The following is a 47,040-nucleotide window of genomic DNA, read 5'->3' as shown; positions in this document are numbered from 1 at the left end:
GCCTTCCGTCATCCACCGTTCCCGGCAGGTCAGTTGGGCACGAGGGTGACCGGCATGGTGGCGTAGCCGCTGAGGAAGTTGGAGTAGACCCGGGTCGGTTCCCCGGCCGGGCGGATCTCCGCCACGTGCTCCTTCAGTCCGTCCAGCATCCCGGCCAGCTCGGCCTTCGCCAGGTACGCGCCCATGCAGTAGTGCGGGCCGTGGGCGAAGGTCAGGTGCTTGTTGGCGTTGCCGCGGTCCAGCCGGAACTCGTCCGGCGCGTCGAAGACCCGCTCGTCCCGGTTGGCGGAGCCGTTCCACATCGTGACGATGTCGCCGGCCTCGATGAACTCGCCGTGCAGCAGCATGTCGGCGGTGGCCCGCCGACCGCTGTGCAGGGTGGGCGTGGTCCAGCGGAGGATCTCCTCGACCGCGGCGTCGGTGGAGACCGCGCCGCTGCGCAGCGCCTCCCACTGCTCGGGGTGGTGCGCCAGCGCGTGCACGCCGCCGACCATGGCGAGCCGGGTGGTCTCCAGGCCGCCGATTATGATGCTGTAGCAGTTGAAGATCACCTCCTCGCGGGTGAGCCGGCGGTCGCCGACGCTCTGCTCGACCAGCACGCTGACCACGTCCTCGCCCGGCTCGCGGGTGCGCAGCCGGGCCAGTTCGGAGATGTACAGCAGCAGGTCGTTGCGGGCCGCCCAGGTACCCTCCTCGGACGGCGAGCCGTCGGTGGCGGCGAGTGCGCCGGAGGTCATCGGGATCAGCTTCGGGCGGTCCTCCGCGGGCACGCCGAGCAGGTCGCAGATGGCCGCCAGCGGGATGTCGGCGGCCACGTCGCGGCCGAAGTCGCACTGCTCGGACTTGGTGGCTTCGAGGACCAGCTGCCGGACGCCGTTGCGCGCGGCCTCCACGGTGGCGGTCAGCGCGCGCGGGGTGAACGGCCGGGTGAGGATGCCGCGCAGCGCGGTGTGGTCCGGGCCGTCGGTGACGGTCAGCATCTGGCCGACCGCCGAGTCGTTGTCCGCCTGCAGCGTCTCCAGCATGTTGCCGTGCGCCGAGGTGAACGAGGTGTTGTCCTTGTAGAGGGTCTCCATGTCCTCCCTGCGCGTGACGACCCAGAAGCCCTCGCCGCGTCCGGTCTCGCGGTGCCGGTACAGCGGGGCGTCGTCGCGCAGGCGGCGCCAGACCTCGGTGAGGTCGCGGGTGGCGTGCAGCACCGGATCGGCGAGGTCGATCCGGTCCAGCTCGTCGGGGTCCTGGACGGGACGGGTGTCCATGGTCACTTGCCGCCTTCGGGAGCGTCCTGGTCGGGCCGCGGCTGCGGCGCGAGGGGGCCGGGGAAGAACGCGGTGGTGGCGCCGGCCGTCTCGCCGCCGTCCACCACGAACTCCTGGCCGGTGACGAACGTCGCCTGGTCGGAGGCGAGGAAGTGGAAGACCCCGGCGATCTCCTCCGGGGAGGCGTGCCGGCGCGCCGGGATGCGCTCGTTGACCTCGTCGAGCATCGCGTCGGTGTACTCGGCGCGCTGCATCGGGGTCAGCACGGCGCCGGGGGTGACGCACGCGGTGCGCACCAGCGGGCTGAGCTCCATGGCGAAGGTCTGGCAGAGCGAGGCGACGCCCGCCTTGGTGGCGTTGTACGGCGCGTAGAGCGGGTAGCCGCGGCTGCCGTTGACCGAGGCGGTGGCGAGCAGCACGCCGTGGCCCTGCTCCAGCATGTACGGGGCCGAGTGCCGCCACAGCGCGAGCACGCCGACCAGGTTGACGTCGACGGCGCGCCGCACGTCGGCCTCGGTCAGCTCCAGCACGCTGCCGCGGATGCTGATGCCGGCGTTGGCGATCACCACGTCGAGGCCGCCCCGGGCGGCGTGCACGGCGTCGACGGCCTCCTTGACCGCCTGCCAGTCGGCGACGTCGACCTGGAGGAAGCTCACCGTGCCGGGACCGCCGTCCAGGTCCGCCGCCGGGGCCCCGGGCTTGCTGATGTCGAGGTTCACCACGTGGTCGCCGGAGGCGGCGAACCGCTCGGCGGTGGCCTTCCCGATGCCGCTGGAGGCGCCGGAGACGATGACTGTGCGCATGGGGAGAGGGCCTTTCGAGGGGCGCCGGGCCCGGCCGCCGGAGCGACCGGGTCCCGGCTGGGTGTGCGGTGTACGGGGTGCGGGGTGCGGAGCCGGGGCCCGGCCCTCGGGATCAGACGATGACCCGGTGCCGGTCGGGGGCGTAACCGGCCAGGTTGCGGCGGAGGTTGCGGCTGACGGTGATCTTCTTCAGCCAGCGGTCGGTGCCGTCGTAGCGGGCCTTGAAGGAGCGCCGGCCGTGCGCGGCCTGGTAGTTGTCCACGACCAGCAGGGTGCCGGGGCCGACCACGACCTCCTGCTGGACCCGGGTCAGCTCGGCCATCAGCCGGTCCAGGGCCTCGACGGCCTCCCGGTCGTCCCCGGCGCAGCGCATGAACGGCAGGTCGATGCGCAGGTACGGGGAGAGGCCGTCGCCGAACAGCGCGCTGGTGGGTGCGGGGTCGTCGGCCATCCGGCGGAGCTTGGCGAGCGCCGGGTGGCCGGGGTCCGAGGTCTCCAGCTGCCGGATGTGCTCGGTGTCCGGGAGGATGTGGTACCGGTCCTGGGAGAGCACCTCCCGGGTGCGGTCGTCGAGTTCGACGTCCCGGACGGAGGCGACGATGGTCGGCACCGCGTCGGCGTTGCGCAGGCCGAGCAGGATCAGGTAGTCGCAGCGGTTGGGGTGGAAGCCGTCCTCGGTGTGGAACTCCAGGAGGGCCTCGCTGCCGTAGCCGCTCTGCCGGTCCTCGTCGCCGCGGATCGGCAGCACGTTCTGGATGATGCTGCCCTCCTGGAGGGTGGCCCAGCCGAAGGGCTCGCCCAGGGCCAGGCCGACCAGCGCGAGCATGGCCTCCTGGGTGCGGGCCGATTCCAGCGCGATGGCGTCGCGCCAGTGCCCGGGGGTCGGGCCGAGTTCGACGTCGTCCACCGGGAGCCCGTGCACCAGGCAGGCGGCGGCGGGCTCGCGGCGGCGGAAGTCGGCCAGGAAGGCCTGCAGGCCGACCGGCAGCATCCGGTCGAACTGCCAGGCGCGGTCGTAGAACTGCTCGTCCAGCGGGTTGCCGCAGTCGTCGGCGATCTTGTGTGCGGCGAGGGCCAGTTCGGCGGCCTCGTCCGCGCTCAGGGTGTACTCGGCCAGCCGGCCCCGGAACGGGGTCGGAGCGCTGGCAGTGGACGGTTCGTGACGGGTCATCGGGCGTTCCCTTGCTGTTCTCCGACCGGTTCGGCCGGGTGGGCGGACGGATGGTCCTGTGCCGCCTGCCCGGGGCAGGCGGCGGGGCGGTGTCACGGGCGGAGGGCCGAGCAGGGTCCCGGCTGGCTCCGCCGCCCGGGTCGGTCAGTCCTCTTGGGCGAACTTGGCGATGAACTCGTCGAGTTCGTCCTGGTCGAGGTCGACGAGCGGCTCCTCGGCCTCCTCGTCGGCGCTCTGCGGCGCCGACTCGGTGACCACGGCGGCCAGTTCGGCGACGGACTTGTGGGTGAAGACGTCCCGCGGGGAGATCTCCAGCCCGGCCTCGCGCGCCGCGGTGACCAGCTTGATCGACATGATCGAGTCGCCGCCGAGCGCGAAGAAGCTGTCGTCGATGCCGATCCGCTCGACCTGGAGCACGTCGACGAACAGCTGCCGCAGCAGTTCCTCGCGCGGGGTGCGCGGCGCCCGGCTGCCCTCGGCCGCGGCGAAGCGGGGGGCGGGCAGCGCGGCCCGGTCCAGCTTGCCGTGCGGCGTGGTGGGCAGCTCGGGGATCTCGACCACGGCGGCCGGCACCATGTACTCCGGCAGGTGGGCGGCGACCCGCTCGCGCAGCGCGGCGGGGTCGGTGCCGTCCGGCCCGGCCGGGACCACGTAGGCGACCAGCTGTCGCGAACCGGGGGTGTCCTCGCGCAGCTGCACGGTGGCGTGCCGCACGCCCGGGTCGGCGGCCAGCACGGCCTCGATCTCGCCCGGTTCGATCCGGAAGCCGCGCAGCTTCACCTGGTCGTCGGCGCGGCGCACGTAGTCCAGCCGGCCGTCCGGCAGCCAGCGGGCGATGTCGCCGGTGCGGTACATCCGGTCGCCCGGCGCGCCGAACGGGTCGGCGACGTAGCGGCTCGCGGTGAGGTCGGGCCGGTGCAGGTAGCCGCGGGCCAGGCCGGCGCCGGAGATGTACACCTCGCCGGGCACACCGGCCGGCAGCGGGCGCAGGCAGTGGTCCAGGACCCGGATCCGGGCGCCGACCACCGGGACGCCGATCGACACGGCGACGCCGGGCTCCAGCGGTCCGCCGACGGTCGCGATGATCGTCGTCTCGGTCGGGCCGTAGATGTTCAGCATCCGCCGGCCCGGGGCCCAGCGGGCCACCAGTTCGGGCGGCAGGACCTCGCCGCCGGTGACGAGGGTGATCCCCTCCGGGAGGCTGCCGTCGGCCATCGCTGCCAGCGAGGACGGCGGGATGGTCAGGGTCTGCACGCCGGTGCGGGCCACCCAGTCGGCCAGCGGCTGCCCGGGCAGCATCTCGTCGTAACTGCCGACGACCACGCAGGAGCCGCTCAGCAGCGCGGTGTTGAGCTCGCCCATGGCGCCGTCGAAGCTGGGCGAGGCGAACCACAGCACCTTGCGGCCGGGGCCGAGGTCCAGGTGGCGCCGCTGGGTGGCGAGGAAGCTCGCCAGGCCGGCGTGGGTGACCAGGACGCCCTTGGGGCGGCCGGTGGAGCCCGAGGTGAAGATGATGTACGCGCCGCAGGTGGGCAGCAGCGGGCGGCCGCGCTCGGCGTCGGTGACCTCACCGGACGGGGTGTCCGCCGGGGCGGTCAGCCGGTCCGTGGTCACCACCCGGTCGCGCAGCTCCGCCGGGATCCCGTCCACGGCGTCGGGCGCGGCCAGGATCAGGTCCGGCCGGGCGTCGGTGAGCATGAACCCGATCCGGTCCGCCGGGTAGTCGGTGTCCACCGGCATGTGGACGGAGCCGCTCTTCCAGATCGCCAGGATGGTGGTGACCAGTTCGGCGGTGCGGGGCAGGAGGACCGCGACGATGCGCTCCGGGCCGGCCCCGTGCGAGAGCAGGACGCGCGCCAGCCGGTCGGACCGGGCGTCGAGTTCGGCGTAGCTCAGCTCCTCGGTGCCGGTCAGCACGGCGGGTGCCCCGGGGTGCTCGGCGACCCGCTCGGCGAACAGCGCCGGGATGGTGGCCGCGGGCGCGGCGGGGGCGGTCGCCGCCCACCGTTCCAGGACGGCCTCCCGGGTCGGCGCAGCCAGCAGTTCCAGCGCGGCGAGCCGGGTCCCCGGCGCCTCGGCGAAGGTCTCCAGCACCCGCAGCACCGAGGCCAGCAGGTCGCCCGCCTCGGCCTCGCCGTACAGGTCGGTGCGGTAGTGGAGCTTGACGTCCAGTTGCTCGCCCGGGCGCACCAGCAGTCGCAGCGGGTAGTGGGCGGAGCCGGGGACGGACGGCTCGCGCAGTCCGATGCCCAGGCCGGGGACGGGCTCGCGCACCTCGGCGTGGTCGATGCCGGCGTTCTCGAAGCCGACGATGGTGTCGAAGAGTTCGCCGAGCCCGACCGCCCGCTGGATCTCGGGCAGCCCGAGGTGGTGGTGGGCGATCAGCTCGGACTGCTCGGTCTGCATCCGGACCAGGGCGGCGGACAGCGGCTCCGCCGGGTCGAGCACGGCCCGGAACGGCACGGTGTTCATGACCAGGCCGATCGCGTCCTCGATGCCGGGCAGCTCGGGGGAGCGCCCGGACACCGAGGCGCCGAAGACGACGTCGCCCCGGCCGGTCAGCCGCTCCAGGGCGATCGCCCAGGCGCCGTTCAGCAGGGTGTTCACGGTGATCCCGGCGGCCCGGGCCGCGGCGGTGATCCGGGCCGAGGATCCGGCGTCCAGGACCGCGTGGGCGGTGCCCTGCGCGGCGAGCACCGACAGGTCGGCGTGCGGGGCGACCAGCGTGGGCTCGTCCAGGCCCGCGAGGGCCCCGGCCCAGGCCCGCTCGGCCGCCGCGCCGTCCCGGCCGGCCAGCCAGGCGAGCACCCGGCGGAACGGCACCGGCTCGGGCAGCCCCTCGGCGGAGCCGCCGGCGGCGTACGCGGTGAACAGCTCGCGGTAGAACAGCGGCACCGACCAGCCGTCCAGCAGGATGTGGTGGTCCGTCACGACCAGGACGTGGCGGTCCCCGGCGAGCCGGACCAGCAGCGCCCGCAGCAGCGGGGCGGAGCCGATCGGGAACGGCCGGTCGTGCTCCTCGGCCACCAGTTCCCCGACCCGGCGGTCCTGTTCCGCGAGGGCCAGGGCGGCGAGGTCGACCTCCCGCCAGGGCACCTCGACCCGCTCGGGGATCACCTGCACGGCCCGGCCGGAGCGCAGCCGCGCGAAGCGGGCGCGAAGGTTGGCGTGCCGGCCGAGGACCGTGTCGAAGGCGGCGCGCAGGACGGCGGGCGCCACCTCCCCGTCCAGGTCGAAGACCTGCTGGGTGACGTACGGGTCGACCCGGTCGGGCGCGAGCAGGGCGTGGAAGCTCATGCCCTGCTGGAGCGAGGTCAGCGGCCACACCTCGACGGCGTCGGGATGGGCGGCGTCGACCTCGGCGCGTTCCTCGGCGGTCAGCTCCGGCAGCGGGCCGTCGGCCGGCGGTTCGGCACCGGTGTCCCCGGCGTCGGCGGCCCGGGCGGCGGCGGCCAGGGCGGCCACCGTGCGGTGCAGGAAGACGTCCCGGGGGCTCAGCGCGAGCCCGGCCCGGCGGGCCAGCGCGGAGAGCCGCATGGACAGCAGCGAGTCGCCGCCCAGGTTGAAGAAGTTGTCGTGGATGCCGATCCGCTCGACCCGCAGCACCTCGGCGAACAGGCCGTGGAGCAGTTCCTCCTGCTCGTCGCGCGGCTCGCCGCCGGCGCCGTCGCCCTCGAAGCCGACGGCGGGCAGCGCCGCCTTGTCCACCTTGCCGTTGACGGTCGTCGGCAGCTCGTCCAGGACGACCACGGCGCTCGGCACCATGTAGCCGGGCAGCACCTCGGCGGCCCGGGCCCGCAGCGCCCGCCCGTCGGCGGTGGCGCCGGGCGCGGCGACCACGTAGGCGACCAGCACCGGGGATCCGGGGCGGTCCTCGCGGGCCACCGCGACGGCGTGCCGCACCTCGGGCGCGGCGGCCAGCACGGCCTCGATCTCGCCCGGTTCGACCCGGAAGCCGCGGATCTTGATCTGGTCGTCGGTGCGGCCGAGGAAGACCAGGGTGCCGTCGTCGTCGCGCTGGGCGCGGTCGCCGGTGCGGTACATCCGGGTGCCCGGCGCGCCGAACGGGTCGGCGACGAAGCGCTCGGCGGTGAGCACCCGCTGCCCGAGGTAGCCGCGGGCGAGGCCGGCGCCGGCCAGGTACAGCTCGCCGGTCACGCCCGGCGGGACGGGCCGCAGCGCGTCGTCCAGCAGGTGCGCCCGCAGGTTGTCGGCGGGGCCGCCGATCACCGGGTGCTCGTGCGCCGCGAAGCGGGCGTACATCGGGTCGACGGTGCACTCGGCGGGCCCGTAGAGGTTGTACGCGGACAGGCCCCGGGTGTCGCGCAGCCGCCGCCACAGCGGCTCGTCGACGGCCTCGCCGCCGAGCGCGAGGACGCGGACCGTACGGCCCTCGTCGAGCAGTCCCTCGGCGATCAGCTGGCGGGCGAAGCTCGGCGTGGTGTCCAGCACCTCGATGCCGTGCCGGGTGACGTGGTCGAGCAGGGCGTGCGGGTCGGCCCGCAGCTCCTCCTCGATCATGTGCAGCTCGTGGCCGCCGACCATCCACAGCAGCTGGCTCCACGAGGCGTCGAACACCAGGGAGTTGGTCAGCGCGGCGCGCAGCGGACGGCCGGCCGCCGCCTGCTCCGGCTCGAACAGGTGGTTGCGGTGGCTGTGGAACATGTTGGCCAGCGACCGGTGTTCGATCGCGACGCCCTTGGGGCGGCCGGTGGAGCCGGAGGTGTAGACGGCGTAGGCCAGGTGGTCCGGGCGCAGCGGGGCGAGTCGGTCGGCGTCGGTGAGGACGGCGCCGTTCTCCTCCCGGGGGAGTTCGTCCGGCAGCACCCGCTCGGTGCCGCCGGGCAGCCGGGCGGCGGCCGCGGCGGTGGTGACGACGAGGTGCGGGCGCAGTTCGCCGAAGACGGCGGCGATCCGCTCGACGGGCTGTTCCAGGTCGACCGGGACGTACACCGCACCGGACTTGAGGATCGCCAGCAGGGCGACGACGGCCCCGGCGGTGCGCGGCAGGGCCATCACCACGGGCCGTTCGGGGGCGGCGCCGCGGGCGACCAGCTGCCGGGCGAGCCGGTTGGCGGCGGTGTCGAGTTCGGCGAAGGTCAGCTTCTCGGCGCCGCAGCTGACGGCGGGCGCGTCCGGGGTGCGGGCGGCCTGGGCCTCGAACAGGTCGACCAGGGTGCCGGGCGGTGTGGCGACGGGGGCCGGGGCGGCGGCCCGGTCGATGCGGCGGCGTTCCTCGGCGGTGAGCAGCGGCAGCCGGCCGACCGGGGTGTCCGGCCGGTCGACGGCGTGCCCGACGAGCAGGGCGAGGCGTTCCAGCAGGGCCTCGGCCCGCTCCTTCGGGTACAGGTCGGGGCGGTGGTTGAGCTCGAAGACGGTGGTGGGGCCGGGGAAGACGGCGAGGCTGAGCGGGTAGTGGGTGCCTTCCGGGACCTCGTCGACGGCCTCACCGGCAAGGGCGAGGCGCAGACCGGCAACTTCGACGCCGCGGGCGGAGGCCGGCAGCGGGAAGTTCTCGAAGGCGAGGGTGGTGTCGAACAGGCTGTCGTGGCCGCTGATCCGGTGGATGTCGGCGAGGCCGAGCCAGGAGTGCTCGCCGAGTTCGGACTGCTCGTCCTGGATGCGGTCGAGCAGGGCGCCGAACGGCTCGGTGGGGTCGATCCGGACCCGGGCCGGGACGGTGTTGATCAGCAGGCCGACGACCCGGTCCACGCCGGGGACGGCGGCCGGGCGGTCGGCGACGGTGCAGCCGAAGACCACGTCGTCGCTGCCGGTCATCAGGGCGAGCAGCAGCGACCAGGCGCCCTGGATCACGGTGTTGACGGTGAGGTTGCGGCTGCGGGCGGCCTCGGCCAGCGCGCGGGAGCGTTCCTCGTCGAGCTCCAGGCGGATCCGGCGCTGGGAGACGCCGCCGGCGGCCGGTTCGGCGCCGCGGCCGAGCAGGGTCGGGCCCTCCAGGCCGGCCAGTGCCTTGCCCCAGGCGGCCTCGGTGGCGCCGCGGTTGCGGGCGCCCAGCCAGCCGAGGTAGTCGCCGACGGAGACCGCCGGGTCCAGGGCGGTGGCGTCGCCGCCGTGGTGGAGGATCCGGAACAGGTCCTCGACGACCACCGGCATCGACCAGCCGTCCATCAGGATGTGGTGGTTGGTCAGCACGAGGACGTGCCGGTCGGCGGCCAGGGCGACCAGGGTGAAGCGCAGCAGTGGCGGCTGGGTCATCTCGAAGCGGCGGTGGCGCTCCTCGGTGAGCACCTCCCGGAGCCGGGCCTGCTGCCCGGCCGGGTCGAGGCCGGTGAGGTCGGTCTCGGTCCACGGCAGTTCCACCTGGGACGCCACGGCCTGGAACGGCTCGCCCGAGCGGCGCTGCAGGAACCCGACGCGCAGGGCGGGGTGGCGGGCCACGACCAGTTCGCAGGCACGGCGCAGCGCGGCCCGGTCGAGCGGTCCGGTCAGCTCGATCGGGAGCTGCATGTTGTAGTGGTCGACGCCCTCCTGTCCGCCGTCGTACAGGGCGTGGAAGAGCATGCCCTCCTGCAGCGGCGTCAACGGCCAGATCGCGTCGAACGAGGTCGGCTTCATTTCCCACTTCTCCAGTGCGCTTCGAGTTCGGCGAGCTCGTCGGCGTCGAGTTCGATCCGGGGCGCCGCCGGCGGGGCGACGGCGGCCTCGGGCTCGGTCTCGGTGGCGACTTCCGCCAGAGCCGCCACGGTGCGGTGACGGAACACGTCCCGTGGGGTGAGGGACAGGCCTGCGATCCGGGCCCGGCCGGCCAGCCGGGTGGAGGCGATGGAGTCGCCGCCCAGGTCGAAGAAGTTGTCGTCGATGCCCACCTGCTGTCCGTCGAGCACCTCGGTGAAGAGGCGGCAGAGCAGGCGCTCGCGGTCGGTGCGCGGCTCGCGCCGCTCCCGTCGGCCCGCCTGCGGGGCGGGCAGGGCGGCCCGGTCGAGCTTGCCGTTGGGGGTGAGCGGCAGGGCGGCGAGCGACACGATCGCGGACGGGACCATGTACTCGGGCAGTTGCTCCGCGACCTGCTTGCGGGCGGTGTCCAGGTCGGGCACCGCGCCGGGCCGGGGCACGGCGTACGAGACGATGCGCGGGCTGCCGGGGACGTCCTCGCGGACGACCGTGGCGACCTGCCGGATGCCGTCCACCGCGGACAGTGCCGAGTCGATCTCGCCGAGTTCGATCCGGTGGCCGCGGATCTTCACCTGGTGGTCGGCGCGGTCGAGGTAGCGCACCGCGCCGTCGGGGCGGCGCACGCCGAGGTCGCCGGTGCGGTACATCCGGGTGCCGGGCCGGCCGAAGGGGTCGGGGACGAACCGTTCGGCGGTCAGCAGGGGACGGCGGGTGTAGCCGTCGGTCACGCCGGTGCCGGCGATGTAGATCTCGCCGGGCAGGCCGGCCGGGACCGGGCGCAGGGCTCCGTCCAGCAGGTACACCCGCAGGTTGTCGGCGGGGCTGCCGACCGGGACGTCGGCGGTTCCGGTCTCCGACCCGGCCTGCCAGGTGGTGGTGTAGACGGAGACCTCGGTCGGGCCGTACAGGTTGTGCAGGCCGGCGTCGGTGGCCGTGCGGAAACGTTCCACCAGACCGGCGGTCATCTTCTCGCCGCCGCAGAACACCTGGCGCAGGCTGTCGCACCCGGCGGCGCCGGGCTCCAGCAGGAACAGCTCCAGGGTGGACGGCACGAACTGCGCGGTGTGGATCCGCTCGGTGCGGATCAGCTCCGGCAGGTAGCCGGGGTGCTGGTCGGCCTCCGGCAGCGCGACCACCATCGTCGCGCCGACGTGCAGGGTCCAGAAGATCTCCCACACCGACGGGTCGAAGCTGATCGAGGTGCGCTGCAGCACCCGGTCGCCGGGCGCCAGCGGGAAGCGCCGCTGCATCCAGCGCAGGTAGTTCACGATGCCGCGGTGGGCGACCACGATGCCCTTGGGGCGGCCGGTGGACCCGGACGTGAAGATCACGTACGAGGTGTGCACCGGGTCGACCGCGCGGTCCGGCGCCGGGCCCGCGCCCTCCCGCGCCGACAGCTCGGCGAAGCTCCGCCCGTCCAGGGTGAGCGCCGGACGGGCGTCCTCGGTCATCGCCCGCACCCGCTCCGGCGGGTACTCCGGGTCCAGCGGGAGGTAGGCGGCGCCGGTGCGCAGCACCGCGAGCAGCGCCACGACCAGGTCCACCCCGCGCGGCAGGGCCACCGCGACCACGTCGCCCGGGCCGATCCCGTCGGCGGCCATGGCCGCGGCCAACCGGCCGGAGAGCGCGTGGAGTTCGGCGTAGCTGACCCGGCGCTCGCCGTACACCACGGCCTCGGCGTCCGGGGTGCGGCGGGCCTGCGCGGTGAACAGCCCGTGCAGGGTGCCCTCCTCGTGCGCCACGGCGGTCTCGTTGCACGCCCCGACCAGCTCCCGGCGCTCCTCGGCGTCGACCAACTCGACGCGCCCGAGCGGAAGTCCGGGCTGCGCGACGAAGGCCCGCAGGTACCGCTCCAGCCGCTCCAGCAGTGCCTGCGCCTGCTCGGCGGTGTACAGGTCGTCGCGGTAGGTCAGCTCCAGCCGCAGCTGCGGGCCGGGGTGGACGATCAGGCTGAGCGGGTAGTGGGTGACGCCCGTGCGGTCGGACTCCGCGACCGCGATCTCCAGCCCCGGCAGGGTGCGGCGGATCGCCTCGCGGTCGGCCGGCGCGTTCTCGAACACCATGGTGGTGTCGAAGAGTTCACCGAGGCCGAGGCCGCGCTGGATGTCGGCCAGGCCCAGGTGGTGGTGCGCGCCGAGCCCGGCCTGCTCGGCCTGGACCTCGGTGAGCAGCTCGGACAGCGTCCGCTCGGCGGAGAGCCTGACCCGCACCGGGACGGTGTTCATCACCAGGCCGACCAGGTCCTGCATCCCGGCCAGCTGCGGCGGCCGGGCGGAGACCGAGGCGCCGAAGACCACGTCGTCCCGGCCGGTCAGCTGCCCGAGCAGCGCCGCCCAGGCGCCCTGGAAGACGGTGTTCACCGTCAGGCCGGCCGTACGGGCGCTGCGGCCCAGGTCCGCGGAGAGCTTCCCGGACAGCGACCGGCGGATCAGCGCGGGCATCTCGGTGGTCAGCGGCGCCCCCGGGGCGACCAGGCAGGGCTGCTCGATCCCGGCCAGCGCGCGCTTCCAGGCGTCCGCGGCAGGCCCCTTCGGCTGGCGGTCCTGCCAGCGCAGGTAGGCCGCGAAGGAGACCTTCCCGGACGGCTCGGAGACCTCGGAGTAGCCCGCGAACAGGTCCTTCAGCATGATCCCGACGGACCAGCCGTCGAACAGCACGTGGTGGCTGGTGAAGACCAGCAGGTGCCGGTCGTCGGCGGTGCTGATCACGGCGAACCGCAGCAGCGGCGGCTTCGCCAGGTCGAAGCGGGTCGCCTTGTCGGCGGCCAGCAGTTCGGCGGTGCGCGCCTCCTGCGCGTCGGCGCCGAGTGCGCGCAGGTCGTGCTCGGCCCAGGGCACCGCCACCGCGGCCGGGATGGTCTGCCGGGCCTCGCCCAGGCCGTCCAGCTCGAAGTGGGCGCGCAGCGCGTCGTGCCGGGCGACCAGCGCGTCGCAGGCGGCGTGCAGCCGGTCGAGCGCGACCTCGCCGGTCAGCTCGAACACCATCTGGCCGATGTACGGGTCGGCGCCGGTGTCGTCCGCGTACAGCGAGTGGAACAGCATGCCCTGCTGCAGCGGGGTCAGCGGCAGCCCCTCGGCCGGGCCGCCGGCGTCGGTCAGCAGCGACCGGTCGAGGTCCGCGGCGCGGCCGCCGTCGGCGACCGCGGCCATGGTGGCGGCGGTGCGGTAGGTCAGGACGTCCTGCGGGGTGAGCGCGAGCCCGGAGTTGACCGCCCGTGCGGCGAGCTGGACGGCGGTGATGGAGTCGCCGCCCAGGTCGAAGAAGCTGTCGTCGATGCCGATCTCGTCCGCGCCGAGCACCTCGTGCAGCAGCTCGCACATGACGGTCTCGGTCCGGGTGCGCGGCGGCCGGCGGGTGGCGCCGCCGCGGATGTCGGGCTCGGGCAGCGCGTCCCGGTCGATCTTGTTGTTGGAGGTGAGCGGGAAGGCGTCCAGGGCGACGACGGCGGCGGGCACCATGTGCTCCGGCAGCGTCCGGCCGACCCAGGCGCGCAGTTCGGCGGGCTCCACCCCGGCGTCGGGCGCGGGCACCACGTAGGCGACCAGTCGGCGCGCACTGCCCTGCGCGGCGCGGGCCACCACGGCGGCCCGGGCGACCGAGGGGTGCGCGGTGAGTCTGGACTCGACCTCCCCGAGCTCGACCCGGAAGCCGCGGATCTTCACCTGGTGGTCGCTGCGGCCGACGAAGTGCAGCTTGCCGTCCGGCCCCCAGGAGCCGTTGTCGCCGGTGCGGTACATCCGGCTGCCGGGCGGGCCCCACGGGTCCGCGACGAAGCGCTGCGAGGTCAGGTCGGGCCGGCGGTGGTAGCCGACCGAGACGCCGGGGCCGGCCAGATGGATCTCGCCGGTCACGCCGGGCGGCACCGGGCGCAGCAGCGCGTCCAGGACGTACACCCGGGCGTTGTGCAGCGGGGAGCCGATCGACGGGGTGCCGGGGCCGGTCAGCGGGCCGGTCATGGTGGTGAACACGGTGCTCTCGGTGGCGCCGTACACGTTGTGCAGCCGGTGCGCGCCGCCCCAGCGGCGGACCAGCTCGGCCGGCAGCGCCTCCGCGCCGACCGCGATGATCAGGTCGTCCGGCAGCGAGCCGGGCGGGAAGGCCGCCAGCACCGACGGCACGGTGCCCACGCAGCTGACCCGGTGCTCGGCGATGAAGTCGGCCAGCTGCGGGCCGGGCATCAGCCTCGGCGGGGCGATCACCGCGCAGCCGCCGCTCATCAGCCAGACCGACAACTCCCACATCGACGGGTCGAAGCTGGGCGAGCTGATCATCAGCACCCGCTCGCCCTCGCGCAGCGCCAGCACGCCGGGCTGGGACTCGGCGAAGTCGGCCAGGCCGGTGTGCGGCACCAGCACGCCCTTGGGGCGGCCGGTGGAGCCCGAGGTGTAGATCATGTACGCGATGTCGGCCGGGGTCGGCGCGGTCGGCGGCGCCGGCTCGGCGGGGTCGGCGGCGTCCAGCGCGGCGGCCACCGCGGCGTCGTCGAGGTGCACCGCGGCCAGGCCGTCGCGGGCCGGGAGCCCGTCGGCGTGCCGGGTGATCATCAGGTCGGGCCGGGCGTCGGACAGCATCCCGTCCACCCGGTCCGCCGGGTAGCCGGGGTCCACCGGGAAGTAGACGGCGCCGGCCTTCATCACCGCGAGCAGCGCCACCAGGTTGTCCAGGCCGCGCGGCAGGGCGACGGCGACGAAGCCGCCGCGGTGCACCCCGCGCTCCACCAGCATCCGGGCCAGCCGGTTCACCCGGGCGTCGAGTTCGCGGTAGGTGAGGGTCCGGCCCTCGAACTCCACCGCGTCGGCGTCCGGGGTGCGCGCCGCCGAGCGCTCGAACAGCTGCGGCAGGGTGACCCGCTCGGTCGGCCACTCGGTGTCGTTGAAGTCGTTCACCACCCGGTCCTGCTCGACCGCCGTCGCCAGCTGGAGGCGGGCCAGCGGGGTGTCCGGGTCGGCCTCGGCCAGGCGGTGCAGGAAGGCCAGCAGCCGGACGGTGTGGGCGTCCAGGTCGGCCTGGTCGTAGCGGGCCTCGTTGCCCTCCAGGCGGACGTGCTGCCCGCCGGCCGGATCGGGGAACAGGGTGAGGACCAGGTCGGGGACCTGCCCGGCGTTGAGGCCGGTCACCGTCGCGGGGAAGCCGGCCAGCTCGGTGCGGTCGCCGGTGGGCACCAGGTTGAGCGCCGCGTGGAACAGCCGGTCGCCCGCGTCGCGCATGCCCAGCTCGCGCCGGATGTGCTCGTGCGGGAAGCGCTGGTGGGTGAGCAGTTCGCCGAGCCGCGCGGAGGTGTGGTCGATCAGCTCACCCACCGTCATCCCCGGGTCCAGCCGGACGCGCAGCGGCAGTTCGTTGGCGAGCATGCCCGGGGTGGTGCGGGCCGCGTCGGTGCGCCGGACGGTGGCGGTCAGCCCCAGCACCAGGTCCTGGTGGCCGCTCAGGCCGCTGAGGTAGGCGGCGACGCCGGCCGCGACCACGGCCGTCCAGTCGGTGCGCCGGCGCCGGCCGAGCTTGCGCAGGGCGGTCGCGTACGTCGAGGTCAGCAGGGTCTGGGCGCGCAGCACGTCGCCCACCCAGTCGGCGGCGCGGGCGGCCACGGTGACCGGCTCGGGCCGGTCGGCCATCCGCTCCAGCCAGTACGCACGGTCCGCCCCGTACTGCTCCGAGGCCAGGTACGCGGCCTCCTCCACGGGCAGCAGCAGGGACGATGGCAGCGGGCGGCCGCCCGGCTCCTCGCCGGCGACCATCGCCTTGTAGAGCGCGTTGATCCGCTCGGTGAGGATGGCCAGGCCCTGGATGTCGGTCAGCACGTGGTGGTAGCTGCTGTACCAGAACCAGTGCCCGGGACCGAGCCTGAGCAGCACGTCCTCGCCCACCGGCCCGTGCCGCAGGTCGTACGTGGTGCTCATCCGGTCGGCGATCCACCGGTGGGCGGCCAGCTCCGGGTCGGCCCGGTCCGCGAGGTCGACGACGTCCCAGCCGGCGTTCGAGCGGCCCAGGTACTCCTGGTACGGGCCGTCCGCGTCCTCGCCCAGCCGCACCTCGAAGACCTGGCTCTCGGCGTGCGCCTGCCGGATCGCGCGGTGCCACAGCTCCGGGTCGAGCGGGCCGCGGATCTCGAAGCGGCGCACCAGGTTGAACCGCGGCGAGTCCGGCGCGAACTGCTGGGCGAGCCACAGCGCCCGGCCGGCGGCGGTCAGCGGCGTCCGGTCCCCGGCCCGGCGGACCGACGGGTGCGGACCGGATCCTTCTTGATCGCTTGCCCGGTACACACCTGGCTCCTCTCCGCGGCGGTCGGCCGGCGGCCCGGGCGGCCTCCCGGCCGGTGGCCCGGGACCGCGCTCACAGTTCTCGCCGCCGATGCTTGCGCGCGAGCAGTGAACCGACCAGGAAACTGACCGGCAATCGACCTTGCTGGTCCGGGCCGCGCGGCGGACCGGAGTTGCCCGCTCGATTCCTGGCTTCCTGCCCGTACGAACCGGAGGATGCGGCCTGGGCGGCAGCCACGTTGCTCGGAAGAATGCAAGGATCTGGGAGGAATCGGTCAATGAGCATCCCCGACAGGGCCCTGCTGGACTGGGTCGAGGAGGCCTCGGAGGAGCGCGGCCTGCACTTCGCCGGTCCGGGTGACTCCTGGGAGTTCCACAGCTACGCCGAGCTGGCCGACAAGGTGCTGCGCACGGCCGAGGCCCTGCGCGCCGCCGGTGCCCGGGACGGCGACGTGGTGGCCGTGGTCCAGCGCTGCAGCCCCGGCTTCGTCGCGACGTTCTTCGGCGCCATCGCGGCGGGCTGCACGCCGTGCTCGATCGCGCCGCCGTTCGCGTTCCAGCGCGGCGGCGAGTACGCGGAGCACGCGCGGGCCCTCTTCGACACCGCCCAGCCCCGGGTGATCGTCTGCGACGAGGAGTCGCGGAGCTCCGTGCGCACCGTCACCGAGGGGCTCGACCTGCCCGAGCCGGTGGTCTTCGACGCCTTCATCGCCGACGTCGAGCCGGCCCCGAAGCCGTACCCCCCGGCCGAGTTCGCGCTGCTGCAGTTCACCTCCGGCTCCAGCGGCCGCTCCCGCGGCGTCCTGGTCGGCCACGAGGCGCTGACCAACGACGTGAACGCGATGCACCGTTGGCTGGAGTGGCTCCCGGAGTACTCGGGCGCCTCCTGGCTGCCGGTGCACCACGACATGGGCCTGATCGGCTGCATGGTCAACTTCGTCACGATGAGCTGCGACGGCTGGATGATGCAGCCGGAGGACTTCATCCGCTCCCCGCTGCGCTACCTGCGCTGCATCAGCGACAACAAGGTCGGGCTGACCGCGATGCCCAACTTCGGCCTGGCGTACATCCTGCACCGGGTGAAGCCGGCCCAGCTGGAGGGCCTGGACTTCTCCTCCTTCCGCTCGCTGATCCTCGGCGCGGAACGGATCGACCCGCAGGTCCTGGAGGGCTTCGAGGCGCTGCTCGGCCCGCACGGCTTCGACCGGCGCGCGCTGCTGCCCGCGTACGGCGGCGCGGAGGCCACCCTGGCGGTCACCGGCCTGCCGATCGGCGAGGGCTGGAGCGAGGTCACCCTGGAGGGCGACCAGGCCGGGCGCTTCGTCGGCTGCGGCCGTCCGCTGCGCGGTGTGACGGTCACCGTGGTGGACGACGAGGGCGCCGAGGTGGCGGACCGCGTGGTCGGCGAGGTGCTGGTGAGCGGGAACACCCTCGGCACCCGCTACCAGGGCGCCGCGGGCACGGCCTCCGGCACGGTGCTCGACGGCGGCGTGCTGCACACCGGCGACGCCGGCTTCCTGCACGAGGGCCAGCTCTACGTGGTCGGCCGGCTCGGCGACGGCGTCAAGGTCCGCGGCAAGATGGTCTTCGCCGAGAGCCTGGAGGCCAAGCTCCACGAACTCGGCATCCCCCAGCGGCGGGTGGCCGTCCTGCTGGGCCACCGCGAGGACCGCGCGACCGGCGTGGTCGTCCTGGAGAAGCCCGACCCGCAGTGGCAGGCCGCCGCGCACGCGGTGCTCTCCGAGGCCCTCGGCAACGAGGCCGACCTGCTCGCCGTCGAGGTGCCGCGCGGCGGCCTCGCCGTCACCTCCAGCGGCAAGCCGCGCCGCCGGGTCATGTGGGCGGCGCTGACCGCCGGCGACCTGGGCGGCGACATCCGGAGCCTGACGCCGGCCTGACCGACCCGGCCCGCCCCGGAAGCGCCGCCCCGCCGCCTCAGGCCGCCGAGCCGGCGGGCACGCGCTTCCGGGACCGGACGGTGACGACCAGCGTGCGCGCCAACAGCATCGCGCCGAACGAGATGGCCAGGAAGCCGAACCCGGTCCGGATGTCCTGGTTCTGCCCGACCTTGAAGAAGGCCGTCCGGGAGACCAGCAGGCCCGCCCAGACCGCCACCGCGTACAGGCCGCCCTTGAACACGGCGTACCCGGCGGCGTCCCGGGTCAGCGGGAGCAGCGCGCCGTACGCCACGCCCAGCACCAGACCGACCCCGGTGATCGCCGCACCGAGCCCGATCGAGGCGCCGCTCCGGTGCTGGTCGATCAGGTCGTCCTGGAGGGCTCCGACCGCGATCGGAATCAGCGGGAGCACCCACAGGAGAGCGGTTAAGCGCTGGTCCCTGAACTCGCGGACAAGTCCGAACAGCAGAACGGCTGCGGTCAGAATCTCGACCATGTTGTCTTTCACGGGGAAATCCCATCGTGTGTGAGGCGCCCGCGTCGGCACCGGTGCCGTGAGCACGGGCGCGGCCTCGTCAGATCGGCGCAGAGGCACCCTACTGCAGCCCCCGCCGGTGGAATAGGGACGTCTTCCGGACGCCTCCGCAGAACCGAATTCCCCTGGTGGAGACCGTTACACGCGATCGGCAGCTGGAATGCAATTCCGATTGCCGGGCACTTGCCTGGCCGGGCCGCGCGGCAGCCGGAAGCATGGCCGACGCGGGCCTGCCGGACGGCCCCGGACACCTCTGATGTGCCCCAGCCCCACTGCCCCGGCGATCCCGGCCGGTCCGCGCCGGACGTCGCCCGCGGACCGCGCGACCGCAACCCGCCCCGGTTGGAGACCACCCAGTGCCTGCCCACGACTCACCGCTGGAAGCGGTCCTTCCGCTCGCGCCCCTGCAGGAGGGGCTGTTCTTCCACTCGCTGCTCGGCCAGGACGGCGTCGACGCGTACGTCAGCCAGGCCGCGCTGCGGCTGGACGGCCCGCTCGACCGGGACCGCCTGCGCGCCGCCTGCCGGGCCGTGGTCCACCGGCACGCCGCGCTGCGCACCTCCTTCCAGCAGCGGAAGAACGGGCAGGCCGTGCAACTGGTGCACCGCAAGGTCACCGCGCCGGTCACCGAACTCGACCTGGACGGCGCCGCGGACGCCGACCTGGCCCGCCACCTCACCGAGGAGCGGCTGCGCGGCTTCGACCTGGGCGCCCCGCCGCTGATCCGCTTCTCGATCGTCCGGACCGCCCCCGAGTCGCACGTCCTCGCCCTGACGCATCATCACATCCTGCTGGACGGCTGGTCGTTGTCGACCGTGCTGCGCGACCTGGTGACGATCTACGCGGCCGGCGGCGACGACACCGCCCTGCCGAAGGCCGTCCCCGCCACCGGCTACCTCGCCTGGCTGGCCAAGCGCGACGCCCGGGTGTCCGAACAGGCGTGGCAGCTGGCCCTCGCCGGGCTCGAAGCGCCCACCGTGACCGGCCCCGAGCACACCGGCGCGGCCGAGGAACTCCCCGACCTGGTCACCGCCGAACTCCCCGCCGACCTCACCACCGCCGTCCGGGACGCCGCCCGGGCCCGCGGCCTGACCCTCAACACCGTCGCCCAGACGGCCTGGGCGCTCACCCTCGCCTCGCTGACCGGGAAGACCGACGTCGTCTTCGGACAGACCGTCTCGGTGCGCTCCGCCGCGGCCCCCCGGGTCGAGGAGATGGTCGGACTGCTCATCAACTCCGTTCCGGTGCGCGTGCGCCTGGACCCGGCCGAACCGCTGCACGCCCTGCTGGACCGGGTGCAGCGTGAACAGTCGGCGCTCACCGAACACCACCACCTCCCGCTGCCCGAGATCCAGCGGACCGCCGGCCACGGCACCCTCTTCGACACCTTCCTGGCGCTCGCCGACCCGGGCGGCAACGACCGCGCCGCCCGGCCGGTGGCCGGACTGCGGATCTCCCCGGTCGCCGACGACCTGGTGGCCGCCGACCCGAACGGCGCCCGCGGCTCCACCCACTACCCGCTCAGCCTGGTGGTCGTCCCCGGCGACCGGCTGATCCTCGAACTCACCCACCGCCGCGAGGTGTTCGACGCCGACCTGGCCCGCGGCGTGCTGCGCCGGCTGGAAGCCGCGCTCACCGCCCTCGCCACCGCCCCGGACACCCCGGTGGCCGCCCTCGACCTCCTCGACGACGCCGCCCGGGCCGCCCTGCCCGTCCCCGGCGTCCCGGCCCGCGGCCCCGCGCCCGTGACCACCGTGCCCGCACTGTTCGAGGCCCGGGTCGACGCGGCGCCGGACGCCGTCGCGCTCTCCGACCGGCACCGCACGCTCAGCTACCGGGACGCCAACGCCGCCGCCAACCGGATCGCCCGCGCCCTGATCGCGCGCGGCGTCGGACCCGAGTCCGTGGTCGCCGTCCTGCTCCCGCACGACGCCGACCTGGTCGTCGCCCTGCTCGGCGTGCTCAAGTCCGGCGCCGCCTACCTGCCGATCGACCCGGCCCTCCCGGCCGAACGGATCGCCTTCATGCTCCGGGACGCCCGGCCCGCCGCGGTGCTCACCGACCGCGCCCCCGGCGACCTCCCGGCCGAGGCACTGCGGCCCGCCGACCTCCTGGCCGAACCGCACCCGGACGGCAACGTCACCGACGCCGAACGGACCCGCCCGCTGCGCCCCGGCAACGGCGCCTACCTGATCTACACCTCCGGATCCACCGGCCGTCCCAAGGGCGTCCAGGTCGAACACCGCTCCGTCGGCGTCTACCTGGAGTTCGCCCGGAACACCTACCCGGGGCTCGCCGGGACCGCGATCGTGCAGTCCCCGATCTCCTTCGACTTCACCGTCACCGGCGTCTTCGGCGGCCTCACCGCCGGCGGCCGGGTGCACATGGCCGAACTCACCGAGACCGCCCCGGCCGGCCTCGGCCCGGCCACCTTCGCCAAGGTGACGCCCAGCCAGATGCCGCTGCTCGCGGACACCCACGCCTGGCTCTCGCCCACCCGCGACCTGGTGGTCGGCGGCGAACAGCTGTCCGGTGCGATGCTGCGCGCCTGGCGGGCCGGCAACCCGACCGCCACCGCCGTCAACGAGTACGGCCCGACCGAGGCCACCGTCGGCTGCATGGAGTTCCGCAGCGGCCCCGACGACCCGATCGCCCCCGGCGCCGTCCCGATCGGCAGGGCGATCCCGGGCGCCGCGATGCACGTCCTCGACACCTGGCTGCGGCCCGTCCCGGTCGGCGTGCCCGGCGAGGTCTACATCGCCGGACCGAGCCTGGCCCGCGGCTACGTGCGCCGCCCCGGCGTGACCGCCGAACGCTTCGTCGCCGACCCCTTCGGCGCGCCCGGCGAGCGGATGTACCGCACCGGCGACATCGCCCGCTGGGGCGCCGACGGCGAACTCGTCTACCTCGGCCGCGCCGACGACCAGGTCAAGATCCGCGGCCAGCGGGTGGAGCCCGCCGAGATCGAGGCGGAACTGTGCCGGCACCCGGCGGTGCGGCACTGCGTGGTCGTCGTCCAGGCCGGTCCGCCGGCCGACCGGCTGGTCGCCTACCTCGTCCTGGACGGCGCCGCCGAAGCCGCGGAACTGCGCGAGCACGTCGCCTCCCGGCTGCCCTCCGCCATGGTGCCGGACGCCTTCGTCCCCGTGCCGGAGATCCCGCTCACGCCCAACGGAAAGCTGGACCGCGCCGCGCTGCCGCCCGTCCCCGACCGGGCCGAGGACCGCGCCGGCGGCCGCCCGCCGCGCAACCGGATCGAGGAACTGCTGGTCAGGCTGTTCGGCGAGGTGCTGAACCGCGACGTCCGCTCCGTCCACGACGGCTTCTTCGAACTCGGCGGCGACTCGATCACCTCCCTGCAGCTGGTCGCCAAGGCGCGCGGCGCCGGCCTCGAACTGACCGCCAAGCAGGTCTTCGAGCACCGCACGGCGGCCGCGCTCGCCACGCTGTCCGGCCCCGCGGCCGGAACGGCCGCCCCGGTCACCCACGACGCCGGGGAAGGCGACTTCCCGGCGCCGCCCATCGTCCACCGGCTCCGCGAACTCGGAGGCCCCGTCGACGAGTTCAACCAGTCCACGCTGCTCACCGTGCCGCCCGGACTCGGCCTGGAACAACTGACCGGCGCGGTCCGCGCCCTGCTCGACCGGCACGGCGCGCTGCGCATGCGGCTCGCCGAGGACTGGTCGCTGACCGTCCCCCCGGCCGGCACCGGCGACCCGGCCCACCACGTCCGCCGGATCGACGTCGCCGGGCTCACCCCGGACGCCCTGGCCGCGGCCGTCACCGCACACGCCGCCGAGGCCGCCCACCGGCTCGACCCGCGCGCCGGGAACCTGCTCCAGGCCGTCTGGTTCGACGCCGGCACCGCCTCCGGCCGCCTCCTCGTCGTCGTCCACCACCTCGCCGTGGACGCCGTCTCCTGGCGCGTCCTGCTCCCCGACCTGCACGCCGCCTGGCAGGCCGCCGGCACCGGCGAACCCGCCCGGCTCGACCCGGTCCCCACCTCGCTGCGGCGCTGGTACGAGACCCTCGCCGACGCCGCCGGCCGCCCCCACGTCACGGCCCAGCTGGACCACTGGCGGCGCACCCTCACCGAGGCCGGCCCGCAGCTCACCGACCGCGCCGCCGACCCGGCCCGCGACGTGCACGGCGCCGCCCGCAGCCTGACCGTCGAACTCACCCCCGCCGAGACCGAGGCGCTGCTCACCACCCTGCCCACGGCCTTCCGCGCCGGCCCCGACGAGGTCCTGCTGACCGCCCTCGCCCTGGCCGCCGCCCGCTCCCGGGGCACCGGCGGACTCCTCGTCGACCTGGAGGGCCACGGCCGCCGGGACCTCGACGGCCTGGACCTCAGCCGCACCGTCGGCTGGCTCACCACCCTGCATCCGGTCCTGCTCACCCCCGGCACCGCCGCGCTCGACGACGCCGACCTGGCCCGCGCCCTCAAGGCCGTCAAGGAGCAGCTGCGCGGCGTGCCCGACCACGGCCTCGGCTACGGACTGCTGCGCTACCTCGACGACCACGGCCGCGCCGCCCTCGGCCCACTCCCCCACCCCCAGCTCGCCTTCAACTACCTCGGCCGGTTCACCGCCGGCCCCGAGGCGCACTGGCGCCCGGCCGGCGAGACCGCCGCCCCGCCCGTCCACCCCGACCAGCCGATGGCCCACCCGCTGGAGGTCAACGCGGTGGCCGAGGACGGCGGCCGCGGCCTGCGGCTGACCGCCACCTGGTCCTGGTCCCCCGGTCTGCTCGCCGAACACGAGGTCCGGGCCCTCGCCGAGGAGTGGACCACCGCACTGCGCGCCCTCGCCGCCTTCGCCGCCCGCCCGGCGGCCCACGGACTCACCCCCTCCGACGTGCCCCTGGTCCGGATCACCCAGGACGAACTGGACGCCCTCGCCCAGGACGGCCCGGTCGCCGACGTCCTCCCGCTCACCCCCACCCAGCAGGGCCTGCTCTTCCACGCCCGCTACGAACACGGCGCCCCCGACCTGCACACCGTCCAGACCGTGCTGGAACTCGACGGCGACCTGGACGCGGACCGGATGCGCACCGCCTTCCGGACCCTGGTCCGGCGCCACGAAGCCCTGCGCGCCCGCTTCGACCTGCTGCCCTCCGGCGAACCCGTGCAGGTCCTGGACGAACGCGTCGAAGCCCCCTGGCGCGAGCTCGACCTGCGCCGCGCCGACCAGGCCAAGCGGCGCGAGACCCTCGCCGAGGAACGCCGGGAACCGTTCGACCCGGCCCGCTCCCCGCTGGTCCGCGGTCTGCTGGCGCGCCTCGGCAAACGGCGCCACCTGCTGGTGCTGACGCTCCACCACATCCTCGTCGACGGCCGCTCCAGCGCGATCCTGCTGCGCGACCTGGCCCACCTGTACCGGCACGACGGCGACGACACCGACCTGCCCGACACCGTCCCGTACCGCCGGCACTTCGACTGGCTGGCCCGGCAGGACGCCGAAGCCTCGCGCGGCGCCTGGCAGAAGGCGCTGTCCGGTGCCGACCCGACCCTGCTCGTACCGGACGGCGACCCCGCGCGGGTCCACGCCCAACCGCTGCGGCGCACCGCGGAACTCCCCGAGGAGACCACCGAAGCCCTCCGCCGGGCCGCCCGCACACACGGCGTCACCCTCAACACGGTGGTCCAGGCGGCCTGGGCGCTCACCCTGCACCGCCTCACCGGGGCCCCCGAACCGGTCTTCGGCGCCACCGGGTCGATCCGCACCCCGGAACTGCCCGGCCACGAGGACCTGGTCGGCCTGCTCGTCACCACCGTGCCGGTCCGGGTGCGGCTGGACCCGGACACCGGGCTGGACACCCTGCTGCGGGACCTCCACCGGGAGCAGACCGAACTCGCCCCGCACCGGTACCTGGCGCTCGGCGAGATCCTGCGCGCCGCCGGCCAGCGCCGGCTCTTCGACAGCTGCCTGGTGTTCGAGAACTACGCCGCCGCCGAGGCGGTCGGGACGGCGCCCGCCCCCGGCCGGTCGTCCGGCGACCTGCGGATCGCCGACACCTACGGCCAGGACCCGTACCACTACCCGGTCCGGCTGACCGTCACCCCGGAGCAGCGGCTGCACCTCGCGCTCAGCCACCGGCCGGAACTGGTCCCGGCCGCGGTCGCGGAACGGGCCGGCGAACTGCTGGTCACGCTGCTGCACGCGATCGCCGAACGGCCGGCGGCGAAGGTCGGCGAACTGCTGCCCGACTCCGACGCCCTGCGGGCCGCCCGGGACACCCTGGCGGTGCTGGCCGCCGAGGCGATCGGCGCGGCGGGCCGCCCGGCCGGGCCGTCGGGCGCGTCCGGGGCGTCGGGCCCTGCCGGCTCATCCGGGTCGTCCGGGTCGTCGGGCTCGTCCGGCTCGTTCGGCTCGTCCGGTGGCGCCGAACCCGAACCCCTCGACGCGGACGACGACTTCTTCGCCCGCGGCGGCGACTCACTGGCCGCGCTGCGGCTGTCCGGCCGGATCGAGGCCGTGTTCGGCCACCCGGTCGACATCCGCGCGATCTTCCAACAGCGCACCCCGCGGCGCCTGGCCGCACTGTGCGTCCCGACCACCACCCGAACGGTCTTCGCGGACCCCGACACCCGCTGACCGCACCCTCCGGCCCGACCGGCCACGGGACCCGACCGCACCGATACGGCCGCACGGCCCCCACGGCCTCCGCAACCTCTACGGCCCCCGCGGCCCGGCCCACCGAGCGACCCGCACACCGCCCCACACACCACCCGCAGAACGACCCGTAGCACGACCCACCGAGCGCCCCGCAACGAAAGGCACGAGTCTGATGCAGAACCCCTTCGACAACCCGGACGGCACGTTCCTGGTGCTGCGCAACGATGAAGGGCAGCACTCCCTCTGGCCGTCGTTCGCCGAGGTCCCGGCGGGCTGGACGGTGGCCCACGAGAAGGCCGGCCGCCAGGAGTCGCTGGACTACATCGAGCACAACTGGACCGACATCCGGCCGCTGAGCCTGGTCGCCGCCATGGAGTCCGAGTCGGCATGACGGACGACCGCAGCGGTGACACCGTCGTGGTGACCGGCCTCGGCGCGGTCACCCCCCTCGGAGCGACGGCCAAGGACACCTGGTCGGCGCTGCTCGCCGGGCGCGGAGCCGTTGCGGCCCTGGACGAACCCTGGGCGGCCGAGCTCCCGGTCCGGATCGCGGCACGGGCCGCGGCCGAGCCCGGCGAGCTGCTGGACCGGGTGCTCGCCCGCCGGGTGGACCGGGTCGGTGCCTTCGGCCTGGCCGCCGTCCGCGAGGCCTGGGCGGACGCGGGCCACACCGGGCCGGCCGGCACCCCCGGCGCCCCGGACCCGGAGCGGGTCGCGGTGGTGCTCGGCACCGGCATCGGCGGCGTGCACACCGTCGTGCACAACCACGAGGAACTGCGCACCCGCGGGGCCCGCCGGGTCTCGCCGCACGCCGTGGCGATGCTGATGGGCAATCACACCGCCGCGCTGGCCGCCCTGGAGGTCAACGCCCGGGCGCAGGCGTCGGCCCCGGCCACCGCCTGCGCGGCCGGCGCGGACGCCATCGCCACCGCGCTGGACCTGATCCGGCTCGGCCGCGCCGACGTCGTGGTGGCGGGCGGCGCGGACTCGGGCGTCCACCCGCTGGTCGCCGCCGCGTTCGCCTCCATGCGCGCCCTCTCCGGCCGCCACGACGAGCCGCACCGCGCCTCCCGGCCGTTCGACCGGGACCGCGACGGCTTCGTCCTCGGCGAGGGCGCCGGGGTGCTGGTGCTGGAGAGCGAGCGTCACGCCCGGGCCCGCGGGGCGCACCCGTACGCCGTCCTCGCGGGCGCCGGACTGGCCTCCGAGGCCCACCACCCGACCGGCCCGCGACCGGACGGCGGCGGCCCGGTCGCCGCACTGCGCCGGGCACTGGCCGACGCCCGGCTCGACCCGGCCGCGGTCCGGCACGTCCAGGCGCACGCCACCTCCACCCCGGCCGGCGACGCGGCCGAGGCCGCGGCGCTGCGCACGGTCTTCGGACCGGACGCCGTCCCGGTCTCGGCGATCAAGTCGATGACCGGCCACCTGCTGGGCGCCGCCGGCGGGCTCGCGGCGGTCGCGGCCGTCCTGTCCCTGTCCGACGGCGTCGTCCCGCCGACCCTCAACCTGGAGCACCCGGAGGAGGGCCTCGGGCTGGACGTGGTCCGGGACACCCCGCGCGAACTGCCGGCCGGCCCCGCCGCCGTCCTCTGCAACGCCTCGGGCTTCGGCGGGCACAACGTCTCGCTCGCCTTCACCCGCCTCACCCACCTCACCCGCCTCACCCGCTGAACCGACCCGTACCGCCGCACCGCCCGTACTGCCGAACCGCCCGCACCTCCGCACTTCCGTACGTCCGTACTGCCCTGTCGAAATCCACACCTGTGAGGTTGAGAACGTGCGACGCACCATGCTGAAGTCGAAGATCCACCGCGCCACCGTCACCCAGGCCGAGCTGCACTACGTCGGCTCGCTGACCCTGGACCCGGTGCTGATGGAGAACGCCGACCTGCTGCCCGGCGAGCTCGTCCACGTCGTCGACGTCGACAACGGCGCCCGCCTGGAGACCTACGTCATCGAGGGCGAGCGCGGCTCGGGCGTGGTCTGCATCAACGGCGCCGCGGCCCGTCTGGTCCACCCGGGCGACACCGTGATCATCATCGCCTACGCCTCGGTCGAGAACGACGAGGCCGCGGACCTGAAGCCGGCCGTCGTCTTCGTCGACAAGGCCAACGCGGTCGTGAAGGTCGGCGTCGACCCGGCGTCCTGACCGTCGCCCCCGGGTGCCCGCCAGCCCGTACCGGCGGGCACCTGCCGTCCTCCCCCGGTCCACCTCCCGCGGCCCTCCGCCGCCCTCCACGGCCCACCGCGCCCCTCCGCGACCCTCCAGGCCCGTAACCTGTTCACCCGGTCACACCTATCCCGGCCGGATGACCGACGGACACGACCGGAGCGCCACCCCGCCCGGGCTGGTCCTCACCACCCGCGCGGGCACCGGCTTCCACTTCGACCCCGGCGCCCTCTGCCTCGAACTGCTCACCACCGGCGGCCCCGGCGAGTACGCCCGCTTCGAGGTGCTGCACCGGCCCGACGACCTCACCGCCTGGCTCCCGCGGTCCCGCCTGCGGCTGCCCCCGACGCCGTCCGGGTCACCGTCCCCGAGCTCGCCGCCGCCCGCGCCCCGCGCGACGCGCTCCGGCGCCTCGCCGCCACCCGCGCCCACGGCGCCCCGGGCACCGCCGAGGACCACGCCACCCTCGACCGCGCCGCCGAGCACCCCCGCTGGTCCCCCGGATCGCCCCCGACGGCACCGCCGCCGCCCCCCTGCCCGCCGACGGCTCCCAGCCGGCCTCCACCTTCGCCCGGGAGGCCATCGCCCTGCTCACCGGCCCGCACGCGGACCGGGTCCGCGAGTGCGGCGCCCACGACTGCCGGCTGATCTTCGTCGACACCTCCCGGCCCGGCCGCCGCCGCCGGTGCTCGATGGAACGCTGCGGCAACCTCCACGAGGTCCGTGCCCTGCGCGCCCGCCGCGACTCCGCGGGAACGCCCCCGCCGGCCCCCACCCCCGCCGGCACCGGCCCCGCCACCGCCGACCCCTCCGGACGTCCCCCGGCTGATCCACCGTCTGAGAGCATGGGCTGATGCGACCGCTGTACTCCGTTCCCCTCGGCATCGCCGCCGCCGGCGCCGCCTGCCTCGCCTACTCCGCCGGGTACGAGGTCCGGGCCTTCCGCCTCCGCCGGGTCGAGGTCCCCGTCCTCCCCCGCGGCGCCCGGCCCCTCCGGATCCTGCAGGTGTCCGACATCCACATGGTGAGCGGCCAGGGCAAGAAGCAGCGCTGGCTGAAGAGCCTGGCCGGCCTGCGCCCCGACCTCGTGGTCAACACCGGCGACAACCTCTCCGACCCGCTCGGCGTCCCCGCCACCCTCGACGCCCTCGGCCCCCTCATGGACTTCCCCGGCGTCTACGTCTTCGGCTCCAACGACTACTACGGCCCGGCCCGCAAGAACCCGGCGCGCTACCTCCAGGCCATGCGCAGCGGCGTCCACGGCATGAACAACCCCGACGGCACCGCCGGCCGCGGCATCTCCGGCGCCGTCCACAACCCGTGGGAGAAGCTCCGCGACGGCTTCGACGCCGCCGGCTGGCTCGACCTCACCAACACCCGCGGCCGCCTCACCGTCAACGGCCTCGACCTCGAATTCACCGGCCTCGACGACCCGCACATCCGCCGCGACCGCTACAGCGCCGTGTCCGGCGGCCCCTCCCCCGACGCCGACCTCTCCCTCGCCGTCGTCCACGCGCCCTACCTGCGCGTCCTCGACGCCTTCACCGCCGACCGCTACCCGCTGATCCTGGCCGGCCACACCCACGGCGGCCAGCTCTGCATCCCCTTCTACGGCGCCCTCGTCACCAACTGCGACATCGACACCCGCCGCGTGAAGGGCCTCTCCACCCACACCGCCGGCGGCCACCGCTCCCACCTCCACGTCTCCGCGGGCTGCGGCACCAACCGCTACACCCCCGTCCGCTTCGCCTGCCCCCCGGAAGCCACCCTCCTCACCCTCACCCCGGCCCCCCGCTGACCCCCACCGGACGCCCGCCCGAAACCGGATTTCGTGTCTCGGCGAGCGTCCGGTAGAGTTCTACTCGTCGCGAAGGAGACAGAGCGACAAACCGCAAGACCGGGGTGTGGCGCAGCTTGGTAGCGCGCTTCGTTCGGGACGAAGAGGCCGTGGGTTCAAATCCCGCCACCCCGACCCAGGTCAGAGGCCCTATCGGAGAGATCCGGTAGGGCCTCTGACGTATGTGCCCGCACGGAAGTACAGCAACCGCCCTGACCTTGACCGACCGCCAGCAACACTTGCTGAGGAAGCGTCGGCAATCCGGACCTCCCGCCGACGTGCGGATGTGACCTGGGACATAAGCAGCCGCACGGGTACCTCAAACCCAGCACCAGGCAACCGAGCTCCTCAGCGGACGCTAGCCATAACCTGCGGCGTACGGCGGAGGCCAGCCTCCACGCACACCGGATAGCCCGTCGCCAGCGTCCGAGGCATGCGGGCGCGACCGGGTGCGGCCCCTGGTGGCGTGAGGTGGCGAGGCGTGCGCCGGAGCAGTCGGGCCGGGTCGCGGCAGTCGTTACGCGCCGGGCTCAAAGGCACGTTCAATGTCGCTGAATGTTCAACACCTCCGGCTCGGAATCGACCTGTTGTACGAGCCTGGCCCTGTGATTGCCTACTGGGAAGTCGCATAGCTGAAGGTTGGGGTGAGATGCGTGCCGGCCAGCTCTCTGGGCATCGCGTCACCTGCCGCCGCGGCACCGTGCTGCGCACGTCACGAAACAGTCCATCCGGGCGCTGCCTGCGGCGGCCGCCTTGCCCGTCCCCAAGGGACCACCTCTCCCGTCGTCCCGTGCATGAACCCCTAGGGAGGTGCCGTGCCGCAGGACACTGAGTTCGACCTCCCCTTCCCGCTGCGCGTCAGCACGAGCCTGGACGCCTCCCGCAGCCGCAACCTGGAATGGGTGCAGCAACACGGCCTGGCAGTGCGCCAGGAATCCGTGGACTGGTACGTGTCATGGGACATTCCGCGGCTCGCCGCCTACGGGTTCCCCTACGCCGAGGGGCCGGAGCTGGACCTGTGCGCCGATGCCATGGCGTTCTTCTTCATCTTCGACGACCAGTTCGACGGCCCGCTGGGGCAGGCCCCCGACCGCGTCGCTGCTGTATGCCAGGGCTTCATCGACATCGTGCACGGCGCCAGGCCGTACAGCGGCCACAGTCCGTGTTCGGCCGCCTTCGCCGACCTCTGGCAGCGCAGCACGCACCGAGCGCCGCCCTCCTGGCTGGCCCGAGCCGCCCACGAGTGGGAGTACTACTTCGCCACCCACGCGCACGAGGCCATCAACCGATGCCGCGGGGTTCCCACCGATATGGAGCAGTACCTGCAGGTCCGCCGGGGAATCGCCGCTACCGGGCTGCCGCTCTCCCTGGGCGAGCGGGCGGCCGGAATCTCCGTCCCCCCGGCAGCCTTCCACAGCCCGCAGCTCAGGATCATGCGCGAGATCGCTGTGGACATCACGCTGATGTGCAACGACGTGTACTCGCTGGAGAAGGAGGAAGCCCGCGGGGACATGGACAATCTCGTCCTCGTCATCGAGCACGAACGACGCTGCTCCCGCGCGGAATCCGTAGCGGCCGCCCGCAAAGAGGTCAGCCGGCGCTGTAGGCGCTTCCAGCACCTGGCCCGCGAAGTGCCTGCCATGTACGCGCAGCTGGGCCTCACACCGCGTCAACGGGCTGTGGTGGACGCCTACATCGAGGTGATGACCGCATGGGTGAGCGGCTACCACGCGTGGGAAACCGAAACACTGCGCTACCTAAGCACGGAGTCACTCCCCAGTTCCGGCCCCGGCTACTTCGAAGAAGTCCTCTACCCGTGACCCGCACACCACCCGCCCTACCGAGGAGATCGCGCATGCGGACATCACCTGAGCCCCTGGCCGCCGCGCTGGTCACCGGTGCTGCGAGCGGCGTCGGCCGGTACGCCGCGGCGGAGCTCGCGGCACGAGGCACACGTGTGGCCGCGATCGACATCGACGAGGACGGACTGCGCGCGCTGGCCGCATCGTCGCCCCTGGTCACCCCGTTCGTCTGCGATGTGGGCGACCAGGCGGCGACCCGCGAGGCAGTGCAGGACGCTCACACCACCGTCGGTTCCTTCGGCCAGGTGGTCCACTGCGCGGGCATCGCTGCGCTGGGCCGGGTCCTGGAACAGTCCGCCGCAGACTTCGAACGGGCCATGCGCGTGAACTACCTCGGTACGGTCCACGTGGCCAGGGCCGCCGTCCCCTTCCTGACGGATCGGGGCGGCGGATCCTTTATCGCCATCGCCTCCATCGCCGGGTGGATTCCTCTGACCGATATCGGTGCCTACAGTGCCTCGAAAGCCGCCGTCATCGCTTTCTGCGAAGTCCTCGCGGCGGAATGCCGCCGCGCGGGGATCCAGGTCGTCTGCGTGTGCCCGGCGGCAGTGGAGACGCCCATGTTGCAGGGCCTGCGCCGCGATCATCCCGATGTGATCAACGACAGGCCCGGCCTGCCGCCCGCCGCGATCTACCAAGCAGCCCAGCTTGCCTTGCGACGAGGGCAGCTGTTCAGCTTCCCGGGCCGGGGCACCAAGACACTGTGGCGCGCGCGCCGGACCGCACCCGTCACGCTGACCCGGTTGCTCGACACGGCAATCAAACGCCAGCGCGCCAGCAGTGGCGGTCCCGCGAGCCGGGAACAGCCGGCCCCCGGCAAGAACTCCGCACCCCACCGCACGTGACACCCCGCAGATGACGGAACACCAGTGCTGAGCAAGGGAGGCGCCATGCCCATCGACCACACCCCCCACGCGCCGGCCTCGATCGGGTCCGCGCCCGGAAAACTCCCCCTGATCGGCCACGCCTGGTGGCTGTACTTCCGGCCGCTGGAATTCCTCACCACCCAGCGCCCCCTCGGCGACCTCGTCGCCTTCCGCCCCGGCCCGAAGCAGGCCTACGTGGTCAACGACCCGGAACTGGTCCATCAGATGCTGACCACCCGCCGCGGCGACTTCATCCGCGGCGGCCCCGCATTCGAGGCCGTGCGGATCCTGGAGGGCGACAGCATCGCCACCACCCACGGGGACGTGCACCGTCGCAACCGCCGGTTCGTACAGCCGGCATTCCACTCGGCCCGCCTGCCGGACTACAGCCCCGTGATGGAAGAAGTGGCCGCCGCGACGACCGGATCCTGGCAGGACGGCCAAGCCGTCGCCGTCAACCACGAGATGTACCGGCTGTCGACCACCATCGTGGCCAAGTGCCTGTACTCAGGCCCGCTGGCAGCAGAAGCAGTCGATGAGATCGTCCGCTCGCTGCCCATCGCCTTCAAAGGAGTCGGCCAACGCGCAGCCCTGCCCGTCCCCTGGCTGCACGATCTCCCCACTCCGGGCCACCAGCGGTTCCGGCAGGCCGTCAGCCGGCTCAAGGCCCTGACCGCCCGGCTCATCGCCGACCGCCGAGCCGGTGAAGCCGAACACGACGACGCACTGTCCGCACTCATGGCGGCCCGCGACGAAGAGACCGGCGCCCCCATGTCCGACCAGCAGATCCACGACGAATTCATCACCCTGCTCGTCGCGGCCAGCGAGACGACCGCCCAGGCACTGTCCTGGGCGCTGCACCTGCTCGGTAAATGGCCCGAAGTCGAAGCCAGACTCCACGCCGAAGTCGACGAAGTCATCGCAGGCCGACCAGTGACGCACGACGACCTGCCCAAACTCACCTACGTGCGAGCAACCGTGAACGAAACTCTGCGCATGTACCCCCCAGCCTGGCTGATGCCCCGCCTCGCCGTCACCGACACCCACCTCGGTGGCCACCCCATCAGCTCCGGCACCTACGTTTACTACAGCCCCTACGCCAACCACCACGACCCCGCCCTGTTCCCCGACCCCGCTGTCTTCGACCCCGGCCGCTGGCTCCCCGGCCAAGCCAAACCCGCCCGCTGCGCACACATCCCCTTCGCCGCGGGAGCCCACAAATGCATCGGCGACACCTTCGCCCTCAACGAAGCCACCATCGTGCTCGCCACGATCGCCCGCCAATGGCGGCTGCGCCCCCGCTCCGACCGCCCCATCCGCCCACGCGGCTACGCCATCTTGAGTACCGGCCCCCTCACGATGACCGCCGAGCGACGACCGGATACCCCACCTATCTCCCAACCTCCCACGCTCCTCTGAACGTCCAAAGGACTCCGCCACCCCGGTCCCCTCAATGGTTTTGGTCCTACCCCGCCGAGCCATGATGCCTCTACCAAGTAGGGCCGCTGCCCTGCTGGTTCGCCGAATTCGGCACCCTCGTGTCTCGCCACTGGCCCAGTCCGCCACACAACCTGTGCCAGATACCCGTTCAACCTGCCGAAGCAGGGAACCCGAGCACGCTGGGTCAGGCCGGCGTCACGGCGTGAAGGCACGAGTGGCGACCCGGCCCCGGATCGACGCTGGACTCGAAGGCTTCCCAGTCTCCGCCCTGGTTCGACGAGCGGATGCGGGCCCCGGCCGGGCCCGCACCGCCTGCCGCGATGCGGAGGGGTGCGGACCCGAGCACACAGGGCTACCGGTCAGGGCTGCGCCACTTCGATGGCACGCAGGTTGCGCAGCGTGCCGTCTCCGGCATCGTGCTGGGAGGGGTAGAGCAGTTGGATGTCCACGTCGAGAGGCTCGTCGGGAGCGATGGTGTGGGAGGAGTCCGGGGAGCCGATGACCACAGTCCCGTCAAGGCCGTCCTTGATTACCTCATACCACTGGGTCTGCTGCGGGTTGACGCGTGTGCGCGGCGGTACGTCGAAGGAGATCTCCCACATCACCACTCGCTCCTGGTTGGCGGCCAGGGTGAGGGTGTAGCTGATGACGTACCCCTTCTCGTCTTCGGGCCAGCTCTGCTCCCAGGCTCCGATCTGCCTCTGGCCGACGCTGATCAGGGGAAGTTCGACCTCGGTCCTGACCGAACCGGACTGCTGCGCTGCCGTGTTCGCGCGGGTCGGCGACTTGACGAGGCTCGTACAGGTGAGAGCGCCTTCGTAGCGCGGGTCGATGGTGCCGCTCACCGTGATGACCGCCTTGCTGGCCCGGGGCAGGTCCACCGGCTGGCGCAGACCGTCGGCGACCGAGCCGGCGCCGAAGCTGGCCCCGTTCTCCCCACGGCAGCTCACCTCCACCTCGCTCAGCTGCTCGGGGATGGCGCCCTCCACCACCGCGTCGGGAGCGTCGTTCGGGCCCAGGTTCTGCAGGCCGATGGTGTAGGAGATCCGCTCACCGGCCTTGGACGTCTGCGGACCGCTCATCTCCAGCGGCATGTTGACGGGCAGCGCCACCGTGAGGTTCCGGATCCGGTGGGCCGCTGTGGCGCCGCCGGTCCCCGCCGAGAACCCGAGCTTGAGCGTCGCGGGCATCGCGACCTGCCCGGGCTGGCCCGCGAGGTCGAAGTCGGCGATCAGCAGCGAGCCGTTCGGATCGGCCTTGCTGGAACGGCGGACAGTCAGACGCCCGTCGATGACGGACACCTGGATGTGCGCGCCCTCCTCCCACGTGGCGCGGAACCCGCCGGGCACCTCGACGCCCGTGAGCCAGGCAAACCCGGTCATCAGGTTGCCGGAGCCGCGTACAGCCAGCGTGTTCTGACGCCTGCCCGGCCCGCCGGGACCGGTGGACGGGGAGGAGAAGTTCCCGTAGTTGTCGAATCCGACACCGACGTAGCCCGCCGTGACACCCGGGATGCTCGCTCCCTGGCTGATGAACGAGTAGCCGAGGGCGCCACCCCGGGCGCCGGGCTCGGTCGTCTCCGCACCGTCGATCAGGTAGACGGAGAATCCGTCGCCGAACCCCGCGCCGCCACCACCCTCACAGGAGTAGTCGAAATCGATCGTCACCCCCAGCGTGGAGGAGAACGGCTGGTCGAGGAAGGCCGTACCCGCCTGGGACGTCTGATTAGGGGTGAGTTCCAGGCCCCCGTTGAGCCGCGCACTGCCCAGCAGCCGCCAGTGCGGGTTGGCAGGGGCGGACTGGGTGAACGACTCGGTGATCGGGAACTGCGCCGGCTGCGTGGCGGCAGTCGTCTGAGCGGTCATGAAGGCTCCTCCTCGATTGGCCTTGCACCACATGCTCCGGTCCACTGAATGCGCGAACCGCAGAGACCGTGACGGCCCCGGGAACGCCCCTCCCCCAATGCGAAGGTCCACACACCCGAACAGCTACGAAAAGTGAACTACATGTCACACAGGGCAACTTGACTCGTGAGCACTGGGACTCCGATGCCTTCCAGTCAGTCGGCCAGATGCTGTAGTTGTATGATCACGCTGAGCCATGACAGGCTCTGGTCAGGCAGGCATGGGGCCTGCCAGCAAGGGAGACGACGTGTCCGAAACCACGCCCAACTCGAAGGGCCCCGTCCAGATTCAGGTGCGCCCGGAAATGACGGCGAACCCTGATCTGACTCCCGGCACCGGGGCAGCGGCACCAGATCCGCAAGCCGCCGCGGCGCTCGAAGCCGAGGTCCGCGACAAGCTGCTGGCGGCCATTGGCGCCGAAGCTGCGCGTGTCGCGCAGAAGCCCGCAGGGGAAGCGGCAGCGGCACTTGCGGGACTTGCCCGCGCCTACGCCCGCGTTGTCGGCGGACGCAGGGCGGTCGTCACCACGGAGACCGACGGGGAAGTGAAGCAGGACTCTACGGTGGTCACGGTGGAGCTGCCCCCTGCGGCCGCCCAGGCCCGTATGGAGCTGGTAACAGCCATCGAAGGGGAGCGCGAGGGGTGGTCGCGCAGGGAGCAGGAGCCTGGCGGGGAGTCGTTGGAGTTCTTGCTGGACCTCGCCGATGCCTACGGCACGGTAACCCGCCCCCCTCTCGACGACGACGTGCGCGACACCGGCGGAGTCTATTTGCGACTGAGTGACGCCAGCGGGAAGTTCATGTAGCTAGTGCTGTGACCACATAGGTTCGCCGGGTTGCTTGGTCACGCGGCGAGAGCGGGCCTGTCGCCTTTATCGACGCCCCGAGACCCACTCTTCCGTGTGAATTCCCTGGCCCCCCCGGAACCGTTCGCTGAAGTCCGTTTCCCGGACGGCGAGGATGGCCGATGGATCGAAGTCCGGCCACGCCGAACGCTGAGGGGTACGCCCATGTGGAAGTCACTGCTGCTGCACCAATCGCTGCGACGCACGGCGGTCGCCGCGGCCGGCTGTCTCGCCCTGCTGGCGGGTGCCGCCCCGGCGTCGACGGCCCAGGGCACCGCGAACCGCGCCGCCGGTCACCGGTTCCCCGCGAGCTTCGCCCACCCCGCGCCCTCGAAGCGGGAGACCGTCTTCGACCCCGTCTACCTCGTCCAGGCCAACTCGGGCCGCGGGGCGACGTTCGAGGTGTACGCGGGCTGGGACTACGCGCTCCTGACGAACCAGCCGGGCAACGGCACCGCCCTGGTCTTCACCCTGCACGCCGACGACCTCACCTACAGCATCGAGTCGACGTCCGCCAACTGGGGCGAGTACCGCACCTGGTGCCTCTACGGAGCCGACATCAGGCTGGAGAAGAGCAGTTGTGGCACCCGCTGGCAGATCGAGGACCTGGGCGGCGACGAGTTCTACCTCAAGGTGGCGGGGACGAAGAAGAGGATCAAGACCAGCAAGCTGCAGGACCGCAAGCGGTGGCTGGCCGCCGAGGAGGAGATCTTCATCGTCAACGAGGAGTTCGTCAGGTTCAAGCTCGTCCACCCCTGACCCCTGGCCCCTGGACCCGGATGGCGTCGGAGCCGATCGACAGCACCTCCGCCATCCGGTCGCCTCACTGCCGGGTCATTGGCAGGTGACGTTGAAGGTGGTCTCGTGCGTAGCGGCGACGTTGCTGCCCCAGTTGCCGAGGACATCCTTTGTCGAACACCCACCCCAATCGTCCAGACGGCCAGCACCCGACCCACCAAGCTCGGCCAGCCCTTCACCCGCTGGTCGATACGCAAGCTCCTCGCCTACCTGCGCCGCGTCCACGGCCGGGTGATCCGCATCGACCGCGAGGCCCTGCGCTGTCTCCTCGCCCGACGCGGCGTCACCTTCCAGCGGACCAAGACGTGGAAGGAATCCACCGACCCCGACTACGATGCCAAGCTCGACCGGATCGAGCATGTCCTGGAGCATTTCCCCGACCGAACATTCGCGTCCGACGATGCGCTTCGCCAAGGCCGTCCGCGCCCAGGCCGTCGCCAACCTCGCCGGCCACCGGCGCGTGGTCACCCTCGCCTTCGCGGCCGCGATGCCAGAAGGTCGTCGCCGACGAAGCGATCGAGGTGTTCGACCTGGCGATGGGCGACCTTATCCGCTCCTCCGGCGAGCGTGGAACCGACGCCTTGGAGGGCCGACCAGCCACTCTCATCGAATTTCATGGACGCGGCGCCGGACGACTGCCGTTGCCTCGGGTCATCGCGTCCGCCGCCGCTGTACCTCCAGATGATGCAGATCTAGCCAGTCCTGCAGTACTTGCCGGTGAACGGGTGAAGTGTGTGCCGTTTCCGATACGGACGGGCCCAGCCGCTCGCACCTGGCTGGGCCCGTCGGCAGAGCGCCTCGTCTATGAGTCGGAGTTCGTGCTGGTCCCTTCCTCCGGTTCCTCGTCCTCCCTGTCCCCCGGCTCCCCAGTCCGGGAGGCGTCGAGGGTCGCGCCGAGCTTCCGGAGCGCCTTGCGCGTCTCCTCCGAGGGGACCTGGGTGTAGATCTCCATGGTCACCGCGAACTGGCTGTGCCTGAGGATCTGCATCGCCACACGGGGGTGGACGTCCAGGGCCGCCAGCAGTGTGCCGCAGGTCTTGCGGGTGTCGTGGACGCGGATCAGCCGGACGCCCGCCTCATTGCAGCGGAACTCGAAGCGGCGGTTGAAGTTGCGCGGCTCGATCGGCGTCCCGTACCGCGTGGTGAAGACGAGGTCGGAGTCGGTCCACAGCTCCCCGGCGGCCAGCTTGTCGGCCTCGCGCCGCTTCTGACGCAGCAGCAGCGCGGCACGGCAGATCTCGGGCAGCGGGAGCATCGACTCCGAGGCGTCGGTCTTGACCTCGGACTGCAGCAGCCGGCGGCGCACCCGCTGGAGCTGCTGCAGGATCAGGATCTCGCCCCGGTCGAGCATCACGTCCGACCAACGCAGGCCGAGCACCTCGCCCTTGCGCAGACCCAGGACCAGGATCATCACGTAGGCGCCGTACAGCGGGTCGCGCGCGGTGCGGGCGGACTCCAGGAAGCGGCTGGCCTCCTCGACCGACCATGGGACGACCTTGCGGCTTCGCGGCTTGGCCATCTTGACGAGCTGGGCGACGTTGCGCGAGATCATCTCCTCGCTGATCGCGTAGGTGAGCGCGCTGCGGAGCACGGTCCGGGCGTCGCCGACGGAGCGCTTGGCCAGGACCTGCTCGCAGCACTTGCCGATCGCGCAGCACTTGCGCCGATCCTTGGGGCGGCGCTCGTCCTTGCCCTGGGCACAGCACTGGCAGGTCGTGCCGAGCTTGTTGAGCCACTCGCGCACGTCGCGGACGCTGAGCTTGTCGACCCGCTTGGAGCCGAGGAACGGGACGATGTACAAGCGTACGGCCGTCTCGTAGGTCGCCGCGGTGAGCGGCTTGAGGTTGACCTCGACCTCCTCCTTCAGCCAGAAGGCGAGGTACTGCTCCATCGTGGGCGTGCTGGTGGCCACGGGGCCGGCCTTGGCCGCGGTGTGGAGCTTGAGCCACTTGTCGTGGACCTCGGTGCGGGTCTTGCCGTAGACGTACTTGCGGTCGCGCTTGCCGGTGGGCGTGGTGACCCAGGCATAGGCCGCGAAGCCGTTGCGGTAGGGGTAGATGGACCCCTCGCCGTTACCGCGCTTGCCACTCATGCGGCCATCTCCTCGGCGGTGGCGACGACGCGAGCGACGTACTCGTCGACCCACAGGGGCAGGATGCGGCGATTGCGGCCGATGGCGACGGAGCGGATCTGGCCGGAGAGAACCAGCATCTTCGTCTTGGAGAGGCCGAAGCCGAGCATCTCGGCGACCTCGGCGGTGGTGTGCCACTTCCGCTCGATGACGGTCGTGGTGGCAGCGATGGGCACGGAAACTCCTCCCAGCGGCGCGGGGCTACGCGCCGCCGTGGCGACTGTTGGGATGGGCGGTGGTGTGATGGGGCCGCGGGGTGGCCCTCGGCGTTCGTAGCGCCGGGGGATCGGGCGACAGAGGATCGGATGAGGACAGGCAGGGCAGGCTACGAGGGACCGGGCTCGCAGCCAATAACGATCTTGGGCGGCGAGGACGCGGCCGTCCGTTTTAGGTCCCGAGCCCTTCTCCGGGGACGATGACCTGCGTGGGTGTCGGCCGCCGCGAACGCGACCGGCAGGGTCACCGGTCGGCGGACGGGTCCTTGCGCAGGGGGTCGAACGGCGAGTTGGGCGCTGGGTACCAGGCGGGCGCGGCGTCGTCGGGGCCGACGTCGATGCCTTGGGCGGCAAGGCGTTCGGCGATCTCGCTGTACTCGCGCTCGGCTTCCTCCAGCCGGGCCTTGGCCGCCTGCTCCAGGTCGTGGGCGGTTCTCCACTCCTGCTCGGCCTTCTGGACCCGGTAGCCGGCCTCCTGCAGTTCGTAGTCCGGTTCGTCGGGGCCGGCCACGGCTTCGGTCATGAAGTTGGCCGCCGGGACGCTGAGCGCCTTGGCCAGGCCGATCACCTCGTCGAAGCGGACCGGGCGGGTGCCGTTCTCGATCTTGGCGACCTGCGTCTGGTGGAACTTGAAGCCGAGACGGGTCATCCGCTCGGCCACGTCCTCCTGGGAGAGGCGGGCAGCCTTGCGGAGGACCTTCAGGTTGTGGGCCACCAGGGCCTCGCCCTCCAGGGCGATAAAGCGATGCACCATGGGGTTGACCATATCAACCTCCCTTCGCTTGCGGTCGGAGTGCGGGACGATGATCAGACTGTAACAGCATGGATATGCCAACCCGCAAGCGATTTAGCGAACGCACGCCAAACCTTCACACTCTCGCCCTGCCAGCACATATGCCAGAAAAGGTTGACAGAAAAATGCCGAGATAGCTTGACCTGGGCCCAGGGGGCGTGCTTACACTGTCGCTATCAGCATGAAGATCCCAACCGAGAGGAGATTGACTAGGGCCGGGAGGCGGCCCGAGTGTCCCCAAAAGAAAACGCGAAACCCCCGGCGCTACGAACGCCGGGGGCTGATCGAAAACCTCGCCACCGCCCATCCCAGGACAGTCGACCTACGGCGGACCGGGTAGCCCCCCGGAGCCGCCGAGTGAGGATCTCCATGACTGAGGGTACTTCCTCCCGCCCCGCCGCCACAGTCCCTGCCACCGGCTGGCCGCCGGTCGCCAGGCCGGGCGAGCCCGGCGCCTACGCGCCCGGCCCGCAGACCGTCGTCCCGTCCATAGGCTGTGGACAGGACGGCGGGGAGGCGGCGCCTGCCCTGCCCGCCCCGGACGGTATCGACCTGATGCCGGACGCCGAGGCGACCGACGGCGCCGAGGCGCTCGCGGAGCTGAGGGCCCTGATCGCCCGGTTCGTGATCCTGCCCTCCGAGGAGGCCCTGGTCGCCGCCACGCTGTGGGTGGCGGCGACCCACCTGCAGGGCTCGTGGCAGCACGCCCCGCGCCTGGCGGTGGTCGGCCCGGCGAAGCGCTGCGGCAAGTCCCGGCTGCTCGACGTGCTCACCGAGACCGTGCACCAGCCGGTCCTGACGGTGAACTCCACCCCGGCCGCTGTCTTCCGCTCGATCACCGAGGAGCCACCGACCCTGCTCGTCGACGAGGCCGACACGATCTTCGGCAGCCCGAAGATGGCGGAGAAGAACGAGGAGATGCGCGGCCTGCTGAACGCCGGGCACCAGCGCGACCGCTACGTCCTGCGGGTCGTCGGCAACGACCACACCCCGCGCAAGTTCCACACCTTCGCCATGGCGGCCATCGCCGGCATCGGCGACCTCCCCGACACGATCATGGACCGCTCCATCGTGATCCGCATGCGCCGCCGGGCCGAGGGCGAGAGCGTCTCCCCCTACCGCACCAAGCGCGACAGCCCCGCGCTGCACACCGTCCGGGACAAGGTCGCCCGCTGGACCGCCCCGCTCGCCGACCGGGCCCTCCACCTGGAACCGAGCATGCCGGTGGAGGACCGCGCCGCCGACACCTGGGAGCCCCTGGTGATCATCGCCGACCTCGCCGGAGGCCCCTGGCCCCGCCTGGCCCGCCAGGCGTGCAGGCGGATGGTCGCCGCCGAGGTGCAGACCGAGGAGGACAACCCCGGCGGAGCCCGGCTCCTCGCCGACATCCGCCGGATCTTCCACAGCGTCGGCGAACCGGACAGCATCGCCACCGACCAGCTGCTGTTCACCCTCAACGGCGACCCCGAGGCCCCCTGGGCCGAGGCCGGGCGCGGCGGGCTGACCCCGCGCGGCCTCGGCGCGATGCTCCGCGAGTTCGGAATCTCCTCCGGCAACGTCCGCATGCCCGACGGAACCCAGCGCAAGGGCTACCTGCGCCACAAGTTCCTCGACGCCTGGCGCCGCTACTGCCCCGCCGTCCACCCCGTCACCGCCGCCACCGGTGCGGCCACGGGCTCGCCGGGCAGAGGCTGACCGCCGTCCCGGAAATGCCGTCCCTGCCGTCCCAGCCGTAACACCGCAGGTCACAGCACCTGCCGCCAAGACGGAACGCCGCCGCAAGACGGAAGAGCGTCCGTACCAAGACGGCAGCGGGACGGCAACGGGCGCCCCGCCCACCGGCCCGCCGCCGCTCCGGCCACGAGGCGAGCGGCGGGCCCACGGCGGGACGGGAAACACATCCGTCTTGTGCCGTCCCAGCCGTCCCTGCCGTAAAGCCGCAGGTCACAGCACCTGCCGCCGAGACGGTTGGCCGCCCCAAGACGGATGGGCGCAGTGTCCCGAAACTGAACGCCGCCCGCCGCCAGGTCCGCCCCTGAGCGCCGGCGCGGGCCTGCGGCCCCCGCCAAGACGGCAAGACGGCAAAGACGGCAGATCCGCACCAGCCCCTCCACCCCGAAGGACCCGCACCCCTCCATGCCCGCTGCCCAGCCGACCCGCTACGGCGCCTTCGCCCGCGCCATGATCACTCTCGTCATGGCGGTCATCGCCGCCCTCGCCTTCACCTTCTCCTTCGGCAACGTCTGGGCCCTCGCCCTACGCCTCGGCGTCCCCCATCCCGTCGCCCCGCTGATCGCCCCCATGGTCGACCTGTCCGTCGTCGGCCTCCTGGTCGCCCTCCACCACCTCACCACCACCGGCACCAACCCCGACCAGCTCCGCCCCGCCACCCGCCTGATGCACCTGTGCGGCCTGCTCACCCTCGCCCTCAACACCGCCGAACCCATCCTCGCCGGGCACTACGGACGCGCCGTCCTCGACACCGTCGCACCCGCACTCCTCCTCGGCTGGGGAGCCGTCGGCCCCGACCTCCTCCACCTCCTCCACGCCCCACCCGGCATCACCGCCGCCCCGCAACGGGCCGATCCACAGCCCCTCGCCGGCGAACCGTTCCCCGCCCCCACGGTGCCGAGTGCCGCCTCGCAGCCCCCGGCAGCACCGGCCCACGAACCCGAACCGGCAGAGGCCATCGCCGTCGAGCCCGACGACCACCCCGCCAAGGAGCCAACCACCGGCCCTGCCAGCGAGGACCCGCACGGCGAGCGGGAGCCGGTCGTGGGCGGCAGGCGGACCGGCCGCAAGCCCGCCGCGAGCCTGGACGAGCTGGCAGCCACCGCCCGCCCGGCGGTCGAGCAACACGGCCCGACCCACACCGTGATCAGGACCGCCCTGCGCGAGGCCGGCCTGCCGGCCTCGAACGAACGCATCAGCGTGCTGGTCCAGCGCTTCAAGAACGAGCAGCCCGACGCTCCGGAAGCCTCGGCCGAAGAAGCCGACGTCCAGGAAGCCGAGTTGTCGGCAGCCTGACCCGCCCTCGCGAGCACGGCTCGCCCGATCCGGTCACACCCTGCCGGAATCGGGCGAGCCGCCCTCCTTCGGCATCCGCCACTCGTTCCGGAACACCCGGACCCGGCCACCGGAACACCGGAGCGGCGGACCGGTCCTGCCCCTACCCCGCATGTCCGGCACCGCCAAACCGGCTTCCGTCCGGAGCATCGCCCCCGTCCCCCTCCCGCACCCGGCCGGCCCGCCCCGCCTGTTCCGAAAGTAAATCCGAGGCCCCAGTGACCGACACCCAGCACCGCACAACCCCCGACACCACGCCTGCCCCGAAGCACACGACGGTGCCGGCGACTGACGGCGACGGGCCCCGCCGTGGAGGTTTCTTCGCCCGCGCCACACGAGCGCTGAGCCGTGCCACCCCGGGCTCCCACAACGACGGAGCAAGCTGGGGCAAAGTCCACATCGCCGTTGGCGACGCGGACTTTGCGCTTGACCCCGCCCCAGGGGTGGCGGGGCGGGACCGGCGCGAGGGCGCGCCGGACCAGGAAGTCGTGACCGAGGGCGGCCACGACCAGGACCAGAATCCCGCGACCGACGCCGAGCCGCTCCCCAGCGACGATGCCGAACGCGTCGATGCCGCCGTCCGCAGCGAGCGTGAAGCGCCGACCGTGACCAGCGCCGAGTTCCTCCGCCTCGGCGTTCCGGAACTCGACCGGCCTCCGCTTCCGGAGGACGAGCGCATCGCCGGCATCGCCGCCCGGATGTACCGGCCGCGTTCCGGAACCGTCCGCACAAAGCAGCTGACCTGCTCCGTGGAACCGGCCGAGAGGGACGTCATCGACCTCGCCGCCGCCAGGCTCGAGCGCTCGCGCTCCGCGTTCCTTGCGGACTCCGGCATGAGCGTCGCCCTGGAGGTGGTGAGGACCGGCCACCCCGACGGCTTCGTCCCGCTGCCCGACCGGGAAGCGGTCACCCGCCTGACGGCGGTGCTCGGCACGCACCAGCGGGAGATCGGCCGGGTGGGCGGCAACCTCAACCAGATCACCCGGCAGGGCTACAGCACCCCCGTCACCGACCGGGTGCTGGAGGTCCTGGACGAGCTCCACGCCCTCGCGGCGGCCTCCCGCCTGGCCGTCGAGCGTGTGCTGCCGGGAGGCCGCCGTGGTGCCTGACGTCTCCACCGGCTCGCGCACCCGCGGCCTGCTCTCCTACCTCTTCGGCCCCGGCCAGCGCGACGAGCACACCGACCCGCACATCGTCGCCGCGTTCGCCATGCCCGGACTTCCCGACCCCGGACGGGCCCCCCTCGACCAGCACCACCAGCTCCTCGACGAGCTCGCCGACTACCTCGACCAGCCCGTGCGCGCCCGCGAGACGCGCACGGGCAAGAGCGTGCCGCAGCACGTGTGGCACTGCCCCGTCCGCACCGCCCCCGGCGACCGGTACCTCACCGACGCGGAGTGGGCCGAGGTCGCCCGCCGGATCGTCCACGCCACCGGCATCGCCCCCGACGGCGACGACAACGGCTGCCGGTGGATCGCCGTACGGCACGCCGACGACCACATCCACATCATGGCCACCAGCGTCCGCGAGGACGGCCGCCGCCCGCGCAACAAGGGCGACGGCCGACGCGCCCAGGCCGAGTGCCGCGAGATCGAGAAGCACCTCGGCCTTCGCCGGCTCAACCCGGGCGACGGCACCGCCTCGGCGATGCCCACCAGCGCCGAGCAGGCCAAGGCCCAGCGCGCCGGACACCCGCTCACCGCGAAGGAGTGGCTGCACGAGCAGGCCCAGGCCGTCGCCGCGGCGGTGCGCGACGAACAGGAGTACTTCTCCACCCTCACCGCGGTCGGCATCCAAGTCCGCTACCGCATCGGCCCCGAGAGCGGTGACGTCCTCGGCTACAGCCTCGCCCGCCCCGGCGACACCAACGCGAACGGCGAGCCGGTGTACTTCGGCGGCTCGAAGCTCGCCCCCGACCTGTCGATCAACCGCCTGCGAGAACGTTTCGCCCACCAGCAGCCCACCGCTCCCGGGCGGGCCGCAGTCGAGCCCGACCGGTGGCGGCAGGCCGACACCGTCCTGCGAGAGACCGTCCGCTTCGCCTTCCCCGACCGGCACCGCGCCGACGAGGACGACGACGGTGAGCCGGAGGCGCTCGTGTCGGAGGGCGCGGTGCAGGCCCAGGCCGCCGCGTTCGGTGAACTCGTCCGCACCGCGTCGCTCACCGCACCCGCCCACGCCCGTGCCGAGCTGCGAGCCGCCGCGACCGCGTTCAACCGCGCCACCCGCTCCAGGATCCGCGCCGAACACCAGCAGGCCGCAGCCCTGCGCTCGGCGGCGAAGGAACTTTTGTACACCGCCGGCTCGGGGAAGGACGGCGAGGCAGCCGCCGCCCTGCTGTCCACCGCCGTGTTCGTCCTGATCGCCATCGCCCACTGGCACCAGGGCCGAGGCCACCAGCAGCAGGCCGCCGCCGCACAGCAGGCCCTCGTCCACCTGCGGACCGCCTACCGGCAGACCGCCGACCCCGTCCTCGCCGACCTCACCCGCCGCACCCCCACCCCCGCCACCACCGACCGCCTGGCCGCCCACGTCCACGCCGCCGTCCCCGGCCACGCCGAACGCATCCTCGCCGACCCCGCCTGGCCCGCCCTCGCCACCGCCCTCGCGCAGGCCGAGACCTCCGGCCAGCCGCCCCACCACGCCCTTACCGAAGCAACCGGGCAGCGGGAACTGACCACCGCAGACCGCCCCGCCGAAGTCCTCCTGTGGCGCCTGCGCAACACCACCGCCAACCGCCTCGACCAGCGCGCCCGCGTCGCACGCACCCGCACCGCAGGCCTTCCCGCCACCACACCCCCGCCCACGGCGCCCGCCGTTCCGGCCGGCACCAGGGCCGCCACCGACCCCACTCACCGCCGCTGACCCCAGCGCCAGCACCCGCCGGGGCACCGACCCGGTGCCCCGGCCCCCTCGACCACGGAGACCCCTCTGAAGATCCACCCGTACGCCGCCACCTTCCCGATGCTCCCCGAGCACGAGATGCACGACCTCGCCGAGTCCATCAAGGAGTCCGGCCTGGGCATGCCGATCACGCTCGACCCCGACGGCGTCCTCCTCGACGGCCGCAACCGCCTCGCCGCCTGCGAGATCGCCGGCGTCGAACCGACCTTCACCACCTACGCCGGCACCGACCAGATGGCGTTCATCACGGCGTGCCACCTCCACCGCCGCAACCTCACCGAGGGCCAGCGCGCCATCATCCACGCCATGGTGCTTTCAGCTTCGGGACACTCCCTGCGCACCCACGCCAAGCTCCACAGCTTCAGCCGCACCCGCCTCTCCCTCGCCAACACCGTCCTCAAGCACGCCCCCGACCTCGCCGAACGCGTCCGCACCGGCGGTCTCCGGCTCGACACCGCCCACGACGAGATGCGCCGGCGCCAGACGGAGGCCGCAGCCCGGCAGGCCAAGCACGACCGCCTCCTCCGGCACGCCCCCGACCTCGCCGTCCAGGTCACCGAAGGCCACCTCACCCTCGACGAAGCCACCACCGCCCTCGACCAGCGAGAGGAGGAACAGCGCCTGCGCGCCACCGTCCGCGAGGTCGACGCGCTCCGCGCCGCCGACCACGACCCCGGCGAATCCCTCACCGCCCTCGCCGACCGCGCAGAGATCACCTGGCACCAGGCCCACCAGCGCGCCGAGCACTACCTCACCCAGCGCCAGGCCGCCATCGCCCGCGACCAGCAGCGCCTGACCACCATCGCCGACGCCTGGGCCACCCCTCTCAACCTCGCCCGCCACCCCGACAGCCCGTACACCGCCGAGGTCCTCGCCGGCCTCACCCCCGAGGCACAGTCCCTCGTCACCCGCCTCATCGCAGCCGAGACCGCGACCACCACCCCCGCCACCGCCACCGGCTGACCGACTCCGCCAGGAAGCCACCCTTCCAGCTCCCAGAGACCCGAAGTGCCGCGTGGTGGCCGGGACGCTCC

The 47,040-nt window shown here is 73.2% G+C and carries 26 protein-coding genes, 1 tRNA gene and 2 pseudogenes; 19 read left to right on the top strand and 10 right to left on the bottom strand.

The window, feature by feature from the left end:
- Positions 1–29: 29 nt before the first annotated feature.
- The 5 genes from ACFV04_RS23240 to ACFV04_RS23220 all read right to left on the bottom strand — a co-directional run bounded on the left by ACFV04_RS23240 (position 30) and on the right by ACFV04_RS23220 (position 16,126).
- Positions 30–1,259, bottom strand: a complete 1,230-nt coding sequence (locus tag ACFV04_RS23240) for a cytochrome P450 (protein WP_380531764.1) — start codon at positions 1,257–1,259, stop codon at positions 30–32.
- 2 nt (positions 1,260–1,261) lie between these two features.
- Positions 1,262–2,062 carry an SDR family NAD(P)-dependent oxidoreductase gene (locus ACFV04_RS23235; protein WP_380531761.1) on the bottom strand — a complete coding sequence of 267 codons (801 nt, stop codon included), beginning with the start codon at positions 2,060–2,062 and terminating at the stop codon, positions 1,262–1,264.
- 112 nt (positions 2,063–2,174) lie between these two features.
- On the bottom strand, positions 2,175–3,233 hold the full coding sequence (gntD, locus tag ACFV04_RS23230; protein ID WP_380531758.1) for a guanitoxin biosynthesis L-enduracididine beta-hydroxylase GntD: 1,059 nt from the start codon (positions 3,231–3,233) through the stop codon (positions 2,175–2,177).
- Between the two features lie 144 nt (positions 3,234–3,377).
- A complete protein-coding gene (locus tag ACFV04_RS23225; protein WP_380531756.1) occupies positions 3,378–9,809 on the bottom strand; it encodes an amino acid adenylation domain-containing protein in 6,432 nt (2,143 codons plus the stop codon).
- Entirely contained in the window at positions 9,806–16,126 is a 6,321-nt protein-coding gene (locus tag ACFV04_RS23220; protein WP_380531753.1) for an amino acid adenylation domain-containing protein, read from the bottom strand. The genes ACFV04_RS23225 and ACFV04_RS23220 overlap by 4 nt, the downstream gene beginning before the upstream one ends.
- A gap of 275 nt (positions 16,127–16,401) precedes the next feature.
- Here ACFV04_RS23220 and ACFV04_RS23215 point away from each other — a divergent pair, with 275 nt between their 5' ends.
- On the top strand, positions 16,402–18,021 hold the full coding sequence (locus ACFV04_RS23215; RefSeq protein WP_360253642.1) for an AMP-binding protein: 1,620 nt from the start codon (positions 16,402–16,404) through the stop codon (positions 18,019–18,021).
- 37 nt (positions 18,022–18,058) lie between these two features.
- Here ACFV04_RS23215 and ACFV04_RS23210 read toward each other — a convergent pair whose 3' ends face one another.
- Positions 18,059–18,517: a hypothetical protein gene (locus ACFV04_RS23210; protein WP_360253644.1), complete on the bottom strand. Its 459-nt coding sequence runs from the start codon at positions 18,515–18,517 to the stop codon at positions 18,059–18,061.
- 395 nt (positions 18,518–18,912) lie between these two features.
- Here ACFV04_RS23210 and ACFV04_RS23205 point away from each other — a divergent pair, with 395 nt between their 5' ends.
- The 10 genes and pseudogenes from ACFV04_RS23205 (at position 18,913) to ACFV04_RS23160 (ending at position 33,330) form a co-directional block, all read left to right on the top strand.
- A complete protein-coding gene (locus ACFV04_RS23205) occupies positions 18,913–25,152 on the top strand; it encodes an amino acid adenylation domain-containing protein (RefSeq protein ID WP_380531749.1) in 6,240 nt (2,079 codons plus the stop codon).
- A 193-nt stretch (positions 25,153–25,345) separates the two neighbouring features.
- The gene (locus tag ACFV04_RS23200) at positions 25,346–25,564 is read left to right on the top strand and encodes an MbtH family protein (protein ID WP_380531747.1); all 219 of its coding nucleotides are present in this window, start codon (positions 25,346–25,348) and stop codon (positions 25,562–25,564) included.
- The gene (locus tag ACFV04_RS23195; RefSeq protein WP_380531744.1) at positions 25,561–26,847 is read left to right on the top strand and encodes a beta-ketoacyl-[acyl-carrier-protein] synthase family protein; all 1,287 of its coding nucleotides are present in this window, start codon (positions 25,561–25,563) and stop codon (positions 26,845–26,847) included. Before ACFV04_RS23200 ends, ACFV04_RS23195 begins: the two co-directional genes overlap by 4 nt.
- A gap of 106 nt (positions 26,848–26,953) precedes the next feature.
- Positions 26,954–27,325 (top strand): aspartate 1-decarboxylase, encoded by a 372-nt coding sequence (gene panD / locus ACFV04_RS23190; protein WP_189913070.1) that lies wholly within the window; start codon positions 26,954–26,956, stop codon positions 27,323–27,325.
- Between the two features lie 160 nt (positions 27,326–27,485).
- Positions 27,486–28,200: pseudogene (locus ACFV04_RS23185) on the top strand (CGNR zinc finger domain-containing protein).
- A complete protein-coding gene (locus ACFV04_RS23180) occupies positions 28,200–29,144 on the top strand; it encodes a metallophosphoesterase (protein ID WP_360253655.1) in 945 nt (314 codons plus the stop codon). Before ACFV04_RS23185 ends, ACFV04_RS23180 begins: the two are co-directional and overlap by 1 nt.
- Before the next feature lie 100 nt (positions 29,145–29,244).
- A tRNA-Pro gene (locus ACFV04_RS23175) sits at positions 29,245–29,318 on the top strand.
- A gap of 680 nt (positions 29,319–29,998) precedes the next feature.
- On the top strand, positions 29,999–31,003 hold the full coding sequence (locus ACFV04_RS23170; protein WP_380531740.1) for a terpene cyclase: 1,005 nt from the start codon (positions 29,999–30,001) through the stop codon (positions 31,001–31,003).
- Positions 31,004–31,038: 35 nt separating this feature from the next.
- Positions 31,039–31,890 carry an SDR family NAD(P)-dependent oxidoreductase gene (locus tag ACFV04_RS23165; protein WP_380531737.1) on the top strand — a complete coding sequence of 284 codons (852 nt, stop codon included), beginning with the start codon at positions 31,039–31,041 and terminating at the stop codon, positions 31,888–31,890.
- A gap of 45 nt (positions 31,891–31,935) precedes the next feature.
- Entirely contained in the window at positions 31,936–33,330 is a 1,395-nt protein-coding gene (locus ACFV04_RS23160; protein WP_380531734.1) for a cytochrome P450, read from the top strand.
- A 380-nt stretch (positions 33,331–33,710) separates the two neighbouring features.
- Here the strand turns inward: ACFV04_RS23160 and ACFV04_RS23155 are convergent, their stop codons facing one another.
- Positions 33,711–35,216 (bottom strand): hypothetical protein, encoded by a 1,506-nt coding sequence (locus ACFV04_RS23155; protein ID WP_380531731.1) that lies wholly within the window; start codon positions 35,214–35,216, stop codon positions 33,711–33,713.
- A 286-nt stretch (positions 35,217–35,502) separates the two neighbouring features.
- Between ACFV04_RS23155 and ACFV04_RS23150 the strand changes: the two genes are divergently transcribed.
- The 3 genes and pseudogenes from ACFV04_RS23150 to ACFV04_RS23140 all read left to right on the top strand — a co-directional run.
- Entirely contained in the window at positions 35,503–36,060 is a 558-nt protein-coding gene (locus ACFV04_RS23150) for a hypothetical protein (protein WP_380531729.1), read from the top strand.
- A gap of 204 nt (positions 36,061–36,264) precedes the next feature.
- A complete protein-coding gene (locus ACFV04_RS23145; RefSeq protein ID WP_380531727.1) occupies positions 36,265–36,858 on the top strand; it encodes a hypothetical protein in 594 nt (197 codons plus the stop codon).
- A gap of 168 nt (positions 36,859–37,026) precedes the next feature.
- Positions 37,027–37,365 (top strand): annotated as a pseudogene (locus tag ACFV04_RS23140) (IS630 family transposase); the annotation flags it as partial.
- Between the two features lie 334 nt (positions 37,366–37,699).
- On the opposite strand, the gene xerC reads toward ACFV04_RS23140, so the two are convergent.
- The 3 genes from xerC to ACFV04_RS23125 all read right to left on the bottom strand — a co-directional run bounded on the left by xerC (position 37,700) and on the right by ACFV04_RS23125 (position 39,997).
- The gene (gene xerC, locus ACFV04_RS23135) at positions 37,700–38,989 is read right to left on the bottom strand and encodes a tyrosine recombinase XerC (RefSeq protein ID WP_380531724.1); all 1,290 of its coding nucleotides are present in this window, start codon (positions 38,987–38,989) and stop codon (positions 37,700–37,702) included.
- Positions 38,986–39,198 carry an excisionase family DNA-binding protein gene (locus tag ACFV04_RS23130; RefSeq protein ID WP_380531767.1) on the bottom strand — a complete coding sequence of 71 codons (213 nt, stop codon included), beginning with the start codon at positions 39,196–39,198 and terminating at the stop codon, positions 38,986–38,988. The genes xerC and ACFV04_RS23130 overlap by 4 nt, the downstream gene beginning before the upstream one ends.
- 289 nt (positions 39,199–39,487) lie before the next feature.
- Positions 39,488–39,997 carry a helix-turn-helix domain-containing protein gene (locus tag ACFV04_RS23125; protein WP_380531721.1) on the bottom strand — a complete coding sequence of 170 codons (510 nt, stop codon included), beginning with the start codon at positions 39,995–39,997 and terminating at the stop codon, positions 39,488–39,490.
- 408 nt (positions 39,998–40,405) lie between these two features.
- Here ACFV04_RS23125 and ACFV04_RS23120 point away from each other — a divergent pair, with 408 nt between their 5' ends.
- The 5 genes from ACFV04_RS23120 to ACFV04_RS23100 all read left to right on the top strand — a co-directional run bounded on the left by ACFV04_RS23120 (position 40,406) and on the right by ACFV04_RS23100 (position 46,969).
- A complete protein-coding gene (locus tag ACFV04_RS23120; RefSeq protein WP_380531718.1) occupies positions 40,406–41,731 on the top strand; it encodes a DUF3631 domain-containing protein in 1,326 nt (441 codons plus the stop codon).
- 441 nt (positions 41,732–42,172) lie between these two features.
- Entirely contained in the window at positions 42,173–43,063 is an 891-nt protein-coding gene (locus ACFV04_RS23115; protein WP_380531715.1) for a DUF2637 domain-containing protein, read from the top strand.
- Between the two features lie 527 nt (positions 43,064–43,590).
- Entirely contained in the window at positions 43,591–44,211 is a 621-nt protein-coding gene (locus tag ACFV04_RS23110) for a hypothetical protein (RefSeq protein WP_380531712.1), read from the top strand.
- Positions 44,201–45,967, top strand: a complete 1,767-nt coding sequence (locus ACFV04_RS23105) for a relaxase/mobilization nuclease domain-containing protein (RefSeq protein WP_380531709.1) — start codon at positions 44,201–44,203, stop codon at positions 45,965–45,967. Before ACFV04_RS23110 ends, ACFV04_RS23105 begins: the two co-directional genes overlap by 11 nt.
- Before the next feature lie 99 nt (positions 45,968–46,066).
- Positions 46,067–46,969 (top strand): hypothetical protein, encoded by a 903-nt coding sequence (locus ACFV04_RS23100; RefSeq protein WP_380531706.1) that lies wholly within the window; start codon positions 46,067–46,069, stop codon positions 46,967–46,969.
- Positions 46,970–47,040: the final 71 nt, after the last annotated feature.

The sequence above is a fragment of the Kitasatospora sp. NPDC059599 genome, from assembly GCF_042735125.1.
In the GTDB taxonomy this organism is placed as follows: domain Bacteria; phylum Actinomycetota; class Actinomycetes; order Streptomycetales; family Streptomycetaceae; genus Kitasatospora.
Note: the sequence above shows the minus strand (reverse complement) of the source record. Positions and strands in the feature narration are given on the sequence as shown.

Bases quoted from the DNA above. Each gene is read 5' to 3' on its own strand.
- ACFV04_RS23240 (WP_380531764.1), bottom strand. From the start codon at position 1,259: ATGGACACCCGTCCCGTCCAGGACCCCGACGAGCTGGACCGGATCGAC.
- ACFV04_RS23235 (WP_380531761.1), bottom strand. From the start codon at position 2,062: ATGCGCACAGTCATCGTCTCCGGCGCCTCCAGCGGCATCGGGAAGGCC.
- gntD (WP_380531758.1), bottom strand. From the start codon at position 3,233: ATGACCCGTCACGAACCGTCCACTGCCAGCGCTCCGACCCCGTTCCGG.
- ACFV04_RS23225 (WP_380531756.1), bottom strand. From the start codon at position 9,809: ATGAAGCCGACCTCGTTCGACGCGATCTGGCCGTTGACGCCGCTGCAG.
- ACFV04_RS23215 (WP_360253642.1), top strand. From the start codon at position 16,402: ATGAGCATCCCCGACAGGGCCCTGCTGGACTGGGTCGAGGAGGCCTCG.
- ACFV04_RS23210 (WP_360253644.1), bottom strand. From the start codon at position 18,517: ATGGTCGAGATTCTGACCGCAGCCGTTCTGCTGTTCGGACTTGTCCGC.
- ACFV04_RS23200 (WP_380531747.1), top strand. From the start codon at position 25,346: ATGCAGAACCCCTTCGACAACCCGGACGGCACGTTCCTGGTGCTGCGC.
- ACFV04_RS23195 (WP_380531744.1), top strand. From the start codon at position 25,561: ATGACGGACGACCGCAGCGGTGACACCGTCGTGGTGACCGGCCTCGGC.
- ACFV04_RS23180 (WP_360253655.1), top strand. From the start codon at position 28,200: ATGCGACCGCTGTACTCCGTTCCCCTCGGCATCGCCGCCGCCGGCGCC.
- ACFV04_RS23165 (WP_380531737.1), top strand. From the start codon at position 31,039: ATGCGGACATCACCTGAGCCCCTGGCCGCCGCGCTGGTCACCGGTGCT.
- ACFV04_RS23160 (WP_380531734.1), top strand. From the start codon at position 31,936: ATGCCCATCGACCACACCCCCCACGCGCCGGCCTCGATCGGGTCCGCG.
- ACFV04_RS23155 (WP_380531731.1), bottom strand. From the start codon at position 35,216: ATGACCGCTCAGACGACTGCCGCCACGCAGCCGGCGCAGTTCCCGATC.
- ACFV04_RS23145 (WP_380531727.1), top strand. From the start codon at position 36,265: ATGTGGAAGTCACTGCTGCTGCACCAATCGCTGCGACGCACGGCGGTC.
- xerC (WP_380531724.1), bottom strand. From the start codon at position 38,989: ATGAGTGGCAAGCGCGGTAACGGCGAGGGGTCCATCTACCCCTACCGC.
- ACFV04_RS23125 (WP_380531721.1), bottom strand. From the start codon at position 39,997: ATGGTGCATCGCTTTATCGCCCTGGAGGGCGAGGCCCTGGTGGCCCAC.
- ACFV04_RS23120 (WP_380531718.1), top strand. From the start codon at position 40,406: ATGACTGAGGGTACTTCCTCCCGCCCCGCCGCCACAGTCCCTGCCACC.
- ACFV04_RS23115 (WP_380531715.1), top strand. From the start codon at position 42,173: ATGCCCGCTGCCCAGCCGACCCGCTACGGCGCCTTCGCCCGCGCCATG.
- ACFV04_RS23100 (WP_380531706.1), top strand. From the start codon at position 46,067: ATGCTCCCCGAGCACGAGATGCACGACCTCGCCGAGTCCATCAAGGAG.